A 57,671-nucleotide genomic window follows, 5' to 3' on the forward strand; every position below is an offset into this window, starting at 1 on the left:
CGAATAAAACCACCACCAGAAGATCCTGCTGAAATAAGCTCACCCACTCGGGCATTTTTACTGATCACGACACCATCAAATGGCGCGCGAATTTTATGTTGATTTAACGGATACTGCGCCAATTCAACTCGTTGCATTGCTGAATCAACCATGGCTTGTTTATTACGTATTTGGATGGCGAGTTGTGCATTTCTAAAGCACTGTCTTCAAGTAATTGTTCACTGATCAGCTTTTTGCTAGCCAAGGTCTGATTACGCTTAAATCGCTGAGTTTGCTGTTTGAAAAGTAAAGTGAACTCGTCAAAACCCGCTTGCTTTGCCGATAATTCCGCTAAAGCGAGTTGGTATGAAATCGATGCTTGCTTATCATCAAGCTCGGCGAGTATTTCTGATTTACTTACCGTTTGTCCTTCCTCAATATTCAAGCGGTTTAGCTTGCCCGTTACACGAGAAGATACTGTAGCTATGCGCCTCGCAACTACATGGCCGCTTGCATCAAGTACGCTGTTATTTATGGGCTCTGCTGTATTTACATCATGGATTTTAGGGGGGTGTTGTTGAATATCTACGTTAACTGACTCATTTACTTTTTTTTATCAGTTTCAAGGTGATTAATAATTTCAGCAGCACTTGTTGGAGAAAACAGTGTCTGTCCCACAAAATATAAACTTGTGCTGAGTAACGTAACAATCAACATACCGATATAGTTACCTGATAGCCCCGCAGCTTTAGTTTACGGAGATCTATCAATAGTCAGCTTAGAAAGTTCGAAAGGGGTTTTACGTGTTATCGGCATTTTATTCTCCTACAAAGTTTGTAAAAGAATAAGAAAAAGTGGCGTCAGACAACAATGCCAAAAGTCATTGTTATCAGAAAAGGTATAAATAATAAAAGCGTAAATAGGATAAAACGTTATTCATCTATCAATAACGAATGACTTAAGGTTAACCGAGTGAGTTAATGTGTGGTGAATCTTGCCCAAGACAATAATAATTCACGAAAGTCTTCTAAACCACAACTTGCTGACTCTTGATCGTCAAAGTCTATATCATCTGCACTGAGTGCTTCAGGTAAAGCTTCAACACCATTTAAGCTCGCGTTAGCGGCAATAGAAACATCTTTTTCAATAATCCTAACCGTATACTCACTGCCAACTATTTCATGCTCCTGTGCGCTTGAATGCTCAGCTTTATCAATAACATTTAATAATGCGGTTAATTTTTGAGGATCATTGCCAACTTCTACCTCTAACCATGGTCCAAAAACTTCATGCTCAAAAGAGAATTTTGCTTTCGCGTAGCGTGTGGTGGGGTCATTTATAAATTCGTATTCCATAGGATAACTCGGAAAGTGTTCGATACCTCTATTATAGAATATTTATTGCATAAGGGGGAGTTAACATTTATTGCTCACGCCCCCCTTTATAAAAAGCTATTATCGATAAACTATAGCGGAATCTTTTTATCTGCAAAGGCCTTTGCCATAGCAAAACGATTGCTTGAACGCTCACCTAGTTTTACAAGCATCAGATAACAAAACGGCACCAAAAACAAACTAGTAAACGTTGAAAATAACAAACCACCAATAATCGCTACTGCCATCGGGTAAGCTTGGCTATCACTTGATGCTAAAGCTAAGGGCACCATACCAATAATGGTGGTCGCTACCGTCATAAAAATGGGTCTAATACGGCTGACACATGCTTCGATAATAGGCGTCATTATGTTTTCTGTTTCTATCTTCAACTTGTTAATTTGATCGATGAGCACAATACCGTTATTCACCACAATCCCCATTAAAATTAACATACCTATCATGCCTGTTTCGCCTAAACCCATCCCTAAAATAGCAAAAGTCCAGTACACTCCAATAAACGCTAAACCAATAGAAGACAAGATGGCAATAGGCATAAGTAGCGATTCAAAAAGCGCTGCCATCACAATAAAGATAAGGGCTAACGCAAGAAACATATTCATCATCATGTCTTTCGCAGCTTTTTCATCTTGCGCAAATTGGCGTCCTAAGTTCCAATCATACCCTGAAGGAAAAACAATATTGTCCATTACTTCTTTAACTTTCGTCGATGCTTCAACACGGCTTAAATCAGCTAAATTGATAGAAATACCCAAAGTAGTTCTTCGGTTTGAACGTGTAATTTGTTGCATTATCGGTTGCGTATCAAAAACAACGAGTTGCTGCAGAGTAATGACCCTCCTTTTACTCTCGTAAATAGGTAGCTCTTTGATACGCTCAAGCGGTACGGCTTGTTCTTCGTGATAAACCAAGCGAATATCAATCTCACCTAATTTAGCATCACGAAATGAACGCAGGTTAGTACCACGAAGTGCACTCGAAATACGGCTAGCAATATCTTGTGTGTTTAAACCTAAACGCGACACCTTTTCGCGATCGATACGTAACACTAACTCTCTATTTTTATCTTCGTTATCAATGCCCACTTCAGCAAAACCTTCAATATTGCTTAACTGACTAATCACCGATTCACTCATTTCGATTAAACGTTTAGTCGAACTACCGTTTAACGTAAGTTTGACTAAATCTTGTTTTTGATCTGACCAGTCAAATGACGGTTGAGCGATAGCTGTATCAGGAAAGCCTTTTTTTATTTCTGCTTTGAGGTCGTAAAGTGTTTTTGAATAGTCATCATTAAGTTTTATCCGAGACATGGCAAAATTCGACCAAATTCGGCTGTTCACTTGTTTAAATTCGAAGGCTTGTTGGTTGTCGTATAGGTACTCTTCCATCTCATCAACTAATTTACTGACATCAGCTAATTGTTGTTGCCCTTGAATATGATAAACAATATTAATTTCTTTGACCGTTGTGCCCTTCTCGCCATTAACATTGACCATTTGCTTGGTCAATACGCCACTAATACAGAGTAGTAAAATGCAAAAGCCAGTTATTTTAGGGTGAGTAAGTACTCTTTTCAAATTGGGCCGATACCAGCGATCTAACTTCCCTTGGGTTACCACTGACGATAAAGCCTTTTTGTCGACACGGCTAAGCATTAATGGAATAGCGGTTTTTGAAATAATTAACGACGCCAATAAAGGTAAACAAATCGCCACCGCTATTTGCTCGACTAAAATGGTAATAAAGTTTTTTTCACCCATCAAGAGTGGCATAAAAACAATAGTAGTGGTGAGTGTGCCACTGATAATGGCAATACTGACGTTATCAACACCTTTTAGAATTTTTTCTATCGATGTTAATGCTTTGTCTTGTTGCTGAAGAATGCTTTCACAAATAACGACAGAGTTATCAATTAATAAACCAACCGCAATAAAAAGCCCTGCCAGCGACAGCATGTTTAGGGTGTAGCCCATAAAATACATGCCTGCTAAAGCAAAACTTAACGAAATAGGCACGGAAGCAACAACGACAAAGGTAATATGGCTATTACGCAAGAATATAAATAAAACAATAAAAGACAAGACAATACCTAACGCGCCCGCCTTTAATAAATCACCTAATGACTCTTGAATTTCTTCACCACTATTATCTTTGATACCAATGGTAATCGCTTTAAAGTCATCATCTTGGCGAAGTTCTTCAATTAAATCGACAATACTATTAGTTACATCAACAACATTTGAATCAGATTCTTTAAACACTTCTAGACCGACTGATTTTTTTCTATCTGTTCTTATCTCACTATTTTTTGGTGGAGAGACTAAGCTCACCGTAGCCACTTCACTTAACCTGACACCGGCTTTTACTTGAAAGTTTTTGATGTCAGCTAAACTGTGATATTCACCGTCTGGTGACACTCTGAACTTTCGACCACCATTAAGGATTGAACCTGACTTAACTAAAAAATTACTGTCGCGTAAGTCTTGCAATAACTTAGCTTGATCAACACGGTTCATTGCCAGTTTAATGCTGTCGAGGTGAATTTCTATATTGGGTTGCACAACGCCACGCATTTCAACCTTGCCAACACCTTGAAGACGCTCAAGTGGATTTTTCAGTTTCTTATCGATGAAGTCATAAGCGCTAGAAAGATTTTTATCTCCTGATAACACTAAGCTTATTACTGGTAAGTCTTCGGTGGAAAACTTTTGCACCATAACTCTCTGAACATCATCAGGTAAGAGATGGCGTACCATGTCAACTTTTTCACGCACCTCTAATATTTTACTATCGAGGTCGGTGCCAAGATCCATCATGACCCGAATTGAAGCACTGTCCGCTCGACTGGTAGAGCGTATTTCAGTGATCCCCCCCAAGGTAGAAACGGCTTCTTCTATCGGTCGGGTAATTAAACGTTCAACTTCTTCAGGTGTTGCGCCGTTATACGGAACATTAATGAAAGCCATCGGAATATTCAGAGCAGGCCAGCTTTCTTGTGGCAATAATTTACTCGCAACAAGACCGGTAACAAAAAGCGATAACATCAACATTGCCGTAGTAACGGGTCGCCTTATTGCTAAGGCAGTTAACCAAACAGTTGCGGGTAAGTCGAAAATACTTTGCTTACCTGTTTTCTTTTTAGACGTTAAATTTGTCATCTTACGCCTCGGCTATGTTATTAGACGTTGCGCTATTCGCTTGCTGGTTTTCAAAGCTATCGTTATCAAGATCATCGCTTTCGACAATATAGGTTTTTCGGTCAAACAAGCTATACAAAACAGGAATTAAAAGTAACGTTAGCATTGTTGCAACCAGTAAACCGCTCATTACCGTAATAGCAAGAGGCGCCCTTAATTCAGAGCCTTCTCCGCTGCTAAATGCCAATGGCGCTAAACCTAAAATAGTGGTTAACGATGTCATGATAATTGGGCGAAAACGTGAACGACTCGCGTCCATAATCGCGGCAAGCTTATCAACTCCTTTATGGCGTAGTTGATTAATTCGGTCCACTAAGACAATCGCATTATTCACCACAATACCCGTTAGCATGATAATACCAATGAGTACGATAACGCTGATATTAGTCCCTGTAACATATAAGCCTAATACCGAACCTAGCACTGCTAATGGAATAGAGAATAAAATAATAAACGGATTTAATAACGATTCAAACTGCGAAGCCATCACTAAATAGACTAAAAACACTGCTAACGCTAACGCCATCATTAATGAAGAAAAAGAGCTTTCCATTTCTTCATTTTGCCCTGCCACTCTTGATTTGATGTTAAAGGGTAAATAGAGCTCTTTAACCAATTCTTCTGCTTTAGCTGCTGCTTCAGACAAATCACCATAAGCGAGTGAAGCTGAAATAATAGCAACACGGCTTTGATCAATTCGGTTAATCTCATTCGGACCAATACTTTCTGTAATATCGGCTACCGCAGCCAATGGTAAAGATTTTTCTTGCTGCGAATTAACCGTTAATTGACGAATAGCTTGTGCTGAATTTCTTGAGTTTTCATCAGCGCGCACTAGAATATCGACCTGTCTGTCTTGTAAGTTATATTTACTCGCGACTGAGCCTGCGATTTTAGTCACTAACTGATCGGCTATATCCGACGCTTTTAGCTCTAAACTTGCTAAGCGTTCGTTGTCAAAGCTAATTTTTAATTCAGGTTGACCCGCACGCAAACTATTGTTTAAGTCAATAAACTGGTTATCCATCGACATATTTTGTATAAGCTGGTCGCTGTATTTTTTAAGAGCAACAAGGTCATAACCTGACAAAATTATTTGCAGTGGACGCTCCGTCGTAAACATTTCTGTTTGTGCTATTTCAGCATTTACATCTGCCATTTGGGCAACTTTAGCGCGGACCACAGCTTTGACTGATTCAAGATCGTCACTGCTGTAAAGTGCCACTAAAAGTTGTCCCCAGTTTTCGCCACCTTTACTGGCTGAACTCATCATTAAGCTTCCACTCCCGGCTAATGAGTAGCTGTGTTTTACCCGTTCATCTTTAGCAATAGTGGCCGCAAGCTCTTTTAACCGCATATCGGTGATATTAATGGGCGTGCCTTGTGGCAGAGTTAACTCAATGGTAAATTCTGACTTTGCCACTTCAGGCACTAATTCAACAGCAATTTTGGGTAATAAGCTCATTACTGCAATCGCAAAGAACAAACTAAGACCGACTAAAATCGCTCTGTTTTTTAAAGCCAATTTCAATAAACGACTGTAAGCTGAGGCGAGTTTTTCAAAATAAAAACTAAAGACTCTATGCGCGGGTTTAAAAATAAAAATAAGCACTTTAGTGATTAAATTAGTAATAAGTAACAATACCTTGGTGAAAAACAAAGGTAAGTAATTAAAAATCAATAAGAAGGGGAATCCCAAAATATGAAGCATAACTTTAACGGTTTTCTTTCTTTTAGTCAGTGGCGTTTTAGCTATTTCTTTGACTAATGAGTTATCGTTATTCTCATTTTCTGGTGTCAGTTTATGTTGGCTAAATTGGCGTGATGCCAGCATTGGAATTAACGTTAAGGCAACAACCAAAGAAGCAAGCAAAGCAAAAGTAACGGTCATCGCTTGGTCACTGAATAACTGCCCGGCAAAACCGGTTACAAAAGCTAAAGGAAAAAACACCGCTAACGTGGTTAATGTCGAGGCAATAACGGCACCCGATACTTCATCGGTCCCCTTAATTGCCGCATCAATAATACTCGCGCCTTTTTCGCGGTATCGAGCAATGTTTTCAAGCACAACAATTGCATTATCAACTAATAAGCCAACCGCTAAGGCAATGCCCCCTAATGACATAATATTAAGACTAATGTCATTGGCAAACATTAAATTAAAGGTCGCGATAATTGAAATAGGTATCGCTAGTGAAATAATAATCGTATTGAAAAAATTCCCCAAGAATAAATATAGAATCAGCATGGCAAGTAATCCGCCAATAATCGCCGCACTTTTAACTTCATCTACCGCATTGACAATAAATTCAGATTGGTCATAGATAACCGTAAAAGTGAGTGCTTCGGGTAAGGTCTCTTCAAGCTCGGCTAATTTCTTATTTACCGCTTTTGCTACGGTTACTGTATTTGCATCACCTTCTTTATAAATGGCCAGTTCTATCGCTTCATTATTATTGATACGAGTAATATCGGTACGTTCTTTTTCGCCATCAATAACTTGGGCAATATCTTTAAGGTAAATGGTTTTGCCATCAGCTTGTTTAACAATCATATTGCCGAGTTGTTCTAGTGAAACAAATTGATTAACGGTACGTACTAAATACTCTTGCTGACCGTCGTAAACACGACCCGCCGACATGTTAATATTTTCACTTTGAATACGTGAAACAATACTTTGTGCCGTTATACCTCGGCGTGCTGCTTTTTCTTGATCAAAAACAACTTGTATTTCTTGCTGTAAACCGCCGCCTAGTTGAACAGCGGCAACGCCTGAAATAGTTTCAAGCTGCCGTTTTATTTCTTGTTCTGCAAAGGTACGTATCTTTTTTAATGCGCGAGGATGGGTATTTTCAGTTGACAGTCCTAAACGGATAATAGGGTCAAGTGCGGGATTAAAACGCAGAATAATGGGTTTATTAACGTCTTTAGGCAGAGCAATAATATCAAGTTTTTCACGGACATTTTGTGTGGCAAAATTCATCGCTACGCCCCATTCAAACTCAATAACCACATCAGACTGTCCAGCTTTTGAGATGGAATGTACTTTACGTATGCCTTTAACAACACCGACAGATTCTTCAATAGGTTTGCTGATCAATTGCTCTATTTCAGCAGGAGCGGCACCGGCATTATCCGTTCTTACGGTTAACGTCGGATAAGATAGGTCGGGTAACAATGAAACAGAGAGGCGTGAAAAACCCACCAGTCCAAATAACATTACAGCGAGTGTAAACATCGCTACCGTTACCGGGCGTTTGACCACCGTACTAACAATACTCATGAATAATAATTCCTTTAAATTTAACGATTAGGTAAAAACAAGTTCACAAATTATTAGTCTTGCGTTGCTTGATTATCAGCATTTTCCTTAACGGCATTATTATCAGTAGTTAGTTCAACGTTCTTATTTTGGGTTTCTTCTTCACCTATTATTTTTACAGCACTATCAATTTTCAAACCTTGCTGACCGACAATCACGACCGGTTCAAGGGCATTTAGTGGCGTCAATATTTCAACAAAACCATCTTGTTCAAAACCGGTAACCACTGTAACTTTCTTAGCTATATTATCTTGAATAACGAATAAGCTGGTTTCAGTGTCGGTAACCAGCAAGGCTTTTTGTGGCACAATTTGCGCATTATCATGAACATCAAGGGTCAGTGACACTTTAGCAAACATCCCGGGTTTTAAGACATGGTTATCATTATTAACTTTTAAGGTCACTTTAAAAGTCCCCGATTCGGTATCAATGATTGGTGAGATTAAGTCAACCGTTGCAGAAAGTTCTTTTGCGTTTGCCGGAAAGTTTAAATACGCTTGTTGACCAACATGAACATTATTCATTTCAGATTCGGGCAAATAAACAACCCCTTGTAAGGTATCGAGGGCAACAATGGTAAACATTTCACCACCAACATTAGCGGTCATATTGCCTTCTTTTACCATTCTTGAAGCAATAACACCTGATATTGGCGCTCTTACTTTTGAATCACGTACTTGTATCGCCGCCACTTTTTGTTGGTTTTTTCTTGTTTTCACTAAAAACTCAAGCTTCTCTAGATCTTTAACCGATATCAGTTGTTCACCATCTATTGGTCTACTGCGGTTAAATTCTGCAACCGCAGAGTCAACATCTATGGTGGTACGTTCAAGTTCTAATAAATAGTTTTCAGAATCAATTTCAGCTAAGGTTTGTCCTTTGGTAACCGACATTCCCTCTTCAACTAATATTGTGTTAATCATGCCTGTGACTTTATTAGTAACTTTGCTTTCAGCTTTTGCTTCAAGCACAGCGGTTGTTTGATAAGTATTAGTGATCGTTCTATTGTCAACGAGAGTTGTTTCTACGGGCACCTGATAAACTTTCTTTTCTTTGTCTGCTACTTTTTCTTCATTACAAGCGCTTAACACTGTGACTAAGAATAGTGATAATAATAATGAAGTTGCTAGTGAATTGAGGCGCATAACGGTCCGTTGTTTTATAATTATAATTATGGTTATTTTATCCGGATCGGCAAGTAAGATACAAATAGCTTTTGACGGTTATTAAACATTCAATTGTAACGAGTTATGATTACTAGTAAGTATAAGAATTTTACCTATAAAAAATATTTTGAATTATTTATGAAGTCGCCACTAAAACGTTATCTATCAAACGCACATTTATTTTTCAGTCTCGACATTAGGCACCTATCATTAAAATGAATAAAAGAGTTTTAATCACCGCGCACTATGGTTTACGATTAATATATAAAAATTTTTTTCTAACAAGGTTGTTGAATGTATTGCATAAAACTGTATTTTTTAGCTATTTTTACTACTGCTCTCTTCGTATCACCCGTTATGGCTAACGACAAAGACGAATCCCCTGTTCGCGGGCTAACTGGCTTTGAAAACATCGACGAAAGTCAGCCTTTATGGGAATTTGGACTTGGTGGTGGCGCTATAGAAGTCGCTAATTACCCGGCATCAGGCGAGCGAAATTTTATTGCATTAGCCGCGCCCTATGTCGTTTATCGGGGCGATGTGTTTCGGGTTGGTGGTGGTGATGGCATGCGTGCAGTTGTGGTTGAAACAAGTAATTTTGAATTAGACCTTTCCTTTGGCGGTGCATTCTCTGCCGACAGTGATGACAATACATCTCGCGCTAGTATGCCTGAATTAGACTTCTTATTTGAAATAGGGCCACAATTAATTTATCGCGTTAAAGACTATAAATTTTCACAAGGTGGAGATGCAAGACTCAAAGCTCGCTTGCAAGCAAGAGCGGTATTTTCTACTGATTTTGATCGCATCGACGATCGTGGTTTTGTTATAGAGCCAACCATTTCATACCAACAGCGTGGTGCAATTTTTAAAGAAGTCGGCTTAAATATCGCTTTTAGCTTAACTTTTGCGACTGAAAAATTACAAGATTACTTTTATCAGGTTGATCGCAAATTCGCCAATAGCAATCGCCAACAATATAGTGCCAAAGGAGGCTATTTGGGCGCTGAACTTTCTATGGGTCTGTCATTACCCATACGAAAAAATATCCGCGCATTTGTCACTGGCTCAGCACAATTTCATCAAGGTGCAGCCAACCAAGATAGCCCTCTTTATGAAGAAGACATTACTTACAGCGTCGGTATTGGCTTTGTTTGGCGCTTGTACGAAAGTGATAAAAAAGCAAGTTGGTAACAATCCTTTCAAAGACACTAAAACAAATAGCTACTATTGATTAAATTGACTTATAAAAAAGTTAACACTGCTCTAAACTTTAGATAATTAATTATAAAAGGAAAAAAACGATGTTCTCAATTAAAAAAATTGTTCTCTTTAGTGCTTAGCTTAACCTTGGTTGCTTGTGCTTCAATGGGAGATGGTAGTAAAGCAGAACAACAACAAGAAATTCTCACCATGAAAGATACGGTGCTTAACCAACTTTTTGCTAATAAACCAGATACCCGTAGCCAAATTAATTCAGCGGCTGGTTATGCTGTCTTTTCGAATGCTAATATCAATTTAATATTTATGGCAGCTGGCACAGGCTATGGTGTGGTTAAAAGTAATAATTCAGCTAAATATACTTATATGAATATGGCTGAAGGTGTTATAGGCCTTGGTCTTGGTGTTAAAGATTACCGTATTGTTATGGTATTTCATACGTCACAAGCAATGAATGATTTTGTTAATCAAGGTTGGAGCTTTGGTGGTAATGTTGATGCCGCAGCAAAAGCGGGTAATAAAGGCGGCTCAGTTGAAGGAGAAATGTATTACGGTGATGTAACTGTCTACACTTTTACTGAAAGTGGCTTAACCCTGCAGGCAACAATGAAAGGCACTAAGTTTTGGCAGAACAGTAAGCTTAATTAACAGCCCAACTCGGTAGTCATTATCCTTAGTTAAATCTGTTATTGCTGTAAAGCGCACAATATATAAATACCCCCTGTGCGCTTTAAGGGAAAAATTGTGTACTTTAAGGGAAAAATCAACTTCGGCTGATTAACACCTTAAAGCGTAAAACATATAAATAACTCCTGTGCGCTTTAAGGGAAAAATTAACTTCGGCTGATTAACACCTTAAGCTTCTCCTTGTAAAATTACAGTATTCGCTTTACTAGTATAACTTTCAATCTTATGAAAATTCAAATACCACTAAGTATCAGGCCTTTGCATCTTATGCTAATAGGAATAATTTATTGATCTTTTTGCTTCAATATAAGCGATTATCGAGATATAAAAAATTAGACCTTTCTACTAGTATCATAAAATTTACGGGATTATTTCTTACTATTATCCTCTGATACCCTACCTACATAACCATTACGACTAAAACTTACATTAGTTATCACTGCGATGAATAGTACTTATTTAATCAAATGATTCGTAGTAGCTCAAAAATCAGGTAAACTATAAGCAAAATTTTTACTTGCTAATGATGACAATGTTATTAGCACATTAGAACTAGAGAGAGTTTTAAATGAGTCTATATTTAGCGTACATTAAAGAAATTGAAAATCGTAAGAATGAGCTAGGATTAGCGCCTCTACCCATTGATTCTGCCGATCTATTATCAGAAATCATTGCTCAAATTAAAGATTCTGGAAGTGAGCATCGCGAAGATTCCCTTAACTTTTTCATTTATAACACTTTACCGGGCACAACGAGTGCTGCAGGTGTAAAAGCTGTATTTTTAAAAGAAATTATTCTAGCTCAGTCAGTTGTCGCAGAAATCACCCCGACGTTTGCTTTTGAATTGTTATCTCATATGAAAGGGGGCCCTTCAATTGAGGTACTTCTTGATTTAGCATTATCTGATGACGCAGCAGTAGCAAAACCAGCGGCAGAAGTTTTAAAAACGCAAGTATTTTTATATGACGCTGATACAGTGCGTCTTGAAGCTGCATTTAAAGCAGGCAACGCACTTGCGAAAGATATTTTAGAAAGCTACGCCCAAGCGGAGTTTTTCACTAAGTTACCTGAAGTTGAAGCAAAAGTTGAAGTAGTCACTTATATTGCCGGTGAAGGTGATATCTCAACTGATTTATTATCTCCTGGTCATCAAGCACATTCACGTGCTGACCGTGAATTACATGGCCAATGCATGAGCACTCCAGAAGCTCAAGCAGAAATTAAAGCATTACAAGTTAAGTACCCTAAAGCGAAAGTCATGCTTATCGCTGAAAAAGGCACTATGGGTGTTGGTTCATCTCGTATGTCGGGTGTTAACAACGTTGCACTGTTGGCAGGCAAAAAAGCAAGCCCATACGTACCGTTTATTAACATTGCACCGGTAGTTGCGGGTACTAATGGTATTTCTCCAATATTCTTAACAACCGTTGATGTAACTGGCGGCATTGGTCTTGACCTTAAAAACTGGGTTAAGAAAGTAGATGCAAGTGGCAAAGCCGTTGTTGATGCAAATGGTGATGCAGTTTTAGAGGAAGCTTATTCTGTAGCGACGGGTACCGTATTAACTATCGATACCAAAGCGAAGAAATTGTACAACGGTGACAAAGAGCTTGCGGATATATCTTCAGCCTTCACACCACAGAAAGTAGAATTCATGAAAGCAGGTGGTTCTTACGCGGTAACATTTGGTAAGAAATTACAAACGTTCGCTGCTAAAACACTTGGCATAGCCACACCACCGGTATATGCCACTTCAAAAGAAATTTCTCATGAAGGTCAAGGTTTAACCGCCGTTGAAAAAATCTTTAATAACAACGCTGTTGGTGTAACATCGAACACACCATTACATGCGGGCTCAGATGTTCGCGTTAAAGTTAACATTGTTGGCTCTCAAGACACCACAGGCCCTATGACATGTCAAGAGCTTGAAGCGATGGCAGCATCTACTATTTCTCCACTAGTAGACGGTGCATACCAATCAGGTTGTCATACAGCATCAGTTTGGGACAGTAAAGCTAAAGCTAACATTCCTAAATTAATGGCATTCATGAACAAGTTCGGTCTTATTACTGCACGTGACCCGAAAGGCGTTTACCATGCAATGACTGATGTTATTCATAAAGTATTAAATGATATTACCGTAGACGATCGCGCAATCATCATTGGTGGTGACTCGCATACTCGTATGTCTAAAGGTGTAGCCTTTGGTGCTGACTCGGGTACAGTAGCAATTGCGCTTGCCACAGGTGAATCGGCTATGCCAATCCCTGAGTCTGTAAAAGTTACTTTTAAAGGCAAGATGCAAGACCACATGGATTTCCGTGATGTAGTTCACTCTACTCAAGCGCAAATGCTTAAGCAATTTGATGGCGAAAATGTCTTCCAAGGTCGTATCATTGAAGTGCATATCGGTACATTATTAGCTGACCAAGCATTTACCTTTACTGATTGGTCTGCAGAAATGAAGGCAAAAGCCTCTATCTGTATTTCTGAAGATGAAACATTAATTCAATCACTTGAGCTTGCTAAGAGCCGTATCCAGATAATGATCAACAAGGGTATGGAAAACGAAGCGAAAACACTTAACGGTTTAATCGCCTTAGCAGACCAACGCATCGAAGGCATTAAATCAGGTGAAACACCTGCATTATCACCAGATGATAATGCTAAATACTACGCTGAAGTGTTAATTGATTTAGATATTATCGACCAGCCAATGATTGCTGATCCAGATGTAAACAACGACGATGCTTCTAAACGTTACACCCATGATGTTATTCGCCCTGTTTCATACTACGCTGATAAATCAGTTGACCTAGGTTTTGTTGGTTCTTGTATGGTTCACAAAGGTGATATGCAAATTATCGCTCAAATGTTCCGTAATATGGAAGCACAAGGTAACAAGATAGAATTTAAAGCTCCATTAGTTGTTGCACCACCAACTTACAATATTGTTGATGAGCTTAAAGCTGAAGGCGATTGGGAGATTTTACAAAAATATTCAGGCTTCGAATTTGACGATGCTGTACCTAAAAATGCTGCACGTACTAAGTACGAAAACATCATGTACCTTGAGCGCCCAGGCTGTAACTTATGTATGGGTAACCAAGAAAAAGCTGAACCTGGTGACACGGTTATTGCAACATCAACACGTTTATTCCAAGGTCGTGTTGTAGCAGATACTGCTGAGAAAAAAGGTGAATCGTTACTTGGCTCTACACCATTAGTTGTGCTTTCCACAATGCTTGGTCGTTTCCCAACAATCGAAGAGTATAAGTCAGCAGTAGAAGGTATCGATTTAACACGATTCGCTCCTCCTACACATGAGATGACTACTAAGTACACTGCACCAGCAGTACCGATTAAAGTAATGTAATTAGCTATATAGAGTCCTTAATGGGGACTCTATTTTAAGTGATACATTAAAATAGACTTAGAAATATAAGGGTTATTTATTTTGGTTGAGTGAGGTAAAACTTACTATCAACTAAGATAAGTAATCCTTTTTTATTTTAATCTTCTAGTTATTAAAAATGGCACAGCAATGCAAGGACTAGACTCACTTAACTGGGTCTGTAATTAAGTGAGCATGTAAGAGAAGTTTACATTGACCAGAAATGCCTCTACTGACTAGCGCATTCAATATTAGCGGATAATGAAGGCATAATTAAATTGGGAAACGATTTTCTGTCGTCAAACTTTTCAATCCCTTTTAACACTTCAATGGTAAAACCATAAGTGCCACAAATCTCGTAAGATTGTCTCATCATAAAAGTAGCCAGTTTATCAAAGTGGGTGTCCGACTTGGGGTTCACCTCTAAGTGATATTTATTTTCAGCCAGTTTTGTTTGTTTAAACTGAATATTGTGATCAAAATCCCATTGTGAAGCTCCGTTTTCAGAAACAATGTTGGTACAAGCAGATAGAGCAAAACAAGTAATAGCTAAAGTAAATAAACGCATCATAAGCCCTTTTTCTGATAATAATTATATTGTATAAGGCAGCGGTACTCTACCATCGACAACCAAGAATGCACTAATACTGAGACAACATAGCTGCCAAGGCATGGCGATGGTGCTGAGACAGGTTACTGTTCCTAAAAATAAAAACCAGCAAAGATGCTGGTTTTTATATAAAGTTAGTCAAGCACTTACAAGTGCTTGTCTAAGAATTCACCTACCACCTTAAATGCTTCTATGCGATTTACATTTTCATCGAGGTAATGCGTACCATTGGCAAACTCAACAAAATCGATATCTAAATCAGCGTCTTTAGCCGCATCATAAAAATCGTCAGATTGGCTAAATCTTACCTGAGTATCATGTTTACCATGAATTAATAATATCGGTGCTTTGATCTGCTTAAGATAGTTAATTGCAGAAGTCGCTTTAAGACTGGCAATAGTTTTATCGTCCGTTGGGTTACCAATAGTTTTATCAATAAAAGGTCGTTTAGATTCGTATCTGTACTCATCTTTTGCTAACTCAAGTAAGTCACCAATCCCAGCGATACTGGCAATACATTTAAATTGCTTGGGCCTTTGAAATGCCGCCGTTAATGCCACATAACCGCCATAGCTAGCACCAACGATACAGCTATTATTAGTATCAACCAGTTCCGTCTCAGCTAACCAGTCTATCGCTTCATAAATATCATCTTGCATACGTTTACCCCACTGTTGGTAACCAGCGGTTTGATAAGCGTTACTAAAGCCGGTAGATCCACGAAAGTTAACTTGTAGTACGGCATAACCTTTACTGGCAAAGTATTGCACAAACGGACTAAAGTATTGGTAATCTCTTGATTGTGGACCGCCATGAGGGTGAATAATCAAGGGTGGTTTTTTATTATTACTCATTGGCGTTGTTGGCAACGTTAAATACCCGTGCAAAGACATGCCATCAGATGCTTCAAATTGAAACGGTTGAACACTAGCCAGCGGCTTGCCTTCTAAATAGGGGTATTGACTGATCCAAAAACCACCCGATTTATTAGTCAAATCTAACCAAAAAAACTTAGGGGGTGAATTATCTCGCTGAGCAGCCACTAAAATTTTCTTTTTATCTTTGCTCATACTATAAATACTGGCTTGGTATTGCTTGAAACTATTTTTTACAATGTTATAGATTTCAGTGTCAGCATCAGTAAAAAAATGATTCTTACGGTAGTGCTCAAAATAAATAGCACCAATAACTTCATTTCTATCCGCATTAAAAATAGCACCTTCTACATCATAGTTATCATTAGCATATAATAGCTTATCGTAGGTTCCCGACTTAATATCATATTGCCAAAGTGCGTCTCTATGTATCTTGTGATCAGAGATAACAATCGCCTTATCATCACTAACCAAAATAGGAGAAAAAGTTTCACCTTCGAACGCTTTTTTAGAGTGTAATAACTTCCACTCATCATTATTGTCTTTTCTGTACCATATATTCGTAATAGTACTATCATAATCGTCAGAACCTACACCCAAGACGACATCACCCGCTTTATTGGCAACCCAACTATAAACGTCATATTTATTAACGAATAACTTTTCAAACTTATTTTCATAAATATTAACTTTATAGACAGATTGTCCTTTATCCTTAGGAGAGTACATCTGCAATAATACAAATTCTTTTTCTGCTTTTAATAACGAAACAACTTGTTGAGAGCTGTTTAAATCATACATAGCGATTTCTGCACCCGTTAAACTGCGTAGGTTTGCTGCACGATTTAATTCAATCAAGTTACTGCCGTCAATGTTAACCGAAAATAATCGATTAACTCGAAATCTATCACCCCATTGCTTTTTAGAGTAACTCGATGATACCAACAAACGTTCATTATTTGCCCACATAACCGAGTCTATTCTGTCTTTAGACTTTTTAAGGCTAACAAGTTTTATAATACTATTTGAGCCAAAGTCACTCATCACAACCGACGGACCATCTTCACTGTTAAATATTCCAGCAATATGTTTACCATCTGGCGATACGGTAGGTTCTTGAATTATAGGTAAGTGACCAAATTCCTTGTAGGTTAACGTTTGTTTTTCGGCATGACTTAAGAAGGTCACGCTGAGCAATAGAATAGTGATTATTATTTTTTTCATTATTGCATCCTAGCGACTTGTTGATTAGCGGTAGTTGTCATTATCGATGATACGATAAAAATCATTTACCTATATCTTTACAAATTATTTACAAAATTACCAGTAAACTTGCCATATTTATAATTCAGGTCGGTCCAAACGAATAACGACGTGGGTCATTGAAAGAAGATGACTGATAATAATGATCAAAAAACGAAGGTAATAGGTATATCGCTGAATCTCACTAAATAGCTTTGGTGAGTCGGGGCTTAGGCACTTAGTTCAGTAAAGATTAAGCGCTAACTAAAACAATCAGCCATAAAAAATGCCATTCACTATCAATAGTGAATGGCATTTCAGCATAAATGCAGGTTTATCGTTTACTTAAAAACAATGATTATTTCTTTTTCTTTACCGCTTTTGCATTAGGTAAATCAGTAATTGAACCTTCAAAAATTTCAGCCGCTAAGCCAATAGATTCATTTAATGTTGGATGAGCATGAATGGTTAAGCCTATGTCTTCTGCATCAGCACCCATTTCAACGGCTAAACAAATTTCGCCCAACATTTCGCCCGCGTTGATACCAACAATGGCACCACCAAGAATACGGCCCGTTTCTTTTTCAAAGATTAACTTAGTTTTACCTTCGGTACGGCCAGAAGCGATAGCACGACCAGAAGCCGCCCAAGGGAAGTTAGCTACTTCAATGTTTAAACCTTGCTCTTTAGCTTCAGTCTCTGTTACGCCAGTCCAAGCCATTTCAGGATCAGTGTAAGCAACAGAAGGGATACAACGTGGTTCAAAGGTATGTTTCTTACCTGAGATAACTTCTGCTGCACAATGCGCTTCATGAACCGCTTTATGTGCCAGCATAGGTTGACCAACAACATCACCAATAGCAAAAATATGTGGAACGTTAGTACGTAGTTCATTCGTTACATTGATGAAACCACGTTCATCAACGTTAACACCTGCTTTGTCAGCAGCAACTAAATGACCATTTGGCTTACGGCCAACAGCCACTAAAATTTTGTCGTAACGTACTGGTTCTGCTGGTGCTTTTTTACCTTCAAAAGTCACATACAAGCCGTCAACTTTAGCTTCAACGGCAACCACTTTAGTAGATAACATAATGTTGAAGTTTTTATTGTTGAAATTAGTATAAATTTTAACAATGTCTTTATCTGCAGCTGGTACTAATTGATCAGCAAATTCAACCACTGAAACATTAGCGCCTAAAGCTCTGTATACCGTACCCATTTCTAGACCGATAATACCACCGCCCAATACTAACATTTCATCAGGAATGTCATGAAGTTCTAAAGCGCCTGTTGAATCAATAACGCGTGGGTCATCATTTGGAATAAAAGGTAAATCGATAACAGAAGAACCTGCGGCGATAATAGCATTATCAAAAGTAACCGTCGTTTTCTCGCCGTCATTGCCTTCAACTTCAATCGTTTTATCTGAAGTGAACTTGCCGTAACCGTAAACTGTAGTCACTTTACGCGCTTTAGACATTCCACCTAAGCCGCCAGTAAGTTGGGAAACTACGCTATCTTTCCAGTCGCGAATTTTATCTAAATTAATTTCTGGCTTACCAAATGTAACTCCGTGAGAAGCCATAGCAGCTGCATCATCAATAACTTTAGCAACATGAAGTAATGCTTTTGATGGGATACAACCCACATTTAAACAAACGCCACCTAATGTTTTTCGGCTTTCAATTAAGACTACATCTAAACCTAAATCTGCAGCACGGAATGCCGCTGAATAACCACCGGGGCCTGAACCTAATACTACTACTTGAGTTTTAATTTCGTTACTCATGTTTACCTCAATTAACTTGTTGTTTTGTCATTTATCGCTTCGCCAATATGGAAAGCCACAAATATAATATTATTTATACTTTACTGGGCAGAATTTTACTTAAACTCCTACCAAAGTACCATCTTTAATCGCGCCTTCTTTGACCAAAGTAGTAAAAAGTGAGAAGCATTTCTGCCTACTCACTTTTATCTTAACGTCAAAGACTCTATCAATTATAAGATCAATTGACGGATATCAGACATTACACTGGCTAAGTGTACCGTAAAGCGTGCGGCTAAGGCACCGTCAATAACACGATGGTCGTACGACATTGATAATGGCAACATAAGTTTAGGCTCAAAATCCTTACCATTCCACTTAGGTTTTATTTCTGATTTTGAAACACCTAAAATTGCCACTTCTGGAGCATTAACAATCGGCGTGAATGCTGTACCACCAATACCACCAAGGCTAGAAATAGTAAAACATCCACCTTGCATATCGGTCGCTTTCAATTTGCCATCTCGTGCTTTCATGCTAATTTCTAGGAGTTCACGAGAGAGTTGATGAATACCTTTTTGGTCGACATCACGTACTACCGGAACGACTAAACCATTAGGCGTATCAACAGCAACACCAATGTGAATGTATTTCTTGAGAATTAAGCTTTCTCCGTCTTCACTCAAACTTGAGTTAAACGCAGGGAATTCACGTAAAGCATCAGCAACCGCTTTTAAAATAAAGACTAATGGTGTGATCTTAAAGCCTAGTTTTTTCTTTTCACAAATAACATTTTGTTCTTTACGAAACGCTTCAACATTAGTGATATCAGCTTCATCAAATTGAGTAACATGTGGAATAGTTACCCAATTACGATGGAGAAATGGACCTGATATTTTTTGAATGCGCGTAAGTGCTTTCGTTTCAATTTCGCCAAACTTAGAGAAATCGATAGCCTTAGCACTGACGACCTGTAAGCCCCCCTCACCCGCAGCAACCGAGCTACCCGCATTAGCTTTAGGTCGAGACAGTTCGTATTTCACGTAAGACTGTACGTCTTCTTTTAAAATACGACTTTTTCTGCCCGTTCCTTTAACTAAGGTCAAATCAACACCATATTCACGAGCAATACGGCGAATCGATGGCGAAGTATAAATACTACCCGATGAAGCCACTGTGCCCGCTTGTGGATGATGCGGAACAGGAGCAGCCTTTTGTGGTGCGGGTTTAGCTTTTGGTGCTTCAGCAACTTCTTCAGCAACAGGAGCAGGAGCAGCGACTTCAATCGGTGAGCCACTTGATGTTTCAAGCTTAATAACAATAGCGCCCTGCTTTACTTTGCCACCAACGCTAACCAATACTTCTTTAACGGTACCCGCATGTGACGAAGGCACATCCATCGTCGCTTTATCTGTTTCTAAGGTGATTAAACCATCTTCAACTTCAATAACATCACCAACACTCACTAAAACATCGATAATTTCAACTTCGCCATCTTCACCAATATCAGGCACTGCAATATCAATAATTTCACTTTGTGCTGATACCGCCGCCTTAGCAGGAGCCTCAGCAGGTGCAGGAGTTGACTCAACTTCTGCAACCGTTTCTTCTACAGCTTCTGCTGGCGCTTCGTCTGTAGTTTCCTCTGTAGCTTCAGCCGTTTCGGGTACTGCTTGCGATGATGTCATTTCAGCAATCACATCACCTTCTTTAATCTTATCACCGACACTGACCAATAATGCCGATAACTTTCCAGCAAATGGTGCGGGGATGTCCATTGATGCTTTATCAGTTTCAACGGTAACAATTCCTTCGTCTGCTTCGATTGAATCACCAACAGCAAAACAAATTTCAATAATTTCTACTTCGTCGCCACCAACATCAGGGACTAGAATCTTTTGACTATCTGACATATTAAATCTCCTAGTCTGCTTATGCGTAAAGTGGGTTAAGTTTTTCAGTGTCGATATCAAAGCGTTTAATCGCTTCAGTGACTACTGAACGCTCAACATCACCACGGTTAGCTAACTCAAATAACGCAGCAACAACAACATAAGCAGCATTCACTTCAAAGTGAGTACGTAAATTAGCGCGACTGTCACTGCGACCAAAACCATCGGTACCTAGACAGCGATATTCGGTGTCTATGTAGGCACGCACTTGCTCTGAATAGTTTTTAATATAATCAGTTGCTGCAATTGCAGGACCATTTCCTTTGGTAATAACGTTAGAAATGTACGCTTGTTTTTGCTTACTTTCTGGGTGAAGCATATTCCAGCGTGCAACATTCTGACCGTCACGCGCTAATTCATTGAATGAGGTTACAGAGTAAACATCACTTGAAATACCGTAATCAGCACTTAAAATTTGCGCCGCTTCACGTACCTTTTCCAAGATAGTGCCTGAGCCCATTAACTGCACATTCACTTTTGGTTTTTTCGAAGCTTTCTTCGCCGCTACCGTTTCAAGTTTGTAAATACCTTTAATTATCTGCTCTTCAACATCTTTATTGTCAGGCATCGCCGGATGTTTATAGTTTTCGTTCATCAAGGTTAAGTAGAAGAAAATATTTTCATTTTCTTCATACATGCGACGTAAACCTTCACGCACAATAACCGATATTTCATAACCATAAGTAGGATCGTACGTCACACAATTAGGGATCAAACCTGCTTGCACATGTGAATGACCATCTTGATGTTGTAAACCTTCACCATTCAAGGTTGTTCGACCGGCAGTAGCACCTAGTAAAAAGCCTTTTGCTTGGCTATCACCTGCAGCCCAAGCTAAGTCACCAACGCGTTGGAAACCAAACATAGAGTAGTAAATGTAAAATGGGATCGTTGTCGCATTACAAGTAGAGTAAGACGTACCTGCAGCAACCCAAGATGCCATAGCACCTAATTCATTGATACCTTCTTGTAAAACCTGACCTTTTTTATCTTCACGATAATAAGCAACTTGGTCAGCATCTTGAGGAATGTATTTTTGCCCTTCGTTTGCGTAAATACCCACTTGGCGGAATAAACCTTCCATACCAAAAGTACGTGCTTCATCAGGGATAATAGGCACGATACGCTTGCCTATTTTTTTATCTTTTAATAGTGCATTCAATACACGAACAAAGGTCATTGTTGAAGAAACTTCACGATCACCAGAGCCTTTCAATATTGCGTCAAAGACTTTAAGAGATGGAATTTCTAACGTTTCATCTGCTTGTACACGACGAGCAGGCAAAGAACCTCCTAACGCTTCACGACGCGCCTTCATATACTTGAACTCTTCGCTATCTTCAGGGAATCGATAGAAAGGCAAATCAGCAATCTCATCGTCATTGATCGGCATATTGAAACGATCACGGTAAAGCTTAATAGATTCAACATCCATTTTCTTCACGTTATGAGCAACATTCAATGCTTCACCTGAGGCACCTAAACCAAAACCTTTTACTGTTTTTGCTAGAATAACAGTTGGACGACCTTTAGTTTCTATCGCTTTTTTATAAGCCGCATAAACTTTAACCGGGTCATGGCCACCACGGTTCAAACGATAAATATCTTCATCAGACATATTGGCAACCAATGCCGCTGTCTCAGGGTATTTATTGAAAAAGTTCTCACGAGTATATTTACCACCCTTGGCTTTACAATTTTGGTATTCACCGTCAACCGTTTCTTCCATAAGTTGTAAAAGTTTACCTGAAGTGTCACGGGCAATAAGGGCATCCCAGTAAGAACCCCAAATAACTTTAACGACCTCCCAGCCAGCGCCACGGAAAGTACCTTCAAGCTCTTGAATAATTTTGCCATTACCACGAACAGGGCCATCTAAACGCTGTAAGTTACAGTTAATAACAAATGTTAAGTTATCTAAATCTTCACGTGAAGCTAAACCAATAGCACCTAATGATTCTGGCTCATCGGTCTCGCCATCACCTAAATAACAGTAAACGCGTTGTGCTGAACAATCTTTAATACCACGATCGGTTAAATATTTAAGGAAACGCGCAGTATAAATTGCTTGTAATGGACCTAGTCCCATAGAAACAGTTGGGAACTGCCAGAAATCTTTCATCAAATGAGGGTGAGGATAAGAAGATAACCCTTTACCATCACATTCTTGACGAAAGTTATCCATTTGAGATTCAGTTAAACGACCTTCCATAAAGGCACGCGCATAAATACCTGGAGAGATATGTCCTTGCGCGAAAATAAAGTCACCACCGTCTTTTTCAGAAGCCGCTCTAAAGAAGTGATTAAAACCGACATCGTATAACATCGCAGAAGAAGCAAAACTGCCAATATGTCCACCTAAGTCTAAATCTTTTTTCGACGCACGAAGTACCAGAACTAAAGCGTTCCAACGGATAGCTGCACGAATGCGCGCTTCAATCGTTTGATCACCTGGCATATTAGGCTCTTGCCCAGGAGGTATGGTATTTACATAAGCTGTTTTTGCTTCAAAAGGTAAATGTGTGCCACTGCGACGAGCGCGGTCAATAAGTTTTTCTAAAATGAAATGTGCACGATCTGGACCTTCGTTTTCCAGAATAGAATCCATAGATTCCAACCACTCTTGGGTTTCCAATGAATCTAAATCAATTTTTGGGAGCTCAGACATAATTACTTAGTTTCCAATAGTTAGTAAGTGTATATAGTCATCATTACTCTATATGCAGGTTTATTGCGTTTCAAAACTAGCACTACGGCGTTACTCATTGTTGCAATAGCAAACCATTGCTGCAAACAAATGCCTTGTATCTATAATTTTGCACTCACACTAAACGTCAACATCTTAAATTATGATAGCTATAAGTTAAATTTCTGTGTTTAAAGATAGTCAACTTTTGCATATTTACATGCCTTGATTAACGTTAAACAGTTATTTTCTAAATTTTATTTTGCAACGTAATAGCCATTAATATTCACTACGTTGCATTCTGCGCATTGATCTTTCCATGCGACTATCTTCTTGTGACATTTTTAGTAGCACTTCTTCTATGAAAGCGAGGTGACGGTGACTTGCTCCCCAAGCTTTTTGTGGCTGACCACTAATAATTGCGTCTAACAAGCGTTTTCTAAATTCAGCCATTTGCGCAAATATATCTGGGCGCTTAGCTAAGACAGTAAGATTTTGCTCAATATTATCAATCAACAAACTCGACATACTTCGCGCTAAGTGCAGAGTGACCGCATTGTGTGACGCCGCACATATAGCAAGATAAAAGTCGAAAATAGCTTCAGCCTCTAAACGTAAATCATTTTCTAACTGGGCATTGCCGATACTGTCATGCTTTTTCTGTATTTCAGCAAAATCATTTTCAGTGCCCCGCATCGCCGCATAATATGACGACATACCTTCAATACCATGACGAAACTCTAAGAGATCAAATTGCGACTCTTTACTTTTCGACATTAATTCAAATAACGGATCAGACAAGCCTGATAGAATTTGGTCACTAACAAATGTGCCACCGCCTTGGCGACGATTTACTAAGCCTTTAGCTTCTAACTTTTGAATAGCTTCGCGTAATGAGGGCCGAGAAACATCAAATTGTTTTGCTAACTCTCGTTCAGGTGGTAATTTTTCACCTGCTTGCAAGCTACCTTCAAGAATCAAGGCTTCTAATTGTCGTAAAATTACATCCGACAACTTTGCTTGCTTAACTGGCTTTTGGATACCTGACAATGTCATAACTAACAGCTTAACCTATAGTTTTATTGGTCTAGAGTTAGATAAAACTAAAAAGTGATTAAACTTTCTTTGTAAATCTTCTAAAAACCAAGAGGTAAATTGGTCTTACCAATCAAAAAAGTGGTGTAAAAATACCAAAAAAAACACATTTTGTAAAGAGAAGATAGAACAGCTAGCCTGATTTTCCAAGTACTATTTTAGAGCTCGAACTCCAAACAACTGTTTGAATAGCTAGCACAACAACTCAAATAAAAGCCTTGTATCAAACACTATTTCGACCAAAAAAATGGTCATTAAGCTAAATTATTTTATCTGGTTAATCTCATTTTTATACGCATTGTGATTCGATAACAGATCAAAAAAACATCATAAAAATTATTGAACAGCCCACTATAAATTACGCTTAAATCTTAAAAAGGGCTAGATGTTAAATAAAATAGCCCTTTACAAAGGTGAGTTTCCATTAATTAAAAAGCAATTTAAGCGACACAAAACAATAATGAATTATGGGACTATTTTTAATTTATCGCTTTATCTGACCAATCTAAACGAATATCCCACCCTTCTACTCGATGCTCTGGCTCTAATGGTGCAACTGATTCATCGATTGTTTTATGAACGTTAATTGCAGGTGTAATATTAACATCGCGGCCATGAATAAAACTCTGCGTTCTGACAATTTGGGTATAGGCTTTATTCATGGCATAAGCACGTTGCTTGGACGGGGTAATTAAGGCATAAACGTCCGCTTGCTTTACTTTTTCCTTATTAACAGAGCCATCTTTGTTATACCACTTGCTCTGCATTTCCGTGTTTTCTCGAAATTCATTACCGCCACCATTAATTTGTAGATATTGTAAAATATCCCCCTCTTGCTGTCCTTTCGATGGTGCATCTTTCATGCCTTTTAAATTAATATAGCCCCAACCTGCTCGTCCAGTTACTTTTCTTGGAAAAGCAAACGTTTGATCAATAGTGGTACCTATAGCGGAGTGACAACCCATGCAGTAGAAAGTTTCTTCATAAGACTGAGGTCGTAACTCACCATTATAATCTTCTATGTAGCCTTGAATAAGCCAGCCAAATTTATTATTAAAACCACGGTCTTTAACACGGATATAACTGGGTAATTGTTCATCAAGTTTCTCTTTGCGCTCTCGCCGATAAGCACTATCTATTGCCGAGTCATTTAATAATTGCGTTTTTGTCATATAACGCAACTCTTTCATCCGTTGCGGAATAGTGGTTTCACCCTTTTGATCAATCCCAACATAACGAACTGAATGCATAATTTCGGTGTTAACCGGGTATTGTTGACGAGGCACCTTAATCTGCTTGGCATCGCCAACAAAGTATTCTTGAGCTAGCAATAATTCAACTTGTCCGGTTAATTGACCATCTATATTTAAGTCGCTATTAAGCGTTACTTCATCGGCTGGGAAAATATCTATTTGTGGTAAAGCCTTAATACTCATTTCAACTAGCGAAAGATTAATTAAATAGACATCTTCATTATATTCGCCATTAAGTTGCCTAAACTCTGCTGCTAAGCGAATTAATACATCATCTGTGGCGCCATTCGTTGGCCAAAAGGTTCCTGGAAAGGGCTTGTAATTAAACGCCACCCAACCTGTGCCATCTTTAGCAATACCTTTATCATTAAAGGCTTCACCAGCTAAATTATAGTTTTTCAAATCGGGAATAAAACCTTGCCAGTCATTATCTTTTAATGTCGTCGACAATTGACTGTAGTTATCTTGATCTATGTATTGTGCTATTTGTTGATCAGATATTTTTGCTATCCAAGGTTCGCGGTTAACAAATAAGTTTTTCCAGCTATTACCCTCACCTTCATCAGAAAAGTTGTAAAGCCCCTGATTAACCCCGTCATTACGTAAATTATTGCGGTAACTATCAGTTTCGCTATAGCTATAGGTTTGATGGCAGGTGTAACAGGGATTGTTACTCCCTGCAGTTTTGGTGTAACACTGCGAGGGAATAGGTGCTTCTTCATTAATACTACCATTAGCGGTTGGCGTGATTATTTCACTCATGTCAACATCGGGTAGTAAGCCCGGAATCATTTTTTCACTTTTTGATAAACTCGAAAAACCAATAAAGGAAATCGTCACTAGTAAACTAAATATTAACACGTAATTTTTCATAAGCTTTAATAGCCCCTCATTTATATATCAGTAAATTATACAAGGCTTTTATTACAGTTATTTGAAGCGAACTTTCATGTTTTCTTAACAATAAAGTCAAAAAGAAGTCACCTAATTGTCACACCCAGATATTACTTTAATAGCGTTTTTACACATAACTCTAGGAAGATAAAATGCTGAATCTAAAAAAAAGAAAAATAGCGACACTCATAGCAGTGATTCTTGGTTCGTCAATGTTAACAGCGTGTGGTGGTGATGACGGTAAAAATGGGACAAATGGTTCTAATGGCGTTATTGGATTAGATGGTAGCAATGGCAATGACGGTGTCAACGGTACTAATGGAACTAATGGAACTGATGGCGCTAACGGGAGTGATGGGGCTAATGGGCAAAACCTGACAGCTGCAGCAAAACTAACCCGCTTAGCAACCGTGCCAGTAGGGGCAGAAATTACGGGTATGTTTTTAACGGATAACGATGAACTTTTCTTCAATGTACAACACCCTTCAGATCTGTCAGGTAACGAAACACCAGCAAAAGTTGGCGTAGTAACCGGATTTGACTGGAGTACGCTTGACCCTATGACTGAGAGTTTATCGGTTCCAACAACCGATACAGAAAAAATGGCAGTACGGGTTGTTGCCGGAACTTACCAAGTTTTGGGGCAAGCAGGTGATACCTTAAATAACCAATTACCGCATGGTTTAGGCGCAATTGCTAGTGCTGATCAAGCCACTAAGATTAAGCAATCTCAAGATCCTGATTTTAATGCCTTCGTTCCAACCTCTGCCAGTGGTGACACAGGTTTTTTATTCACCGCATGGGAAGATCGCCCTGGGGCAATGAGCCGTATAGAACTATCTAAAGAAGACAGCGGCACTTGGACAATAGGTGATGCGATTAACGTTGATTTTTCAGCGGTATTAGGTACGTTAATTAATTGTTTTGGTACTTTATCTCCATGGAACACCCCCTTAACGTCAGAAGAAAATTACGAAGCTGAAAATACCGAGCAATGGAATAACACCGCTTATTTAGATGGCTATCCTAGTTACCCAGATGTTAAAAACTTACAAACCTATTTAGCAAGTTCAACATTACCCAATCCCTATGATTACGGCTATATAGTTGAAATTACAGACCCAACTTCAACAAGCCCAACCCCAATAAAGCATTTTACCTTAGGTCGTGTTGCCCATGAAAATTCGGTGGTCATGCCTGATTGGAAAACAGTTTACACCACAGATGATGGTTCCAATAAAGCCTTTTATAAATTTGTAGCTACCAATGCTGGTGATTTAAGTGCTGGTACTTTATATGCCGCTAAATTAACGCAAGACGCAACAAGTGCGCCAGCAAAAGCCGGCTTTGATATTCAGTGGATTGAGTTGGGGAGCAGTAATAATACTGAAATAAAAACTTGGATAAATTCATACAATGGTATTACGGAAGCTGATTACATTGAAGGTGAAACCAGCTATATCACACAAACAGAAATAGATGATTGGGCAACCAATGGAACTGGCGACGACCGCTACGCCTTTTTAGAAACATTACGTGCAGCTAAAGCCAAAGGCGCAACCACTGAATTTCGTAAAATGGAAGGTGTGGTGATTAATTATGATGGTGTTGCTAGTGGTGCCGTACCTTACATGTATGTTGCGATGTCTGAAGTAGGAAAAGGTATGGTTGATAATGAAGGTGATATTCAGCTTGATTCATCAGCTTACTGTGGCGCGGTATATCGCTTTGGTGTCCAAACAGATTTCAACGTTAACCGCATGGAACCAGTCGTTGTCGGTGGCGCTTATAATTCAGACGGCGATGCCAATGGCAACAGATGCGATGTTAATGGTATATCCAACCCTGATAATTTAGCGGTGATGGACGATGGTCGTGTTTTAATTGGTGAAGACACCAGTAAGCATGTTAACAACGCCCTTTGGATTTATAACCCTAAAGGTGAATAATCTTTCAAAATTTAGCGTTAATATTGATAAAGCCCAGCATGTCTGGGCTTTTTTTCATATAAAAAACGAGGCAAATATAAGACTGTTTACCGCTCGATAGCAATCACTAGAAGTTGCTTTAATTTCAGCATTAAGAAATAACTTAGCAATACAAAACACTCACTAAATATTAACTCAACCATAGCAAGTAAATGCTAAGTAAATGCCATGGCAACTTAGCGTAAACAGCGGTATTTTTAAGCGATCAAACATATTATACCGTATATTTTATATCTTATTTGACCATGAAATACATTCTATGGTGGTATTGTACTATAGCGACATTTATAATTAGGTAAATCAGAATTAAACAAACAAATTCTATTGTAACTATCGCTATATAGTACCAAGTTGCTATGTAGTCATTTTGAGGAAGAGTATATGCTTTTTAATGGTTCGTTTAGCACAGACTGCCCAATTCGTCAGAAAATCCGTGAATTTTATCGTATTGATGAAAATATAGCAGTAGATCATATTCTACCTGTGGCAGAAGTTAATGTTAGTGCTAGAAGTAGAGCTTGGGAAAGAGCTCGCAAAATGGTTTTACAAATTCGTGAAGACCAATCTGGGAATGGCGCAATTGATTCCCTATTAAAAGAGTACTCACTCTCCAGTGAAGAAGGTGTGGTATTGATGTGTTTGGCAGAAGCCTTATTACGTGTGCCAGACAAACATACTCAAGATGCCTTAATTCGTGACAAAATTTCTCAAGGCCAGTGGAGCAGTCATTTAGGCAGCAGTGATTCACTGTTTGTTAATGCTTCATCATGGGGCTTATTAATTACCGGCACTATGGTTAATTATGCCGATAAACGCAAAAAAGACAGCTTTGGTTTATTGAAAAAAGTCATTGGACGCTTAGGCGAGCCAGTTATTCGAAAGTCAATGAACTACGCCATGAAAATAATGGGTAAGCAGTTTGTGATGGGCGAAACTATTCAAGCGGCAACAGCGCGTGCTGCCACTAAAGAACAGCAAGGTTATGTCTATTCCTACGATATGCTCGGTGAAGGTGCTCGCACCATGGCGGATGCAGATCGTTATTTTAAAGCATATCAGGTAGCAATAGATGCCATTGGCGGCGTTGCTCGCGCTTCGGGTAAAAGTGACCCTCGCAGAGTTCCTGGTATTTCAGTAAAACTTTCAGCGATTCATCCGCGTTATGAATTTACCCATAAAGCACGCGTTATGGCCGAAATTGTGCCAAAACTTAAAGCGCTTTGCTTACAAGCAAAAAGTTATAACATTGGTTTAACCGTTGATGCCGAAGAATCTGAACGCTTGGATATATCACTTGATATTATTGAAGCGGTTTTTAGTGATAACGAGTTAGGCGATTGGACAGGTTTTGGTATGGCTTTACAAGCTTATCAAAAACGTGCACTTTTTGTCGTCGATTGGTTACGTGACTTAACCCTACGTGCTAACCGAAAAATGATGATCCGTTTGGTTAAAGGTGCTTATTGGGATACTGAAATTAAGAATGCTCAAAAAGATGGTCTTCAGCATTTCCCTGTTTTCACGCGTAAGTCTTCTACCGATGTTTCTTACCACGCCTGTGCTAATAAATTACTGGAATACAGAGATAGCATCTATCCACAGTTTGCTACGCATAATGCTTACACCGCGGCAACCATTGTTGAGCTAGCTGGCGATGATAAAGAAGGTTTTGAGTTCCAATGTTTACATGGCATGGGCGATTCTTTGTATGACCAAATTGTCTCAAGTGAAAATATTCAATGTCGAATTTACGCACCTGTTGGTCATCATGAAGAGCTATTAGCTTACTTAGTCCGTCGTTTATTAGAAAACGGCGCTAACTCTTCTTTTGTTAATGCTATCGTTGATGAGTCTCAGCCAGTCGAATCTTTATTGGGCGATCCCGTTGAAAAGACCCAGCGCTTAAAAGATAAATATAACCAGCAAATAGTTAAACCTATCGCCTTGTATCATGATGCGAAAGGTCTGGGCCGTGATAATTCTAAAGGGCTAGACTTAACCGATATTAATGCTATCGCGCCGTTAAAATTGTCATTAGATAACTGGTTTACCGATCATCACATCAATGAAAATGATGTACCTGCAGGCTCGGTAGCGGTTAAAAACCCCGCCAACCATAGTGAAGTCATAGGTTTTCATCAACACCACACTAAAGATGACATGCTGGCAATGATCGACACCGCACAAGCAACATTTGCTTCGTGGTCGAAAACACCGGTATCTGAACGTGCCGATTTGTTATGTCGCGTTGCCGATATTCTTGAACGCCATATGGACGAACTTATCGCCTTATGTATTAAAGAAGCGGGTAAAATTGCTCAAGATGGTATTGATGAAGTCAGAGAAGCCGTTGATTTTTGTCGTTATTATGCTAACCAAGCGATTGAACTCGAAGAAGATGAACGCTTAGAAGCTCGTGGTGTAGTACTGTGTATCAGCCCATGGAATTTCCCATTAGCGATATTTTTAGGGCAAGTTGCTGCGGCAATCGCTACCGGTAATACCGTATTAGCAAAACCTGCTGAACAAACGAGTTTAATTGCCTTGCGCACCATTGAACTGATGGAGTCGGTTGGACTACCTGAAGGTGTTGTTCAAGCGGTTATTGCTCGCGGCAGCGAAGTGGGCAGTGTTATTGTGCCAGACAGTCGTATTCAAACCGTTATGTTTACAGGTTCCACTGAAACCGGCACAATAATTTCACAAACCTTGGCTGATAGAGGTGGCGATCAGGTGCCTTTTATCGCTGAAACCGGTGGACAAAATTGTATGATAGTTGACTCAACTGCCTTGCCTGAGCAAGTTGTTGACGATGTTATTTCTTCAGGATTTCAATCGGCAGGTCAGCGCTGTTCTGCGCTTCGTGTATTATTTTTACAAGAAGACATCGCTGATAATGTCATTACTATGCTTAAGGGGGCCTTAGCAGAATTACATGTCGGTAACCCGGAATATTTAAGCACAGATATCGGCCCAGTAATTGATGAAAAAGCCCTCAGCGCGCTCAATGCACACAGTGACTATATGCAAACCCATGGTCAATTATTATATCAGTGTGAAATATCAGCTGAAGTGGCAGGTAACGAGCATTTCTTTTTTGCGCCTCGTCTTTATGAAATTAAAGATATTAGCGTCCTTAAAAAAGAAGTCTTTGGCCCTTGTGTGCACATTGTTCGTTTTAAAGGCAATGAAATAGAAGCGGTTATCGATAAAATTAATGGTACAGGTTTTGGTTTAACTATGGGTATTCATACGCGTATTGAACACCGTGCTTTTGATTTAGCTAAGTTGTCACGTGCGGGTAATGTTTATATTAACCGTAATATGATTGGCGCCATTGTTGGTGTCCAACCTTTTGGTGGCCGTGGTCTTTCAGGTACAGGACCAAAAGCAGGTGGACCCAATTACTTAACACGTTTAGTTATTGAAAAAGCTACGCCAGATGCCGAACAATTTAACTTACTACCTTCACAGGTAGAAGCCTTAGACGGTGATGCAGAATCAGATAAAGCCTCAACTTTGTTTATGGACAAGGCAAATGCTGCAGAAAAAGGCTGGCGCTTAACTGAGTTAAATACCCGTCTTTCTTGTGTTCGTCAGCTGTTAGCCAAAATTGCGCATATTGATATTGTTGAAGATTTAGCCGACGATTTAAATCTGACCTTAAAAGGCGCTCGTTCGCAGTTGATTGATATTGAAAAGCGTTTGAAAAAGCCGACATTCTTACCAGGACCAACAGGTGAGTCTAATGTGTTGTATTTGGAAAACCGCGGTAATATTATTTGTTTTGCCGATGCGACAGTGAGCTTTCACTTCTGGGTACTATCTATTGTAACGGCGTTGGCTACCGGTAATACCGTTGTTAGTGTTGTTTCTGATTTGTATTATGATGAAGCCATCGCCTTTAGAGACAAGTTCCTCTCTACGGGTGCCGATGAAGGTGTTTTTCAGGTTGCACGTTTACGCCACTTATCAACGATGTTAGCGCACCCTGCCTTGTCAGGTGTTGTGGTCGACAGTCATTGTGATCGTAAGCACTTTATCAGTGAAAAATTAGCTGAACGTCAAGGGGCGATATTGCCAGTGATCAGTTCAGAATATTTCGATAATTTGATCCAGCGTCTATTAACCGAGAAAACGATTAGTATTGATACGACTGCATCAGGTGGTAATACATCGCTGATGACCTTAGTTGAAGAAGATTAACAACTGATTGCCTAAAAAGTATGACCCGTTTCGGGTCATTACTCACAAATCAAACGAAAATGGGCATCATAAGATGCCCTTTTTATTGATATTTTTTGATATAGCTGTCATCAACGTTGTTTATATTGCGTTGGGCAGTATCCTCTCGATACGTCAGGAATTCTTAATTTTATATGCTTGGTTGAGCGTCCACTGACTCTTTCCCGCCATAATCTAAAGCTTCTAGGTTTTAAGTGACTACGCATAAACTTAATAATATCAGGCTCTTGTAAACTAAACTGATGTTCTATTGTTTCAAATAGTGTTCTATCTTCCCAAGCCATTTCTATAATTCTTGACTCTTCATCCATAGAAAATTGCATAAAAGGATCCTAAAGGTAATAAATAAACATAATCGTTATACCCGCCACTGATAAATAAAGACCATTAGCGCATAACTTTTATCCATTAACTCAAGGTCTGCCTATCTTGCCAGCGCTAACTCATGAGCCTATAAATTATCTAGATTATTCAATAACTGTGTTGCGTGCTCTCTAATTTCAATTTTTTTCGCAGTCTCCATTTTGTCCCAATTACGAATAGGAAAACTCATTCTATGATTGCCAGCAAACTTATCATAATTTTGATCAATAAAATTCCAATACAAACTGTTTAATGGACAGGCATTAGCGCCCACTTTTTCTTTAACGTTGTAATGGCAACCTTTGCAATAATCACTCATTTTATTGACATAATTACCACTAGCCGCATAAGGTTTTGTTGCTATCCAACCACCGTCAGCAAAAAGTGCCATACTGCGGGTATTAGGTAATTCTACCCATTCAATCGCATCAATGTAGATACCTAAATACCAATCATCGACTTGGCTAGGCTCTATACCTGCCAGTAAAGCAAAGTTGCCGGTGATCATCAATCGTTGAATATGGTGAGCATAGGCATGTTTTAGTGATTGCGAGATTGCACTTCTTAAGCACTGCATTTTAGTATTCGCGTTCCAGAAGAAAGCGGGTAAATCACGCTTTGCCTCTAAAAAATTCTGCTCGGCATAATTAGGCATGTTAGCCCAATACATACCTCTAACATATTCTCGCCAGCCTAATATTTGCCTAACAAAACCTTCGATTTGCGCTAAGGTTATTTTACCTGCTGATGCTTGGTAGGCACCCAGAGCCGTTTCAATGACCTCAAGTGGATTAAGCATTTTACAGTTCAATGAAAAACTCAGCCGCGAGTGATACAAACTCCAAGCATAAGGTGACGCTACGGTCATCGCATCTTGAAAATTACCAAAGTTCTCTAACTGATGTTCACAAAAGAACGTTAATAATTCTAGCGATTGTTGGCGATTAATAGGATAAGCAACATGCTCAGATTCACGCCCTATCGTGTCAATCTTATGATGCTTTATCCGTTGTAAATAATCACTTGCTGGGTTGTCAAAGACCAGTGGTTTAGGGATAAATTTAAGATCGGTTTTTTTAAAAGATTGACGATTATTCGCATCAAAATTCCAAGCATCACCTTCAGGCTTAGCGCCATTCATTAAAATAGCAAAGCGCTTGCGCATAAAACGATAAAAATTTTCCATTCTTACGTGGGTAGCTGCTTTGAAATGATCAGCGAGTTCATCAAAAGGTAATAAAAAGTGTTCACTGTCGACTTCATAGACAGGTACTGATAATTGAGCTGACATCTCGCTTAATTGCGCGCGCAATCGATATTCATCAGGACGCACAAAACTGAAGTCTTCACTGGCATAAGTGGTCACTAACGAGGCGATCAAAGCAGGTAAATCTTGATGTTTTGCTGTTTCATCTAAGGTTAAATAGCAAACCTGATGCCCTTTACTCTCCAGAGTTTGAGCAAAATTATGCATGGCAGCAAAAAACGCGGTAATTTTCTGACTGTGGTGCTTAGTATAATTAGCTTCTTGATAAAGCTCTGCGATGACATATACAACATCGCTATCGACCTGTTCAAACCAGCTGTGCATAACATTAAGTTGATCTCCTAATATTAGCCTAAGATGTTTCGCCTTCATAGATTTACCTTACTTTACATTTAACTTTGAATTGAGCTATAAATAATTATTTTAGCTTATGCTGGTATTTTTACTACGTCGGCAACGCTCAGAGCAATAGCGGACATCTTCCCAACACGCTTGCCATTTTTTTCGCCAAAAGAAATTCTTTTTACAAGTCTGGCAATTTTTCTCGGGTAACGTTAGTTTTTTGTGCGTGATAACTTAGTCACTTTCTGCAATTTTTAACTGTTGAGGTTTTTTAGCTTTAGATATTTTTTTATTGCCTCTAACATGTTTAGCAACAATACGTTGCCCTTCTTTTTTTGTGGTAAATCGTTGACGAAAGCCCCACAATAAATCGCGAGCAATCTTGCCTGTTTCGTTGATATCAACCATAGGAGATGGATAATCCTCACCTAATTGGCATTGATAAAGCTGTTGTTCCATGGGTGACAATAACCAGGGTGTATGAATAACTTCATTGGGTAACTCAACTAATTCAGGTAACCATTTTCTAAGGAATTCACCATGACTATCTTTCTCTAATGATTGCTTAACTGGGTTATAAACCCTTATGATATTAGTACCAGTAACACCAGACTGCATTTGAAATTGTGGGTAATGAATACCAGGTTCAAAATCAAGAAATAATTGTGCTAAATGGGTAACGCCTAATCGCCAATCCACCAGTAAATGATGGCATAAAAAACTCACTAGCATCGCCCGCATACGAAAATTTATATAGCCAGTTTGCACTAAACAACGCATACAGGCGTCAACTAATGGATAACCTGTTTGCGCAGTTTTCCATTTATCTAGTCGTTCTTCAACACTCAATCCACAATGAATATCTGGATACATTAAGTCATTATAGGCTTTATTAACGGGTCGCCATTGCATTTGATGTTCACTTTCAAACTTTTGAATAAAGTGACAATGCCAATGTAGCCGAGAAGCCAGCGCGTCTATTGGTCGTTTCCAACCCCGCTCTGATCTTGTTATCAAAATAATTTGATAGAACTCTCTTAAACTTATATTGCCCCAGGCTAGATAAGGTGACAACCGAGAACAGCTTTTACGACTCGCTTGCGGTTTAGAGATATCAAAATGATACCCCTTACCACGACCCTTTAAGAAGGATTTCAGGGTTCTTTGCGCCCAAAGCTCGCCACCTTTGAGCATAAAATCATCTGTTATTGACCATGATATTGGAAAACTCGAGACAAATAACTTATCTATTAATGTGCAACTCACTAGAGCATCATCCGATAGATTGGCCTTTTCTAGCGGGGCTTTCATCACTTGGCGCCAGTGTTTGTCCCAATCAATTCTATTTTTTTTACCACGGCTTACTGCACCAAATTGACTCTCATTCCACACTATATCTTGTGCTTGGCACCACTGTTGGACCGATTTATCTCTCTCAAAGGTCGATAATAAACCCACTTCTTCATGGCTAAACAACCCCTTTATTTTAAAGACGTTATTGATTGCAACTAAGCCCGCTATTGCATCACCAAAATATAAATATACCCGTGAATTAAAAGCGGCTAACTGACTATTCATGTCAGCAATAGATTGCCAGATAAAACGCCAATGCCGTTCATCATAATGAGGGTCATTTATCAGTAGAGGTTCGAAAACATAGTAAAGCAAGGTTTGACCCGATTTAATCGCCTGCACTAAAGGTTGATGATCACTGAGCCGTAAATCACGTTTCAGCCAAACAACATTTACCGCAGTATTCATCGGTGTTTCTTCAATAAGTGTCTCAGTCATTTAGCGGTTGCACCGGCCAATCAGAAGCGTCGACAGAATCAAGAGGCTTACTAGAGTAATCATCTCGAGTAAGCCACTTAGCCTGATAAACTCCATCAGGGTCATACAATGCTGTTTGCTTTTCAATATTGAAATGTCTGCCACCTCTAGGGTCAACGCCGACACCCGCAATATACTGCCAATTACCCCAATTAACTCCAGCATCATAATCCATTAGCTGCTCTTCAAACCAAGCCGCGCCAAATCGCCAATCAACACTGAGTTCGTTAACCAAACAACTGGCTACAATTTGACGGGCTCGATTACTTATATAACCTGTGGCCATTAATTCATTCATACAGGCATTAACAAGCGGATAAGGAGTTTGACCTAAGCACCATTTATTAAAACGCTCAGGATAAAATGAAGTTAAGGGTGGATGTTCAGCCAAACCTTTAAATTGGTAGGTTTTCGCACCGACTTTAAAATGTAACCACTGGAAGTATTCGCGCCATAATAATTCTAAATATAGACATTGTGTTGAACTATTTTCCCCTTGCTGCTCTTCAAAATCAGTAATGGAGCGGTTTACTTGCCGTGCAGAGATACAACCATAATTTAACCAAGCCGATAACTTACTGCTATTATCCCAGCCGTCTAAATTATTTCTAACCTGTTTGTAATTTGAGGGCAGAGTTGACGAAAAATAGCGCCTGAGATGTGCTAAACCATTTTGTTCACCGCCATCGAAATTATAACCACGCTTAGCTCTTTGATAAGGGGTGTTAGGTAACCATTGCGGCCTAAAAATAGTGGGTGATGGCATATTTGCAAACATACTCGGCAAAGATTGAATCGTTGGAACAACTTCTGAAATAGTGACATCAGCCATAACTTTTCTAAACTTAGAGTAACTTGCCGGTAGCTGGTCAAGTTCAAAAGGAAGTGCTCGGTGTGGAAATAAAGTGAATTGATCAACTTGATTAACTTCTACTTCAGGCAAATGCTTAGCCAGTGTATTAATCAAACTATTTTCGTAAGTCCCCGGGACACGAGTAGTAATAACATCTGTAATTTGATATTTTTCACACAGCGCGGTTAAGCTCGACAGAGTATCGCCGTAAACAATGTAAAGCTGCTGTCCTAACGTTAATAAACTCTGATTAAAATCACTTAAACAGCTTTGTAAAAAATGCCATCGTTTATCACCCAAAGGTTTTGATTGGTAGTTATTAGGCTCGAACCATCTTTTGTCTACGACATATACACAAAGTAATTGTTCACTTTTGCTGGCTAAGTTGAGTGCAATATTGTCATTAAGACGAAGATCATTGGTCACCCAGTATAGAGAACGTTTCATAGATATAATTCAAATGGTTAAAAAAATTATATACGAATACACTCAGCGATTAGATCAACACTATTGAGTGATTATAGGCGAGGCTACATTATGAATGTGAGGCACTTTATCGCCCACTCAATTATAAAAAGAAGAAATTGTAGAAAATAATAGTATAGTCGGTTAGTTGAGGCTAACGTTAAGCGGATAAGAATTATTAACGCGTTTAATAAATAAAAAAACCTCTGCACTGCTGCAGAGGTTTTTTAATCAATTAAGCATCTTGAACAGGTTCATCCCAAGAAAGATGATGTTCACTTAATACAACCAAGTTTTCACTATTGATCAAGCGCTGTGAAGCACTATATCCGAGGATATTTTCAACCGTTTCATTTGGACGGCTTGAAATAATTGCTGTTTCATCTGATGAGAAATTACATAAACCACGTGCTATTTCTTCGCCTTTTTCATCATAAACGTGAAGCACATCTGCACGTTCAAAGGTGCCATGTATTGAAACAACATCATGACAGGTAAATCCTTCGTCACCACCAAATAAGGCATCAGCTACTTCTTGTTTTATCACTAGACTACCGGCCATTTGTAATCTGTCTGTTAACCAGATATTCCATGCTGATGATGGTGATGAGTGAGCAATACACTTAGTGTGTCTGCGTTCACCGCGCAATATTCCGGTAACAGGATCTTCCATCGTCCCTCTCGAAATTATAGTAGTACAACCAGCATTTTGCGCCATATTAGCGGCTTGTAATTTAGTCAGCATACCACCGGTACCTAAAGAACTGGTACCACTTGCCGCTTCCATATAACTACTAACATCTTCGATAGACTCAACGAAAACCGCGCCTTCTTCTGAAGGGTCTCGGTCATACACGCCATCGATACAGGTAAGAATAAACAAATATTCTGCGCCAATCATCTGAGCAACTTTAGCTGCAAGTCTGTCATTATCACCCACACGAATTTCTTCTGTGGTCACCGTATCGTTTTCATTGACGATAGGCATTACGCCTTGTTTTATCAAACGATGAACAGTGTTTTTGATATTTAAAAAACGACGTCTGTTTTCTAAATCATCTAGAGTAACTAAAACCTGAGCGATATCAAAACCATACTCAAGGGCAATTTGCTTGTAGGCATGCATTAATATCGGTTGTCCACAAGCCGCTGCGGCTTGTTTGTCTTGAACACTGGCGTTTTCAATAGTGCAGCCAACCGTGTTTAGACCTAATGCTACCGAGCCAGAAGATGTTAGTACAACTTCGTAGCCTTGTTCTCGTAACAAAGATATGTCACTTAGAAGACCGTGCATAAAAGCAAAACTAGGCGTTAAATTTTTAACATTTGCTAAGAGACTCGAACCCACTTTAATAACGATACGTGGCTTGCTTCGAGAAGATTTATCAGTTTTTTGTTGTTCAAATGAGGGCAAAATTACTCCGTGCTCTGATTAATTAAATTAAATAGCAGCTTGAATCGTTTACAAAATTGATTCAACAAATTGCAGCTATTTCCGTGATATTTTATTGTCGTATTAGAGTTATGCTTACTACTTATAAAGTCAGTTTTACTTGCGAAGGTCGCATTAAAAGTAGTAGATAAAAAATTACTGAAACGTCGGTTAAAAACGTTAGAATTTGACGGCAATCGACAAATGAGTGCAGATATCATATACTAAAAAACATATTTTTTCAATTGAACTCAAGATCACCTCTTTGAAAAATATCGTTAAGGACTTTTAAAAGTTCATACTGAACACCTGCAAAACGATCTGCATTTCATTCAATGTAAGCTAAAAAAACCAGGAGTTTCATGTCATTACTTATGATTGGTTGTGGTAAAATGGGCGGCTCATTATTGACTCGTTGGGCAACCTCTACAAATCACACTATCACTATTATTAATCCTTCATTAGTTAAAGCGCCTCAAGGTGTTATCGTCAAGCAAGCGATTGACGAGTTATTTGACCAGCGTTTCGACATTATCGTTATTGCGATAAAACCGCAGCTTATTGAACAAGTATTACCCTTGTATCGTCGACACCTTGCTGATTCAGGTTGCATTATTTCGATTGCAGCGGGTTATTCAGTAGCTTCAATAGAAAAACTGATTGGTGAGCAGGCCGTTGTGCGAGTGATGCCAAACCTACCCGCTCAAATTGGCCGAGGCGTTAGTGGACTTTACGCAAACTCACGTTGCAGTGCGGTTCAAATTGACAACGCTGTTGCGTTAACAGATGCGGTAGGTTATACCCATTTAGCCGCCACCGAGGACGAGCTAGACCGAGTAACTGCAGTTGCAGGAAATGGGCCTGGTTATGCATTTGAAATAGCACGCTGCTGGATAGAGTCGGCAATAAAGCTCGGCTTTTCTCCCCAAACCGCTAGAGAGTTGGTGTTAAAAACACTCGGTGGTTCAATGGAGTTGGCTTTAACCAGTAAAGAAGATATCGAAAATTTACGTAATTCAGTGACCAGTAAAAATGGTACGACAGCTGCTGGGTTAAATGCGCTTATGCAAGATAAAAAATTAGAATTTTTGTTTGAGTCAACCGTTTCATCGGCTTATCAACGAGCAGTAGCCTTACGCTAATTTTTACCTCGTCAGCAATGACGTGCTCGAACATTTATTGATGAATACTATAGCTATAAATTCTTTAAACTGAACTTTTACTATTGCTTTGATATTAATATTAGCGATAAAAATAAAAGTCACATCATTCAATCAAGTTAGTTGAATTTGATCAAACAGTTTAGTGTTAAATGAACAAGTAAAAGGAAGACATTAATGTCAAATACCCCTAAAAATATTTCTATCGAAACAATGATCACAACCCTTGGTAAACAAGCAAAAGCTGCTGCGAAAGTGCTTGCTTGTGCAACGACTGAACAAAAAAACAAAGCATTAACGATTGCCGCAAATGCGTTACGAGAAAATATGGATGCATTACTTAAAGCTAACGCGCTGGATGTTTCAAGCGTCAAAAAAGCGGGCAAAGCCGACTCATTTGTAGACCGACTAGAACTTAACCCAGAAAGAGTTGAAGGCATGGCTGTCGCGTTAGAAGACATTGCTAAATTAGCTGATCCTGTGGGTCGAGTATTAGCCGAATTTGATCGTCCCAATGGTCTTAAAATAACCCGTGTAGCAACACCTATTGGTGTTATTGGGATGATTTATGAATCACGTCCTAATGTTGGCGCAGATGCTGGCGCGTTATGTCTTAAATCAGGTAACACAGTAATTTTACGTGGTGGCTCTGAAAGCCTAAATTCAACGCGTATTATTGTTGAATGTATGGCAACAGGTTTACGCGCAGCTGGCTTACCGGCTAACTGTATACAATTGGTTGACACAGATGATCGTTCTGCCGTTGCCGCTTTACTGCGCTGTGCTGATTATGTTGATTTAGTTATTCCTCGAGGTGGTCGTGGTTTAGTTGAGCTAGTAAGAAACGAGGCTCAAGTACCAACATTGTTGCATTTAGATGGCAATAACCATATTTATGTTGATAAAGATGCCGACTTTGCAAAAGCATTAAGCATTATTAAAAATGCTAAATTACGTAGAACCGGTGTCTGTGGCGCCACTGAAAGTTTAGTGTTAGACCAAGCAATAGCGACAGAATTTTTACCACAACTCGTTGATACATTAGAAGGGTGTGAAATTCGTGGCGATGTTGCCGCTCAAGCCTGTGATCCCCGTATTAATGCAGCGACTGATGTAGATTGGGATACTGAATACCTTGACGCCATTATATCGGTTAAAATAGTACAGAGCCTAGATGAAGCGCTTGATTTTATTGAAGAGCACTCTTCTAAACATACCGATGCTATTATCACTGAAAACGCAGAAATCGCGGAAAAATTTATGCGCTCTGTCGATTCTGCCGTAGTAATGCATAACGCCTCAACTCAGTTTGCTGATGGTGGTGAGTTTGGTATGGGCGCTGAAATTGGTATTGCGACTGGTAAAGTACATGCACGTGGACCGGTTGGTTTAGAGCAACTAACCATCTTTAAATACCGAGTTGCGGGTCAAGGGCAAACTCGTCCTTAAACGCTTTTGCATAAAACACTACCACGCATAAAAGTGCCAAACTTTTAGCTAAAGCTATACTTAGTTAACACTTTTTAGTTAACGATAATAGTGCCTCTGACCAAGTGTTAGGGGCTAGCTATTTATATTAAGTTCAGACCTTTTTCACATAAATCCCCCATACATTTATCAAACGATTAAAACGTTAAAGCTACCGTTAGTTTAGGCGATGGATTAGTCTCACTTTCGTAAACCTTATCAATGCGCTATAGATTTAAATATTTGGTAAAACAGTATTTAAACCTTTCGTTTACAAATGTAGTTGGCTGAGAAATTCTAGCTATGTTATAGTTGCAACCCCTAGGACTAGGTATAGGATAGTTTATACTTGCCCGTCATTTATAAAGCCTTACCGTAAACCTATGATTTCATTATTAAAAAATGTAAACCTTTATAACCCTACTCCTATGGGTATTAAAGATGTGCTGATTGCCGGTGGAAAAATCGCTGATATTTTTGATGTATCCGATAATGCCGACCATAATATCCCTGATAACTGGCCAGTGGAAGTTATTGATTTTAATGGCGCATACCTAGTACCAGGTTTTATCGACAGTCATGCTCATATTACCGGTGGTGGTGGTGAAGCAGGTTTTTCAACACAAGTTCCCCCAGTTTCTCTTTCAGAATTTACCCAAGTGGGTGTGACAACCGTTGTTGGACTTTTAGGTACAGATGACACCACCCGGAGTATCGCCAACTTAATAAGCAAAGTTTACGGACTCCGAGAGGAAGGCATGTCGGCATATTGTTGGACCGGTGGTTATCATTACCCGTTAACAACGTTAATTGGTAGCGCAAAAGCAGATATTACTTTTTTAGAGCCAGTTATTGGTATTGGTGAATTTGCTATTAGCGATCATCGCTCTAGCCAACCAACTTTTGAAGAAGTAATAAAACTAGCTAGTGAAGCACATGTTGCAGGTTTATTAACAGGCAAAGCCGGTATTATTCATTTTCATCTCGGTGATGGTGAAAGGCGTCTTGAATTAATAGAGCGAGCGATTAGTGAAACAGAAATTCCTGCCCGTGTCTTTAATCCGACGCACGTTAATCGAAATAAGCCGCTATTTGAAGACAGTTGTAAATTGTTAACGCACGGCTGTTACATCGATATTACCGCTTTTCCTGAAGGCACAGCAGAGCCTGGTTTAGAGGCATGTGATGCCATAGAGATTGCCGTACAAAGAGGTTTACCTTTGGACAAAATAACCGTCAGTTCAGACGGTGGAGGTTGTTTACCTTGTTTTGATCAACAAGGTGAATTACAACACATGGACTTTGGCCGAGCCAGTACATTACTGGAAACATTACAAGCAACATTAAGAAAGAACATTGCGCTTGAAAGTATTTTACCGATGTTTACTAGCAACGTAGCTACGCTGTTACGTTTACACAGTAAAGGAAAAATAGTACGTAATAACGATGCCGATATGCTCGTACTTAACAACAAATTTGAAATTACTGACGTGATGATAAAAGGTCGTTGGCATAAACGTGACAACACAACAGTAGTAAGCGGAACTTTTGAGTAGAGGTAGGTATGTGTCCAGCAAAAATTGCTGATGGTCAGCAAAGGGGATTTATAATTCCAATCGGGGGGGCAGAAGAGCGTGTTGATGACCCAATAATTCTCCAACGTTTTGTAGAATTATGTGGTGATGAAAATGCCAATATAGTGATTATTCCAACTGCGTCACAGCTTGCTGAGACGGGGCCAAATTATGAAGTTATTTTTCGTAATCTCAATGTCAAAAATGCGATGTCTTTACCGATAAATAGCAGAGAAGATGCTGAGCGCGAAGATTATTTAGCCGCACTTGAAAGCGCAACAGGTATTTTTATTACTGGTGGTAATCAATTACGCTTATCGACTATATTAGGTGGTACTTCGATTGCACAGAGTATAAGAAAATTAAATTCTGAAGGTGTGCATGTTGCAGGAACATCTGCAGGTGCCGCTATTATGCCTGAGCATATGATTGCAGGTGGCTCCACGGGGGCATTACCTAATGAGCAAGGTGTCACTTTTGCTCCTGGCTTAGGTTTGATAAGTAAAGTGCTTTTAGATCAACACTTTAGCCAACGTAATCGTTTGGGACGTTTACTTTCTGCTGTTTCATATAATCCTTTTGCTTCAGGACTAGGAATTTGTGAAAATACTGCGGCCTTTATTGCGCCAGACGGACTATTAGAAGTGGTTGGACACGGAAGTATTACAGTTGTTGACCCTTCTGATTTGCAGCACAGTTCAATGGCTGAAGCTCGTACAGGAGACTCCATCACCTTGATAGGGTTAAAGCTTCATATGCTTAGCCATGGTGATACTTACTGTTTACATACCCGAGTAGCTTCACCTAAAGCGGTTTAATGTCTCTAAATACAGATAAGTCGAGATAAAATTTGCCCATGAATAAATGAATTGTTTATTCATGGGCAAATATATTAACATCTCTGATAAACGCTGGTTTTTTTCATCAAAAATAATTAAAAAACATCATTCTACAACCTTATTTACTATAACTTTTTAGCTTACTTTTATGCCGCATTCAATCATTACTGACTTTAGAGAATAATTATCTTGTCTATTAGTAAAAGCATGGTATCTTTTTGTTATACCATTATTTTTTTATGGCAATTTTTACTTCTATTTGATCTTGTAAAGATCTTAAGTGTAATGCGTTGAAACTTTTCGGTTTGTAACTCAACATATGCACATCAATAGAACCTGTGCACATATTCAGTTCAATATCTCCGTGATTTATTCCTCCCAATAATTGTCATATTATATTTTGTTGCACCTTATTTTCAACAAAAGGTTCAACTTGTAGGTACACATAATAATAATTCTAATCACCTGATTTTTGGACATATAATGAAAATATTAACAAGTAATGTTTATGTTGGCCCTAATGTTTACGCCCATTTTCCTGTTATTCGACACGCTGTTGATGTTGGCATATTAGAGCAATACCCTTCGGTAAAATTAGGTAAAGAATTCATTAATGGCTTAATTGAAGCCTTACCCGGTTTAAAAGAGCATGGCTGTTCATACGGCGAATCTGGCGGTTTTATTAGGCGCTTGCAAGAAGATGAAGGTACCTGGATAGCTCACATATGGGAACATGCAACCTTAGAACTGCAATGCATGGCCGGTACTGAAGTTACTTTTGGCAAAACCAGAGGCAATGGCGAAGTTGGTCAATATGACATGGTCTTTCAGTACAAACAACGAGATGTTGGATTAGCTGCTGCTGAACTTGCCAGAAACCTGCTTATCTCAGTTATGCCACTAGATATTCAAGCACAACTACAAACAAAATTAGAAGCCGATTTCGATTTTCCAGAAGAGCTATCAAACTTTATTCGTTATGCACAACGCAAAGAATTTGGTCCCAGCACTCAATCTTTAATAACGGCAGCCGAAGAACGTCATATCCCATGGCTACGTTTAAATCAGTACAGCTTAGTACAATTTGGCCATGGTAAATACCAACAGCGCATTCAAGCCACCATTACTAGCCAAACGAATCATATTGCTGTTGAAATATCCTGTGATAAAGAAGACACCCACAATTTATTAAATGATCTCGGTTTGCCTGTGCCTAGACAACAATTGGTTTATTCTGCCAAAGATGCCATAAAAGCGGCAAAACGTATTGGCTTGCCAGTTGTACTTAAACCCTTAAATGCAAACCATGGCCGTGGCGTCTCTATCGACTTAACTACTGATGAGCAAATTAATACTGCATTTGATTTTGCCCGCGAACAAGGCACCAGTCGAGCTGTTTTAGTTGAGTCATTTTTAACCGGTTTAGATCATCGTATGCTTGTTGTTAATGGCGAACTTGTTGCTGTCGCAAAACGTGTACCGGGTCATGTTGTTGGTGACAATAAACACACCATTACGCAATTAATCGACATTGTAAATGAAGACCCGCGTCGAGGTGTTGGCCATGAAAAAGTGCTCACTCAACTCGAAATGGACTCACAAGCAACACGTTTAGTTGAAGAAGCTGGCTATAGTGTTGATACTATATTACCCGAAGGCGAAATTTTCTATTTACGTTCAACCGCTAATTTATCAACGGGCGGCACAGCGATAGATATGACTGATGTAGTTCATCCCGACAATAAAGTGATGGCTGAACGAGCGATAAGAGCCGTTGGTCTTGACGTCGGCGGTGTTGATTTTCTGACCTCTGATATTACACAATCATATAAAGATATCGGCGGTGGTATCGTTGAAGTCAATGCCGCGCCAGGTTTTCGTATGCATGTTGCACCAAGCCATGGCAAACCTCGTGATGTTGCTGGCAAAGTTATTGATATGCTATTTCCACCTAATACACCCACTTGTATCCCTATTGCCGGCATCACAGGTACCAACGGTAAAACAACAACCTCACGAATGCTTTCGCACATTTTAAAAACAGCAGGGCATGTGGTGGGTATGACATCAACTGATGGTGTGTACGTTGATGGTCTTTTATCAGTAAAAGGCGACATGACCGGACCCGTTGCATCACAAATTGTCTTAAGAGATCCTTCAGTTGATATTGCTGTTCTTGAAACTGCCCGTGGTGGCATCGTTCGCTCAGGCTTAGGTTATAGAGAAAGTAATGTTGCCGCCTGCATTAATGTTCAACCCGATCATTTAGGCTTAAAAGGTGTTGATACCCTAGAACAACTTGCTGAAATTAAACGTATTGTTGTTGAAGTAGCCAAAGACGCGGTCATACTTAATGCCGACGACCCACTTTGTTTGAAAATGGCCGACCATACTAAAGCAAAACATTTATGTTATGTGACTATGAATTCAGGGCACGGTTTAGTTAGAGAGCATATTCGCGCGGGTGGACGTGCTGTAGTGCTTGAAAAGGGTATCAATGGTGAAATGATCACCATCTTTGATAACGGTGCGCATATCCCATTACTTTGGACACATTTAATTCCGGCGACACTGGAAGGTAAAGCCACTCATAACGTACAAAATGCGATGTTTGCCGCTGCCCTTGCCTATTCTCTAGATAAACCACTTGATGCGATTCAACAAGGATTAAGAACGTTCAACACCACTTTCTATCAAGCACCGGGGCGAATGAACGTCTTTGATGAACACCCTTTTAGAGTTATTTTAGATTATGCTCATAACGCCGATGGTGTTCGCCATATGAGCGAATTAGCGACTAAATTAGACGTTAATGGTAAGCGTATTGCGGTATTAGCCGCACCGGGTGATCGCCGCAATGAAGATATTGAAAACATAGCCAAAGCAGCCGCTGGACATTTTGATTTATATATCTGTCGCGCCGATGACAATCTTCGCGGACGTGGTAGTGATGAAGTGCCACAAATGTTAGCTGCAACATTAAAAGCACAAGGTATCAGCGAAAACAATATCTTGATGATACCTGACGAGGTCACTGCTACTGAAAAAGCCTTATCGATGGCAAATAAAGATGATTTAGTGATTGTCTTTGGTGATGCTATTACCCGTTGTTGGAAGCAAATCATTAATTTTAATGGTAATGAAGATAATCCAGCAGAAACATTAACAAAACCCGTGCATACGGTTGTTTCAATGTTAAACACCGATGAACCTGATCCCTTTATACTAGAATCAGGCATGAAGTTAGTTAAGGATGATCGAGGTGTTCGCATTGTTTCAACCATAGAAGAAGAAAGTGATTAAAACCAAGTTAATGCAGTTATTTGCCATTAACTGAAGATGAATAAGCTTAACCTCGCTAGGCGATGTGTTACCAACATAACCTAGCGGCATAAACTAGCGCAGCCTATTGTTAAACCAATAAAGCTGCGTATTAGTTTTTAAAATCATCATCGAGCTTGTGATACAAATAATGACCTAACAAAACCGTCTCAAAGTGAACAATTATATTGATACAGCTTTACCTTCTTCTCACTTTCCTAACAGCGCTGCGTTGGGAATAAATTTAATCAAATTGGTATACCATGAATAACACTATAACCTTAACATTAGATGACCAGCGACGACTTACCGGCAAAAGCTTATTATGGAATAAATCCGGCGCGATTATTGACGCTTTTGTCTCAGGCATCGATAAGCAAACAGTCGTTGATCAATGGTTAATTTACGTTAATCAGTTATTGGCAGCAGTCAACTGGCAAGATGAATCTACGTGTTATCGTATTTTTGAAGACGGCATAAGCCTTGCGATAAGTGCGCCAATGGATGCCCTGTATGCATCTTGCGATGTCAACGAAGCCGCATGGGATTTTGCGTGTAGCAAAATCTTAACCGGCAGTATAAGTGACAATCATCAACAAGAAATGGATAAAACCATCACTCGTCTTAAACAAATGATTGTCGAAGAGGCTAACCCTGCTCTGCTTAACTTAATAGATTTAGCCATAAAGAATCATGTCGATTATTTAGTTGATGATGATGAATTTTCGTTAGGTTACGGTAAAAGCTGTCAACGCTGGCCAGTGGCATCATTACCAGATCCAACGCAGCTCAATTGGCAACACTACCAATCAATTCCTATTGCATTGGTCACTGGCACTAACGGAAAATCAACCACCGTGCGTATCATGTCTGAAATTATTAAGCAGTCTGATAAATGTTGCGGTGTCACCTCGACTGACTTTATTCGTGTTGGCGAAAAAATAATAGATTATGGTGATTATTCAGGACCCGGTGGTGCACGAATGTTACTTCGACATCCAGAAACAGAAACAGCTATTTTAGAAGTCGCGCGCGGCGGAATATTGCGCCGTGGCCTGCCCATAGATCACGTTGATGCCGCATTAATTACCAACATAGCTGAAGACCATTTAGGGCAATATGGTATCAATACCGTAGCCGGGCTTGCACAAACCAAAGCGGTTGTTGCAAAAGCGCTAACCAGTGGTGTATTAGTGCTCAATGCTGATGATCCGTATTTAACAGCACTTGCACCAACATTAACTGTTAATAAATGTTGGTTTTCATTAAATGAAAATAATCCAGTACTTCAACAGCATAAAGCCATTGGTGGTGCTATTTGTTTCATCCGTGACGGCGCAATTTTTTATTGTACGCAAAATACCAGCACTGGTGAGCGCCTTGAATCGATGATCGTTGCCGTTAACGATATACCGATGACATTAAACGGCGCAGCCCAACATAATGTTCAAAATGCCTTAGGGGCGACCGCTTTAGCTAAGAGCTTACACATAGATAGCGCAGTGATTGGTCTTGCCTTGCAAAATTTTTCAAGTAATGTTGACGATAATCCAGGCCGCGGTAACCAATTTAAACTCAATGGCGCTTCGGTTATTATGGATTTTGCCCACAATGTTCATGGTATGAATGCCATGGCACTGACCATGGCCAATATACCAGCATCACGAAAGTTTTTGATGCTTAGTCATGCCGGTGATCGCAGCAATGACGATATTATTAAAATGACAAAATCAGCCTTAAAAATGAAACCTGATATCTTGGTTGCGGCCGAAACTGTCGAGTACTTAAGAGGAAGAGAGCTTGGCGAAATATCAAATTTAATAGCTAAAGTAGCGATTGAAAGTGGTATGTCTGCCGATAACATCTATTTTTCAGAGGGTCCTTATCAAGGTGCGCAACAAATTGTTAATCAACTGTCAGCTAATGATTTAGCCCTGTTAATCGTTTTATCTGAACGAAATGAAGTGATCGAGTTATTAACTAAAAAGACAAATGAAAAATAAAGTTCAATAATAGAGAACTTTAGAATGCCGCTGAGCGATTTAAAATAGCTCAGGCGGTTACTAAAGTTTACTTTTAAAAGACTAAAATAGCAGCTGCTGTTTTGAAAGGTTGATTATATTAGGTTTCATCGTTTAATTGCTTTGCGCTTTCCAGTAAATAAGGAGCAAGTGCGCTTTTAAAATCGAGTGTTGCCCCTAACTTATTGGCTAGCAATATCATACCAGTAATTTTACGATTGACTAATGCAACTTCAAATATCGGAGATGCTATCGCTGTTTTATCGGTAATTAATGGCATACTAACCTCTCTAATTCGCTTAATCAGTTGCTGTTTTTTTAAGTTGTAGCCCGTATTACTTTGTAAACAATAACTAGCTTCAAAACACGTCTTTAGCACAATATCTATCGCGGTATCACTCATGTTATTGTCAACTAAGCCAAGCGAATACAAGGCTGAACGCATGTCATTATTATCTTGACGCTGCATAGCATCAGCCATAGCAAGATAATGTATTGAAGTATGTTGAGAAAGCTGCCGGCAAGCGCCAAAATCAAGTAACACTATTTTTTGTGTATCGCTCTGATACAAGAAATTAGCAAAGTTGGGATCACTTTGCATAAGTTTATGCGTAAATAGTTCTTGGTAAGTTAAATCCATTAATTGGCTACAGACTAAATCAACAATACCAGCACTCATGTTACTAATATCAGTGATGGGAGAACCTTCGATATATTCCATCGTCAGTATATTTTTGTCTGTTAGCTCGTCAACAACAAATGGGACAATAAAGCGAGAGTCGTTACCCAGGTTTTGACGATAAGTGTTAAGAAATTCAGCCTCCTGCAAATAATTAGCTTCAGCTTTAAGCTGTGCTTTTGCTTCAGCGAGCACGCTAGTCAAATCAATATGTTTAGGTAAAACGCCGCTGAGTTTTAATAAATTCATGACGTTATCAATATCACTGTCAATGCTTTCTCTAACACCCGGGTACTGGACCTTAATCGCCAACTGACGACCATCCTTTAATGTTGCCCGATGAACCTGACCGATACTTGCCGATGCGATGGGGGTAAATGAAAAATAACTAAATTGTTGATGCCAGTCTTTTGACCAAGACGCAGCTAAGGTTTTCAGAAGTTGCGCTTTAGGCATAGGGTCAGCTTCTTGGCGCAATCTTGAAAGAATAGGTTCCCATTCGATAGGCAGTAATTCACCGGCATCCATGGAGAGTAGTTGACCAAGTTTCATCGCCGCGCCGCGCATATGTGCTAAACGCTTGGTGATAGATATAGCGTTGTCAATATTACGTAAGGACTCTGTTAATGATGGACGCTGTCCACTGAGCATTTGTTTTGTCGCACCTTTAACAATATTGCCGGCAACCGCTGAGGCCAAACCACCCAATTTAGCGAGACGAGCAATTCTTCCAGAAGGTACTTTCCGCTCTTTACGTTTTTCTGTCATCGCAAAATGGCTTCGTTGGGCATGTTAACTATTACCTTAGTGGTGTTTAATCTAACCTCCCTGCTATTTATAGCAAGCGTTGAGGGACAAGAATAAGATTAACAAAGATTAAGCCAACAACCAATGACATTAGAATCAAAAAAGACAGGTTACTTCAACACGTTCAATTACTACCTTATTTATAGGTATTCATATATTTCGAAGACTAAAATGAGATGTAAGTTAAAGAACATAGAAAGCCCTTAAGTTCCCTGTAGCTTACTCTATAAAATTATTTGGAATTGCACAGATTGATATGAAAGGATTTTAGAAAACTGCTTGCTTCCATTAACGAAAACAAGCAGTTACTAAAATTTGTGAGCTAACACTATAAGTCAGCTCTTGGTATGGAATTAAGGCTATGATTTAATTGCATTTAATAACTTAGCGCATTTATAAAGATAACAGATTTGTACTTCGATCTCGCCTTCAGAACGAGATAGTACTAACCGTCACTATTGCACACTGCTGACCTGATTTAGTCCTCAAAACTAGGTAAGTTTATGTTCACTAATATACGAATATAGTCCTTTTGGTCTGAATAAACCTATAATTAGGGTGTTCAGATCATGTGCCTATTTCATACGAATATTGATACGATATCATTTTGATGGTCACCGCTTTACTTTCGATGTCATAGGTACGCCCTAGCTTTAAAACGAATACTCAGGGCTTGCTTAAACTACTTATTATATTGCTTTCGAAGAGTTTGGGAACACATGTATATATGAAACAAGAGATTGGCATGACTTCACATTTAAGTAAGACTAACTACAAGGTATTTGTTGGTATTGATTGAGCAAATGACAAATACGATATTTACATTTAGGATCCACTCACAGGTAAACGTAAGTTTCTGTTATTAAGCATGAAGTAAATGAAATTGATAAATGGGTGAAAGGGCTTCATAAAAGATTTGGTTCACCTATTGCCGTTGAGTTAAGAAGAGGGCCTATCGTTTATGCCCTACAGCAATATGATTTTCTTGTAATTGTTCCAATAAACCCAACAACACTTGCAAAATACCGAACAGCTTTTAAAACCAGTAAAGCTAAAAATGCTCCCACTGATGCTGAGTTTGCATTAGAGCTTATGCTTCGTTACCCAAATCATTTTCCTCCTGTAAACCAGTAAAGCATCAACATGCGTAAACTGTTTTTTTTAGTGGAGCATAGGAGAAAGGTAGTAGATGATAAACAACGAGTGGTTAATCAGATGATTAATGCAATCAAACAGGATTATCCTCAGGCGAATGAATGGTTTTGCAAAAAAGACACACATATTTTTTGTGCTTTTATTACTTGATGACCAACCATTCAACAAGCTACAAAGCCCATAAGTCTACCTTAACAAAGTTTTTCAATGATCATGGTATTCATAACACTGCCATTGTTGATAATCGACTGTCACTGATAAAAAAAACCAATCCTCTCGCGGATGACAAAGCCATAATTGACAGTCATTCAATGTTAGTGGTTTCCTATGTTGAACGCATTGTCAACTCAATGAAGTGCATTCAAGAGTATAATAAAGCGATAACAGAACTAATGAAAAAACTTCCTGTCGCTCCTATTTTCAATAGTTTACCTGGCGCAGGTGCTGCCTTGTCCTCGCGGTTACTTGCTGCATTCGAAGAGCAGAGAGATAGGTTTAAATCAGCCAACTAAGTGCAACAATACGCAGGTATTGCGCCTATAACAGAAAGAAGTGGCTAAAAGTCTTGGGTTCATTGGCGCTGGCAATACTCAACATTTTTACGACAAAAATTTATAAAATGGGCAAGTCATTCTCGCCTAAAATATTACTGGGCTAATTTGTATTATCTACAACAAAGAGAGAGAAGTAGTTCTCACCAAGCAGCTCTTCAAACACTAGCATTCAAATGGATTAGGATTGTGTAGAAGTGCTGGCAAGATGCAAAACCTTATAATAACTCACTATATTTACGGGTTTTAAAATATAGGGGTTCTCCATTGATTTCAGGTTAAATTTAACTTGATATCAGGCTCAGGGCGGGAAGTAAGTTAGAAACTATAAATCATACCGTACCACCAATTATGGGAAATTATGAGTTATAACGCCACATTAAGAGGAAAATAATAGTTGGCTAAAATAAGCGACGAATGCGCAAATAATCAACTGTTATTTGTCCTGCTTGAATGGCTATTAAGTATTGGCTTACCTAAATACTGACTCACACCACATAAGACAATTATCGTAGCTATAAGCTTGTTAGGCCATTAATGGCTCTTTACACGAGCGACAATTAAGCCCTGATTGTTTAATTTGATGAGCATGAAACTTGTTAATACGATTATATTACCAAATATAAATGCAAAGAGAATGATTAAATAAAGCCACACCCAATCTTCAGGTAACAAATCCCAGACACTAACAACAAAATAATTTGCGAAAATTAATAAAATAAAGACAGTACTATAAATCCAATCATTCCTTTTGAAACGCTCCTCAAACTCTTTACGCCTTTTAATAAAGTCCTGTTTACGCATACTACTCCTAAAACACACAGATACAGTGACTCCCCAAGAGGCACGAGCCTCTGAACGTGGGTTAGTTTTACAAACCAGAGCTATAAAATATGTGTCAACATTATCAAACAGGGGCTAGCATAATAAAACACAACATACTTTTTATTGGCTTAGATACCCATAAAACATCCACGGATGTCGCATATATCCAAGACCAGCGTGGCGCTAAATCAACACATCTTGGTAAAATATTCAGTAATAAAGCCGCTTTTAAATAACTAGCGTGACAATTACAATCAAAATACCCAGATGCCACACTTAATTTTGTTTACGAAACAGATCCTTGTCGCTATTGGATTTACCGTTTACTGACCAGATTTAATCATTGCTGTTATGGTATCGCTCCTTCGCTTTCCCCTAAAAAAACCAGGAGAGAAAATAAAAATCGATAAGCGTGATGCCCTTAACCTCGCTAAATTACTTAAATCTCAAGACTTACCCCCTATCTATGTCCCTGAGCCCAAAGATGAAACCGTTCGCGATTTATCACACGCCCGTAAAACCAGCATCAAAGATTTAAAAGATGCAAAATACCAACTAAAAGCTTTGCTGTTACGAACAACATCAACAGCAAAGTAAAAGATAACTGGTCATTACAGCACTTACCTTGGCAGGGATGAATTAGTACGACCTCATCCCTGCCAAGGTAAGTGTTTTACAAGAAGCCGTTTCAACTATTACCGAAAGGTTAAAACATTTAAAACGTTGGATTATGAATTAACCCATCAAATGAAGCGTTGGCGGTTTTATCCGGTAGTCAAAGCGATACAGGTTATGCGTGGGGATAGATTATTAGTCGCAACTGGCGTTATTGCTCAATTAGGCGATTTATCACGGTTCGACCACCCCAGAAAATTAATGAGCTACCTTGGTCTGATACCAAGTGAACATTCAAGTGGTGCAAAAAATCACTTAGGGGCTATGACCAAATGCGGTAATAGCCATACAAGACGACTACTGGTCAAAAGTGCACATTCGTACAAACAAAACGTCAATGTATCAAAAGAAATGTGACTTAGGCAGGAAGGCTTAAACAAAGAAATTGTTGGTATGCTATGGCAGCACAAATGAGGTTATGCAGACGATACAATCGTTTGATGTAAAAGGCAAACACCGTGATGTCGTCACGGCTATTGCTAAAGAAATGAACGCTTATATTGGGGCTATTTCTCGAAAGGTCGTACTACCAAAAATTGACGTAAATCTTCGACTATCAATAGTGCCCACATGAGTCATTTTATAAGAAAAAGTGTTGAGTTAGCGCATGGGTTCAAGCATCGGGTGTGGCACAATCACCGACGGTGTTGGAACGGCAATAACCTAATGGTTATTGAACCAAAAACGTAGACTGAAGACAGGTGCCACAACGAAATGAGTAAGGTAGACCCTGCTAATTAACAAGTTAGTGATCCACAAATATCGGCATGATAAACGACGAAATTACTTGTTTCATTCTATGCGTTAACTCACTCAATTAAAAAAGTGAATAAAAGGTCCTTAAATTAATGAACAAGGATCAGTGTATTTAACTTAACGTGAAAAGTCATACCAAAGCCCCATTAAGAAGCTTTTAATTGTTGGCTAAAATGTAAAGTGAAGCGGAATCTAGCCAACTGTCATTTGTTAAATATCATTAGCATGTGGGGTCTTTATATAACTTATTATTCCATATCAACAGGTTAACATTCAACAAGTGTAACTTAGGCTAGGTCAATGATGCAAACGATCTCTTCATGCTACTGATACACAGTTCTAATGAAATAATTTTTATAAATTACGGATGTTTAACTTGCAGCCACTGCAAAAAATAATTATACAACGAAAACTAATTTGCCTTATGATAAAGATAAGCACAAAGAAATAATATCAATGCTAAAATATGTGGCTAAACCTTTTTTCCATTGACATCCTGTATGCATAAAGTTGAGAATGCAATTAAAGACGGTATGATGGATAGATTTGGTGAAGGCTCTCGGCTTGGTACATGAAGGAGAGGTAAGACAATTTCATTGAATTCCTTTTCAGTCAAATCGGTCGGTATGATATTCCAGATGGGCTTTTTCGGATTTTCAGCCATCAATACTATTGTCTATTATGAAAAATGGGTAGTTTATCTAAAAAACGTTATATAAAGGCCTTTAAGATAAATTCACTGCTCTGCAGAAACCCGCTATGAGTTGATAGTAATCTATTAAAATGAGTTGAAATTTGAGTTGATATTGCAGCCTAAAGAATTAATTAACCTCTACTTGCAAATGATTAGAGAATTTTGCCAGACAGTAAACGCAGTACTTTATTTGCCTGCACTAACTGAACATAGAAATAGTGAAATTCTTATTGAGTTAAATCCCAAACTTGCTATTTATCCATTATCCACCCCACAAGATGCACATCAGTTTATTCAAGTACAGGAAAATTTAAGATCAGAGAGAAATACGACCAATGAACTTTTTGTTAATGTAACTCCAAAAAACGATAATTATTTTAAAATATTTAGAATAGACCTAAACAAAGCCACTGAGATATCACTAAAAAATTCAGGTGATCTACAACTAAAAACAAACCCTATTAAAATAAAAAATTATTGTTGGTTAGGGCTACGTTATGAAAATAACGAACAACTTAATATGTTTTCTGAAAATCATCTACCAACAAGTCTATACAAAATGCTACTGGCTTTTGCTGGCTCCTTATCAACGTATTGTCAGCAATGGCAGTCAAGTCTTTTAGACCCGTTAACGCAATTATTTACTCGTAATGAGTTAAAAATACAAATAGCGAAATTACAAAAAAGGAAACAAAAATTTGTCGTTATCCTAATTAATCCTAATGACTTTAAACAAATCAATAAGCAATATGGACGTAAAGCTGGAGATAGTATTCTTATTGAAATAGCCAATAGGTTAAAAATTAGCTTTGCTGAACATACGCTTATAAGCCGTTATGGTGCAGCACAATTTGCTGTTGTGTTACCTTTTTTTGCCACGGAGAGGAATGACGATTTGGCACAATGCCAAAAATATACGGAACAATTAACAATAAATCTATCACAGGCTAACTTTTTAAATAACACCTGCTCAATTGCATTCAACTTTGGCCAGAGCCTTAATTTAAATACTATGTCAACAGATATAACATTGCAAACGTTACTGTTACGAGCAGAGCAAGCACTGGACGTTGCAAAACTTAAAGGTCAAAATATATCGGTAGTATGGCATAAAGCGCTTGTTAGCCAATGTAAAGAAAAAGTAGACAAATTACAGGGGATTTTTACCACCTCTGAAAGTAAAGATTATCGGAATATGTTGTTACTATGGGATGTCATGTCAATGGTCTCTGTGGCTACTGAGCAGAAAGTACTGGCAACAAATTTTATTGAAAGACTATTAGCTACTTTCGCTGTTAAAAATATTTACCTTTTCCTTGAGGCGTCAAATGACAACGCCGCTTTAATTATTGGGCGGCAAGCACAAAAACAAAGTAAAGTTGATTTGTTACCTTCACACAGCATTACGGAACCACAGCTAGCCTTAGTTGATAAATGTAGAAGTAAAATATCCAATGTCGAAATCGTATTTGACGAAAATAATCAAAGTTCACCATTATACGCATATGCTTTTCCATTCATTGCTCAGGGTAGCTATATAGGTTGTTTATATGTCGATGGTTCCGAAGACAGTTTATTGATTAATATTGGTGAAGTTTTACTCTTAGATGCTTTAACCAGT

General features: G+C 38.9%; 35 protein-coding genes and 1 pseudogene (2 of these 36 cut by a window edge). 15 read left to right on the forward strand and 21 right to left on the reverse strand.

The window, feature by feature from the left end:
* The 6 genes from H4J66_RS07590 to H4J66_RS07615 all read right to left on the reverse strand — a co-directional run.
* Nucleotides 1-137, reverse strand: the start of a protein-coding gene (locus tag H4J66_RS07590) for an efflux RND transporter periplasmic adaptor subunit (RefSeq protein ID WP_259368596.1). It extends 331 nt beyond the left edge of the window; 137 of the gene's 468 nt are visible here — the first part of the coding sequence; it begins with the start codon at nt 135-137; its stop codon lies off the left edge, out of view.
* Nucleotides 104-562, reverse strand: a complete 459-nt coding sequence (locus H4J66_RS07595; protein WP_310650638.1) for a biotin/lipoyl-binding protein — start codon at nt 560-562, stop codon at nt 104-106. Before H4J66_RS07595 ends, H4J66_RS07590 begins: the two co-directional genes overlap by 34 nt.
* 394 nt (nt 563-956) lie before the next feature.
* Nucleotides 957-1,334 (reverse strand): YacL family protein, encoded by a 378-nt coding sequence (locus H4J66_RS07600; RefSeq protein WP_182172661.1) that lies wholly within the window; start codon nt 1,332-1,334, stop codon nt 957-959.
* A gap of 110 nt (nt 1,335-1,444) precedes the next feature.
* Complete coding sequence (locus H4J66_RS07605; protein WP_182172664.1) at nt 1,445-4,534, reverse strand: efflux RND transporter permease subunit; 3,090 nt, start codon at nt 4,532-4,534, stop codon at nt 1,445-1,447.
* Nucleotide 4,535: 1 nt separating this feature from the next.
* Complete coding sequence (locus tag H4J66_RS07610; protein WP_182172667.1) at nt 4,536-7,856, reverse strand: efflux RND transporter permease subunit; 3,321 nt, start codon at nt 7,854-7,856, stop codon at nt 4,536-4,538.
* A gap of 53 nt (nt 7,857-7,909) precedes the next feature.
* A complete protein-coding gene (locus tag H4J66_RS07615) occupies nt 7,910-9,040 on the reverse strand; it encodes an efflux RND transporter periplasmic adaptor subunit (RefSeq protein ID WP_182172670.1) in 1,131 nt (376 codons plus the stop codon).
* A gap of 315 nt (nt 9,041-9,355) precedes the next feature.
* Between H4J66_RS07615 and H4J66_RS07620 the strand changes: the two genes are divergently transcribed.
* The 3 genes from H4J66_RS07620 to H4J66_RS07630 all read left to right on the forward strand — a co-directional run bounded on the left by H4J66_RS07620 (nt 9,356) and on the right by H4J66_RS07630 (nt 14,345).
* Nucleotides 9,356-10,255 carry a MipA/OmpV family protein gene (locus tag H4J66_RS07620; protein WP_182172673.1) on the forward strand — a complete coding sequence of 300 codons (900 nt, stop codon included), beginning with the start codon at nt 9,356-9,358 and terminating at the stop codon, nt 10,253-10,255.
* A gap of 174 nt (nt 10,256-10,429) precedes the next feature.
* Nucleotides 10,430-10,930 (forward strand): YSC84-related protein, encoded by a 501-nt coding sequence (locus tag H4J66_RS07625; protein WP_182172765.1) that lies wholly within the window; start codon nt 10,430-10,432, stop codon nt 10,928-10,930.
* Nucleotides 10,931-11,537: 607 nt separating this feature from the next.
* The gene (locus tag H4J66_RS07630) at nt 11,538-14,345 is read left to right on the forward strand and encodes a bifunctional aconitate hydratase 2/2-methylisocitrate dehydratase (protein WP_182172676.1); all 2,808 of its coding nucleotides are present in this window, start codon (nt 11,538-11,540) and stop codon (nt 14,343-14,345) included.
* Nucleotides 14,346-14,592: 247 nt separating this feature from the next.
* Here H4J66_RS07630 and H4J66_RS07635 read toward each other — a convergent pair whose 3' ends face one another.
* The 7 genes from H4J66_RS07635 to H4J66_RS07665 form a co-directional block, all read right to left on the reverse strand.
* Nucleotides 14,593-14,934, reverse strand: coding sequence for a hypothetical protein (locus H4J66_RS07635; RefSeq protein WP_182172679.1), 342 nt, complete (start codon nt 14,932-14,934; stop codon nt 14,593-14,595).
* 185 nt (nt 14,935-15,119) lie between these two features.
* Nucleotides 15,120-17,072, reverse strand: coding sequence for a S9 family peptidase (locus H4J66_RS07640; RefSeq protein ID WP_182172682.1), 1,953 nt, complete (start codon nt 17,070-17,072; stop codon nt 15,120-15,122).
* A gap of 376 nt (nt 17,073-17,448) precedes the next feature.
* On the reverse strand, nt 17,449-18,882 hold the full coding sequence (gene lpdA, locus H4J66_RS07645; protein WP_182172685.1) for a dihydrolipoyl dehydrogenase: 1,434 nt from the start codon (nt 18,880-18,882) through the stop codon (nt 17,449-17,451).
* A 212-nt stretch (nt 18,883-19,094) separates the two neighbouring features.
* On the reverse strand, nt 19,095-20,774 hold the full coding sequence (gene aceF, locus H4J66_RS07650; RefSeq protein ID WP_182172688.1) for a dihydrolipoyllysine-residue acetyltransferase: 1,680 nt from the start codon (nt 20,772-20,774) through the stop codon (nt 19,095-19,097).
* A gap of 19 nt (nt 20,775-20,793) precedes the next feature.
* Nucleotides 20,794-23,481: a pyruvate dehydrogenase (acetyl-transferring), homodimeric type gene (gene aceE / locus H4J66_RS07655; RefSeq protein ID WP_182172691.1), complete on the reverse strand. Its 2,688-nt coding sequence runs from the start codon at nt 23,479-23,481 to the stop codon at nt 20,794-20,796.
* A gap of 297 nt (nt 23,482-23,778) precedes the next feature.
* On the reverse strand, nt 23,779-24,540 hold the full coding sequence (gene pdhR / locus H4J66_RS07660) for a pyruvate dehydrogenase complex transcriptional repressor PdhR (RefSeq protein ID WP_182172768.1): 762 nt from the start codon (nt 24,538-24,540) through the stop codon (nt 23,779-23,781).
* Nucleotides 24,541-25,073: 533 nt separating this feature from the next.
* Nucleotides 25,074-26,720 carry a hypothetical protein gene (locus tag H4J66_RS07665; RefSeq protein ID WP_182172694.1) on the reverse strand — a complete coding sequence of 549 codons (1,647 nt, stop codon included), beginning with the start codon at nt 26,718-26,720 and terminating at the stop codon, nt 25,074-25,076.
* 173 nt (nt 26,721-26,893) lie between these two features.
* Here H4J66_RS07665 and H4J66_RS07670 point away from each other — a divergent pair, with 173 nt between their 5' ends.
* Both H4J66_RS07670 and putA read left to right on the forward strand, forming a co-directional pair.
* The gene (locus H4J66_RS07670) at nt 26,894-28,690 is read left to right on the forward strand and encodes a PhoX family phosphatase (protein WP_182172696.1); all 1,797 of its coding nucleotides are present in this window, start codon (nt 26,894-26,896) and stop codon (nt 28,688-28,690) included.
* Between the two features lie 420 nt (nt 28,691-29,110).
* Complete coding sequence (gene putA / locus H4J66_RS07675) at nt 29,111-32,935, forward strand: bifunctional proline dehydrogenase/L-glutamate gamma-semialdehyde dehydrogenase PutA (RefSeq protein ID WP_182172699.1); 3,825 nt, start codon at nt 29,111-29,113, stop codon at nt 32,933-32,935.
* A gap of 110 nt (nt 32,936-33,045) precedes the next feature.
* Here the strand turns inward: putA and H4J66_RS07680 are convergent, their stop codons facing one another.
* The 6 genes from H4J66_RS07680 to proB form a co-directional block, all read right to left on the reverse strand.
* A complete protein-coding gene (locus tag H4J66_RS07680; RefSeq protein ID WP_182172702.1) occupies nt 33,046-33,297 on the reverse strand; it encodes a TIGR03643 family protein in 252 nt (83 codons plus the stop codon).
* Nucleotides 33,298-33,425: 128 nt separating this feature from the next.
* Nucleotides 33,426-34,976, reverse strand: coding sequence for a cryptochrome/photolyase family protein (locus H4J66_RS07685; protein ID WP_182172705.1), 1,551 nt, complete (start codon nt 34,974-34,976; stop codon nt 33,426-33,428).
* A 51-nt stretch (nt 34,977-35,027) separates the two neighbouring features.
* On the reverse strand, nt 35,028-35,177 hold the full coding sequence (locus H4J66_RS07690) for a DUF2256 domain-containing protein (RefSeq protein WP_182172771.1): 150 nt from the start codon (nt 35,175-35,177) through the stop codon (nt 35,028-35,030).
* Nucleotides 35,178-35,180: 3 nt separating this feature from the next.
* On the reverse strand, nt 35,181-36,737 hold the full coding sequence (locus H4J66_RS07695; protein WP_259369088.1) for a cryptochrome/deoxyribodipyrimidine photo-lyase family protein: 1,557 nt from the start codon (nt 36,735-36,737) through the stop codon (nt 35,181-35,183).
* The gene (locus H4J66_RS07700) at nt 36,730-38,076 is read right to left on the reverse strand and encodes a DASH family cryptochrome (RefSeq protein ID WP_182172708.1); all 1,347 of its coding nucleotides are present in this window, start codon (nt 38,074-38,076) and stop codon (nt 36,730-36,732) included. Before H4J66_RS07700 ends, H4J66_RS07695 begins: the two co-directional genes overlap by 8 nt.
* 253 nt (nt 38,077-38,329) lie before the next feature.
* On the reverse strand, nt 38,330-39,508 hold the full coding sequence (gene proB, locus H4J66_RS07705; RefSeq protein WP_182172711.1) for a glutamate 5-kinase: 1,179 nt from the start codon (nt 39,506-39,508) through the stop codon (nt 38,330-38,332).
* A gap of 380 nt (nt 39,509-39,888) precedes the next feature.
* Here proB and H4J66_RS07710 point away from each other — a divergent pair, with 380 nt between their 5' ends.
* The 6 genes from H4J66_RS07710 (at nt 39,889) to H4J66_RS07735 (ending at nt 49,890) form a co-directional block, all read left to right on the forward strand.
* The gene (locus H4J66_RS07710) at nt 39,889-40,668 is read left to right on the forward strand and encodes a pyrroline-5-carboxylate reductase (RefSeq protein ID WP_182172714.1); all 780 of its coding nucleotides are present in this window, start codon (nt 39,889-39,891) and stop codon (nt 40,666-40,668) included.
* Between the two features lie 195 nt (nt 40,669-40,863).
* A complete protein-coding gene (locus H4J66_RS07715; protein ID WP_182172717.1) occupies nt 40,864-42,135 on the forward strand; it encodes a glutamate-5-semialdehyde dehydrogenase in 1,272 nt (423 codons plus the stop codon).
* Between the two features lie 401 nt (nt 42,136-42,536).
* Nucleotides 42,537-43,709 carry a beta-aspartyl-peptidase gene (iadA, locus tag H4J66_RS07720; protein ID WP_182172720.1) on the forward strand — a complete coding sequence of 391 codons (1,173 nt, stop codon included), beginning with the start codon at nt 42,537-42,539 and terminating at the stop codon, nt 43,707-43,709.
* Nucleotides 43,710-43,717: 8 nt separating this feature from the next.
* Nucleotides 43,718-44,545, forward strand: a complete 828-nt coding sequence (locus tag H4J66_RS07725) for a cyanophycinase (RefSeq protein ID WP_182172723.1) — start codon at nt 43,718-43,720, stop codon at nt 44,543-44,545.
* Nucleotides 44,546-45,049: 504 nt separating this feature from the next.
* Nucleotides 45,050-47,869: a cyanophycin synthetase gene (gene cphA / locus H4J66_RS07730; RefSeq protein WP_182172726.1), complete on the forward strand. Its 2,820-nt coding sequence runs from the start codon at nt 45,050-45,052 to the stop codon at nt 47,867-47,869.
* A 281-nt stretch (nt 47,870-48,150) separates the two neighbouring features.
* Entirely contained in the window at nt 48,151-49,890 is a 1,740-nt protein-coding gene (locus H4J66_RS07735) for a Mur ligase family protein (protein ID WP_182172729.1), read from the forward strand.
* Between the two features lie 118 nt (nt 49,891-50,008).
* Here the strand turns inward: H4J66_RS07735 and H4J66_RS07740 are convergent, their stop codons facing one another.
* Nucleotides 50,009-51,355, reverse strand: a complete 1,347-nt coding sequence (locus H4J66_RS07740) for an AarF/ABC1/UbiB kinase family protein (protein ID WP_182172732.1) — start codon at nt 51,353-51,355, stop codon at nt 50,009-50,011.
* Between the two features lie 933 nt (nt 51,356-52,288).
* On the opposite strand from H4J66_RS07740, the gene H4J66_RS07745 reads away from it, so the two are divergent.
* Nucleotides 52,289-52,528, forward strand: a complete 240-nt coding sequence (locus H4J66_RS07745) for a hypothetical protein (RefSeq protein ID WP_182172735.1) — start codon at nt 52,289-52,291, stop codon at nt 52,526-52,528.
* A 128-nt stretch (nt 52,529-52,656) separates the two neighbouring features.
* Complete coding sequence (locus tag H4J66_RS07750) at nt 52,657-53,061, forward strand: hypothetical protein (protein WP_182172738.1); 405 nt, start codon at nt 52,657-52,659, stop codon at nt 53,059-53,061.
* A 573-nt stretch (nt 53,062-53,634) separates the two neighbouring features.
* Here H4J66_RS07750 and H4J66_RS07755 read toward each other — a convergent pair.
* The gene (locus H4J66_RS07755) at nt 53,635-53,904 is read right to left on the reverse strand and encodes a hypothetical protein (protein ID WP_182172741.1); all 270 of its coding nucleotides are present in this window, start codon (nt 53,902-53,904) and stop codon (nt 53,635-53,637) included.
* Nucleotides 53,905-54,023: 119 nt separating this feature from the next.
* Between H4J66_RS07755 and H4J66_RS07760 the strand changes: the two are divergent.
* Both H4J66_RS07760 and H4J66_RS07765 read left to right on the forward strand, forming a co-directional pair.
* Nucleotides 54,024-55,174: pseudogene (locus H4J66_RS07760) on the forward strand (IS110 family transposase).
* Nucleotides 55,175-56,162: 988 nt separating this feature from the next.
* Nucleotides 56,163-57,671, forward strand: partial view of a sigma 54-interacting transcriptional regulator gene (locus tag H4J66_RS07765; protein WP_182172744.1) — the 5' portion only. Its footprint extends 1,428 nt past the window's final position; only the first 1,509 of its 2,937 coding nucleotides appear in the window; the start codon lies at nt 56,163-56,165; the stop codon falls past the right edge of the window.

Source organism: Colwellia sp. MB3u-55, assembly GCF_014076785.1.
Lineage (GTDB): Bacteria > Pseudomonadota > Gammaproteobacteria > Enterobacterales > Alteromonadaceae > Colwellia_A.

Bases quoted from the DNA above. Each gene is read 5' to 3' on its own strand.
- aceF (WP_182172688.1), bottom strand. From the start codon at position 20,774: ATGTCAGATAGTCAAAAGATTCTAGTCCCTGATGTTGGTGGCGACGAA.
- H4J66_RS07620 (WP_182172673.1), top strand. From the start codon at position 9,356: ATGTATTGCATAAAACTGTATTTTTTAGCTATTTTTACTACTGCTCTC.
- H4J66_RS07670 (WP_182172696.1), top strand. From the start codon at position 26,894: ATGCTGAATCTAAAAAAAAGAAAAATAGCGACACTCATAGCAGTGATT.
- H4J66_RS07665 (WP_182172694.1), bottom strand. From the start codon at position 26,720: ATGAAAAATTACGTGTTAATATTTAGTTTACTAGTGACGATTTCCTTT.
- aceE (WP_182172691.1), bottom strand. From the start codon at position 23,481: ATGTCTGAGCTCCCAAAAATTGATTTAGATTCATTGGAAACCCAAGAG.
- H4J66_RS07635 (WP_182172679.1), bottom strand. From the start codon at position 14,934: ATGATGCGTTTATTTACTTTAGCTATTACTTGTTTTGCTCTATCTGCT.
- H4J66_RS07680 (WP_182172702.1), bottom strand. From the start codon at position 33,297: ATGCAATTTTCTATGGATGAAGAGTCAAGAATTATAGAAATGGCTTGG.
- H4J66_RS07615 (WP_182172670.1), bottom strand. From the start codon at position 9,040: ATGCGCCTCAATTCACTAGCAACTTCATTATTATTATCACTATTCTTA.
- H4J66_RS07600 (WP_182172661.1), bottom strand. From the start codon at position 1,334: ATGGAATACGAATTTATAAATGACCCCACCACACGCTACGCGAAAGCA.
- H4J66_RS07610 (WP_182172667.1), bottom strand. From the start codon at position 7,856: ATGAGTATTGTTAGTACGGTGGTCAAACGCCCGGTAACGGTAGCGATG.
- cphA (WP_182172726.1), top strand. From the start codon at position 45,050: ATGAAAATATTAACAAGTAATGTTTATGTTGGCCCTAATGTTTACGCC.
- H4J66_RS07755 (WP_182172741.1), bottom strand. From the start codon at position 53,904: ATGCGTAAACAGGACTTTATTAAAAGGCGTAAAGAGTTTGAGGAGCGT.
- putA (WP_182172699.1), top strand. From the start codon at position 29,111: ATGCTTTTTAATGGTTCGTTTAGCACAGACTGCCCAATTCGTCAGAAA.
- H4J66_RS07605 (WP_182172664.1), bottom strand. From the start codon at position 4,534: ATGACAAATTTAACGTCTAAAAAGAAAACAGGTAAGCAAAGTATTTTC.
- H4J66_RS07725 (WP_182172723.1), top strand. From the start codon at position 43,718: ATGTGTCCAGCAAAAATTGCTGATGGTCAGCAAAGGGGATTTATAATT.
- H4J66_RS07625 (WP_182172765.1), top strand. From the start codon at position 10,430: ATGGGAGATGGTAGTAAAGCAGAACAACAACAAGAAATTCTCACCATG.
- H4J66_RS07640 (WP_182172682.1), bottom strand. From the start codon at position 17,072: ATGAAAAAAATAATAATCACTATTCTATTGCTCAGCGTGACCTTCTTA.
- H4J66_RS07735 (WP_182172729.1), top strand. From the start codon at position 48,151: ATGAATAACACTATAACCTTAACATTAGATGACCAGCGACGACTTACC.
- H4J66_RS07685 (WP_182172705.1), bottom strand. From the start codon at position 34,976: ATGAAGGCGAAACATCTTAGGCTAATATTAGGAGATCAACTTAATGTT.
- lpdA (WP_182172685.1), bottom strand. From the start codon at position 18,882: ATGAGTAACGAAATTAAAACTCAAGTAGTAGTATTAGGTTCAGGCCCC.
- iadA (WP_182172720.1), top strand. From the start codon at position 42,537: ATGATTTCATTATTAAAAAATGTAAACCTTTATAACCCTACTCCTATG.
- H4J66_RS07700 (WP_182172708.1), bottom strand. From the start codon at position 38,076: ATGAAACGTTCTCTATACTGGGTGACCAATGATCTTCGTCTTAATGAC.
- H4J66_RS07715 (WP_182172717.1), top strand. From the start codon at position 40,864: ATGTCAAATACCCCTAAAAATATTTCTATCGAAACAATGATCACAACC.
- H4J66_RS07695 (WP_259369088.1), bottom strand. From the start codon at position 36,737: ATGACTGAGACACTTATTGAAGAAACACCGATGAATACTGCGGTAAAT.
- H4J66_RS07740 (WP_182172732.1), bottom strand. From the start codon at position 51,355: ATGACAGAAAAACGTAAAGAGCGGAAAGTACCTTCTGGAAGAATTGCT.
- H4J66_RS07630 (WP_182172676.1), top strand. From the start codon at position 11,538: ATGAGTCTATATTTAGCGTACATTAAAGAAATTGAAAATCGTAAGAAT.
- H4J66_RS07710 (WP_182172714.1), top strand. From the start codon at position 39,889: ATGTCATTACTTATGATTGGTTGTGGTAAAATGGGCGGCTCATTATTG.